The organism is Chryseobacterium sp. 2987, assembly GCF_031456375.1.
Taxonomy (GTDB): domain Bacteria; phylum Bacteroidota; class Bacteroidia; order Flavobacteriales; family Weeksellaceae; genus Chryseobacterium; species Chryseobacterium vaccae.
The window spans coordinates 576,717-634,387 of sequence record NZ_JAVDUN010000003.1; the positions used below are offsets into that span (position 1 = coordinate 576,717).

Genomic DNA, 57,671 nt, shown 5'->3' on the forward strand with positions numbered 1-57,671 from the left:
AGTTTTCTCTTTATTCAGACGAAATGTATTGTTGGTGGAATAATAAAATGACTGCCCGTTCATAACCACAGCATTGAATTTGGTGATCTGTGTATCGCTGTAGCTGTATGAGGCGGATAGACTGCTTTCCCACATTTTGAAAAACGTATCGGTATAATTAAGGTTGATTCCGTAATTGTTCTGATTATAATAGTTTTCATACGTGCTGGTCATATAAATTCCGTCAGGAAAAGTGATCTGGTCAAAATTACTGGTAGATCTCTGGTAATACAGATTAGCAGACCACTTATTCTTAAAAATATAATTGAATTCTATATTATCATTGAAGGCAGGCAGTAGACTTGGATTTCCTGCATAATAACTGTAAGGATTGGAGTACCATCTGAACGGATCCAGGGCCCGGAAACCAGGACGGTTGATTCTTCTGGAATAATTCAGACTGAACTGGTTATTTTCATTGGCTTTATAGGAAATATAGGCTGATGGGAATAGTTTTCCATATTTATTTTCAGATCGTGACAGTGTGGTTGGTGAATATCCGTTCGTTTCGGTATATTCATACCGGAAACCCAGCTTTGCAGACCATTTTTCGCCAAAATCCTTGCTCGCACTGATGTATGCTGCATAATTTTTTTCATCATAATCAAAAAGATTACTTCTCTCCGGATCTATGATATAGTCATTTCCGGTCAGGTTAAAATAGCCGATGTCTGAACGGTTGGAAAACTGGCTGTACTTTAGTCCGGTTTCCATCTGAATTTTTTTTAAGTTTAAAGCAAGATCTGCCTGTCCCGAATAAATTTTATAATCAACAGATGAAAGGTTTCTTACAATCTTCTCCGCCGAATCCGAAAGATCAGTCGTTATAAAATTAACATTGTTTTCCGGTAAATTTCCATAATAATTGGCTCCTATACTTAGCTTATGTTCTCCCAATTTCTGATCAAAATATAAATTAAGCATCTGGGATTTTGAGGTTGAACGATGTTTAGAATTGGTATTGGTTCTCAGGATAACAGCATCCCCGTTAAAATAATTCTGAAAAGAAGCAATATCCATATTAGAATGTCCACGGGCAATGTCGTAAATCAGACCTAAATTTGATTTTTCAGTCACTGCATAATCAAGGTTGATATTGGCTCCCAGGCCGTCATTCATGTCCCGCCTGTCATCCTGGCTCACAGATGAACGGGTGCTGCTCACAGTATAGTTTTCTACAGAACGCTTGTCTTCATCGTAGCCACGGAGTTTTAATGAAGCTTTTAGTTTTTTATTCTGATAATTCAGGCTTGTACTTCCTCCAAAACCTGCATAGGTAGCCTGTTTGTAGTACGAATTCAGAAAGCCGCTCCATCCCAGGTTCTGGTTTTTCTTCAGAACGATATTGATGATTCCGCTGTTTCCCTGAGCGTCATACTTAGCCGGAGGAGTGGTGATCACTTCAATTTTGGCAATATTCTCAGAACGAAGGTTTTTCAGATAATTCATCAGCTCTGTTCCTGAAAGATTCAGCATACGGTCATTGACCATTACAGAAACACCGCTTTTCCCTATAATAGAAAGAAGTCCTTTGTCTTCATCAACTTTTAGCAGAGGTGTGTTGGCCAGAACCTCTGTTCCGGAGCTCCCTTGTGAGACCATTGAGTTCTGAACATCATACACAAGGCGGTCTACCTTCCGTTCTATAATTTTTTTCTTTCCCTCCAGAGATATAGATTCAATGATTTTCACTTTTACAGTATCGCCCGTCGTTTGGGCAGAGAAAAACATACTGCATAATGCTGAAGTGAGAATGGTTATTTTTTTCATGTTTATTTCTATAATAATAGCCGATATTGGGCTTGTATTATTTTTTGTAAAGCTATCAGGAAAAAACTGAGTGGGCAACAGCAATTAGATGAAACGGTTATTTTTTGACGACAAATAAGTTTTATCGGAAATTTTACAGGGTTCATCGAAAATTTGTAGGGTTTGTCTGGTGTAACTTTTATTTTTATGCGATGAAAAAGAAACAGCTTTTATCCCTGCATATTTTCTATTGGTGCCTCTATTTCATCAAAGAAGTGCTCGAATTTAATTTTAGTATGAAAGAACTGAGTAAACTATATCTTGTTTTTTCTGTTACTTTTTTCATCACCAGTTTTTGCTGTTTCTACATTAATTACTTTTGGGTCGTTCCGAAATTTTTTGATCTGAATAAATTCTATAAAATCATTATCGGGTATTTTATAAGTGTTTTCTGTTTTGTCATTATACGGTATTCTGTGGAGGAGACGCTCTTGCCTGCTTTATTTGGAATAAGAAATTATGCAGAAGGAACCGGACTTGCCTTTTACTTCTATGATAATATCTATTTCAGCTTTATTACCATTTTTGTGAGTACGGTTCTATGTATTTTTAAGTTGTATTCTGCGATGGAAACTGAAAAGAATAGACTCATGACCGAAAAGAAAGACGCAGAACTTCAGGCACTGAAAACGCAGATCAATCCGCATTTTATTTTTAATTCCCTGAATAATATTTACTCTTTGGTATATCAAAATTCTGAAAAGGCGCTTCCTGCGATAGAAGAGCTGAGCCGCTTACTGAGGTACAGTACAAAAGACCTTGAAAAGCCTTTGATCCGGTTGGAAAAAGAAATAGGTTATATTGAAAGCCTGATCGCTCTGGAAAGTTTAAGAATTAAAAACCCGGAACTGCTTGTCATTGAAAAGAATATTAATAATCCGGATCAGGGAATCTCTCCCATGCTGTTGGTTCCGTTTGTAGAAAATGCTTTTAAACATGGTGATTTCAGAGATAAAGGTTTTGAACTTAAAATATCTGATAAAAAAGGATCGCTGCATTTTTATCTTCATAATTTTAAGAACAACAGATCTAAAGATGATTTTTCAGGAATTGGTATTGAAAATGTCAGGAAAAGGCTTGAAATTTTATATCCTGCTCACCAGTTGTCTATTCGTGAAAATGAATCTGAATTTGTTGTAGATTTGAAAATAACTTTTCCGCATGAAAACCATTAAATGTATTATTGTTGATGATGAACCGCTGGCTATCTCGCTGCTGGAAAATTACGTGCGGAAAGTTCCCTTTTTAGAACTGGTCTTCTCCGCAGAAAACCCCATTACAGCGTTGGAATATATCCGGACTAATAATTGTGATCTTATCTTTCTGGATATTCAGATGCCGGAACTTACAGGAATCAACTTTATGAAAATCGTAGGAGATTCACACAAGTATATTTTAACGACTGCTTATTCTGAATATGCATTGGAAGGCTATGAACATCATGTGGTAGATTATCTTCTGAAGCCGATTTCTTTTGATAGATTTTATAAAAGCGTGGAAAAAGCCCGGGAGCGTTTTTCTTTTCATGAAAATAAAAGAGAGTCATATTTCTTTGTTAAATCTTCAGGGCAGCAGCACCGGATCAATTATAATGACATCCTTTATATTGAAAGCATCAAAGATTACGTAAATATCCGTACAACAGATCAGGAATATATTGTTCTGGATACCCTGAAATCTCTGGAGAACCAGCTTTCAGACGATTTTATACGGATTCATAAATCTTTTATCATCAATCTGGATAAAATCAAAAATATAGGCCTTAAGAAAGTGATATTGGAATCTGAACAGGAAGTTCCGATTGGGGAGAGCTATAGAGCAAATCTGTTAAATAAGCTAAAATAAGTAAGCTATTCAAACCTATAAGATTTGGATGTTTTTTTTATCAAAAATCTGCTTAATCTGCAACATCAGTGAGAGGTTAAAAAAGACTATTATACAGGGTTCGGTTAAATTCTTTTTGAAAGACATAAAATAAAAAGACAGCTTCCTCAGAAACTGCCTTTTTTATGATTAATCAATCTAACAATTAATTCTTATTATTTCTCTTGTTGTTTAATCAGGTTCAATGCAGAACCAGCCTTGAACCAATCAATTTGTTGATCGTTGTAGGTGTGGTTGGCCATGATAATGTCTTTAGTTCCGTCTTTATGAATGAATTCTAAAGTTAATTGTTTTCTTGGAGCAAACTGGTCAAGGTCTAAGAAGTTCACTGTGTCATCTTCCTGAATTTTATCGTAATCAGCTTCATTAGCGAAAGTAATTCCAAGCATCCCTTGTTTTTTAAGGTTGGTTTCGTGGATTCTCGCAAATGATTTTACCAATACCGCTTTTACTCCAAGGTGTCTCGGCTCCATGGCAGCATGCTCTCTTGAAGAACCTTCACCATAATTTTGGTCTCCCACAACAATGGTCGGCACGCCTGCTGCTTTGTAAGCTCTTTGTACAGCCGGAACTTCACCGTATTCACCGGTTAGCTCATTTTTAACCTTATTGGTTTCCATATTGTAAGCGTTTACTGCTCCAATCAACATGTTGTTTGAAATATTGTCTAAATGACCTCTGTATTTCAACCATGGTCCAGCCATAGAAATATGATCAGTTGTACATTTTCCGAAAGCTTTGATCAGTACTTTTGCGCCTTCAATATTTTTACCGTCCCAAGCAGGGAACTCTTCTAATAACTGAAGCCTGTCGGAAGTAGGACTTACATTCACAACAACGCTGGAACCATCTGCCGATGGAGCCTGATAACCGTTGTCATCTACTGCAAAACCTCTTGCAGGAAGTTCAGAGCCTTTAGGCTCATCCAGTTTTACCTGTTCGCCGGCTTCGTTCGTTAGAGTATCTGTAATTGGGTTGAAGTCTAGTCTTCCTGAGATTGCTACAGCAGCTACCATTTCCGGAGAGGCTACGAAAGCATGAGTGTTCGGGTTTCCATCAGCTCTTTTTGCAAAGTTTCTGTTGAAAGAGTGAATAATAGAGTTTTTCTCTCCTTTTTCAGCGCCTTCTCTGTCCCATTGACCGATACATGGTCCGCAGGCATTGGTAAAGATTCTGGCGTTCTCAAATTTTCTGAAAGAATTAAGGAATCCGTCTCTTTCTGCTGTGAATTTTACCTGTTCAGAACCTGGATTGATCCCTAAGATTGCTTTTGGCTTAACCCCTTTAGATACGGCATCTTCCACAATAGAAGCAGCTCTTGATAAATCTTCATATGAAGAGTTGGTACATGAGCCTATAAGTGCCCATTCAACCTCAAGCGGCCATCCGTTTGCTTCAGCCTTCGCTCTGAATTCAGCAACTGGAGTTGCTAAGTCCGGAGTAAAAGGTCCATTTAAATGTGGAGTAAGCTCAGAAAGGTTGATTTCAATTAATTGATCAAAATACTGTTCAGGATTGGCATAAACCTCAGAGTCACCAGTTAAGTGTTCTGCAATTTTATCAGCAGCATCTACTACATCTTGTCTTCCTGTTGCAGCCAGGTATCTTCTCATAGAGTCATCATACCCGAAAGTGGAAGTAGTGGCACCAATTTCGGCACCCATATTACAGATTGTACCTTTACCTGTTGCTGAAAGAGATTGGGCTCCTTCACCAAAGTATTCTACGATACATCCTGTACCTCCTTTTACGGTAAGAATTCCTGCTACTTTCAGAATAACATCTTTAGCGGAAGTCCATCCATTCATTTTTCCGGTTAATTTAACCCCGATAAGTTTAGGCATTTTAAGCTCCCAGGCCATTCCGGCCATTACGTCTACTGCATCAGCACCTCCTACACCAATAGCGACCATTCCTAGTCCTCCGGCGTTTACCGTATGGGAGTCTGTACCAATCATCATCCCTCCCGGGAATGCATAATTTTCAAGGACAACCTGGTGAATGATACCTGCTCCCGGTTTCCAGAACCCGATTCCGTATTTATCACATACAGAACTTAAGAAGTTAAATACCTCGGAATTTTTGTTGATACCTTCCTGTAAATCTTTATCTGCCCCTACTTTCGCCTGGATCAGGTGATCGGCGTGTGCTGTTGAAGGAACGGCAACTTTAGCTTTTCCGGCCTGCATGAACTGTAAAAGCGCCATTTGCGCTGTTGCATCCTGCATGGCTACTCTGTCCGGTGCAAAATCCACATAAGAGTTTCCTCTTTCATATGCTTGTTTAGCATTCCCCTCCCAAAGGTGGGTGTAAAGAATTTTTTCTGAAAGGGTAAGAGGTTTTCCTACGATTTGTCTTGCTATAGCAATTCTCTCAGGGTAACGCTCGTACACTTTTTTGATCATATCAATATCAAAAGTCATATCTTATTTTAGTTTTGTTTTTTTTATTAATGAATATTTTCTTTTTCAGCGATTGAAAAAGAAAAATCAATTTTTTATACATCAAAAAACGTTCCTATAATCCAGAAACAGGGGGTATTTTGATTCTAAAATCAATAGATTTTATAATTTTCAATTTAAGAAAAAATAGAATTTATTTTCTGGATTTTATTGAAAAAAAAACGTAACTATCTTAAAATAGAAACATTCTAAACAAAAAATTGAAAGATTTTAAGTCCGGGAGGACTAAAATCTTTCAATTATATTATTTTAAATCGTCTTGCGACTTAAGTATTAATCAAATTAGTGAGCGCTTGTACTTGTTAATTCCTTAATGGAAGGTACGAAAGTAGTAAGGTCAATACCTTCTACAGCAGCTTTATATTCATCAATGCTTGGAATTCTTCCAATGATGGCAGAAAGCACAACTACCGGAGTTGAAGCCAATAAAGATTCTCCTTTTTTGCGTTCAGAATCTTCAACCACTCTTCCCTGGAAAAGACGGGTAGAAGTAGCTAAAACGGTATCTCCTTTCGCTGCTTTTTCCTGGTTACCCATACAAAGGTTACATCCCGGACGCTCAAGGTACATTACATTTTCGTATTCTGTACGGGCCTCCCCTTTTGGAGCATTGTCATTAAATTCAAAACCTGAATATTTCTCTAATAATTCCCAGTCTCCTTCAGCTTTTAACTCGTCAATGATGTTGTAAGTAGGAGCTGCCACTACAAGAGGTGCGTTAAATTCTACTTTCCCTTGTTGTTTTTCAAGGTTTCTCAACATCTGGGAAACAATCTTAAGGTCACCTTTGTGAACCATACAAGATCCTACGAAACCAAGGTCTACTTTTTTCTCTCCACCGTAGTAAGAAAGATCTCTGATCGTATCATGGGTATATCTCTTGGAAACATCTTCGTTGTTTACATCCGGGTCAGCAATCATTGGTTCAACAATCACATCAAGATCTACAACAACTTCAGCATAATATTTAGCGTTGGAATCCGGAGTCAGTGCTGGTTTTTCACCTGATCTGATCTCTTCAATTCTCTTATTTGCTTTATCAATTAATCCCTGAAGAACTTTGTTGTGGTTATCCATTCCTTTGTCGATCATGATCTGGATTCTGCCTTTGGCAATTTCCAATGATTCGATTAGGGTATTGTCTTCAGAAATGTTGATAGATGCTTTCGCTTTCATTTCAGCAGTCCAGTCTGTAAAGGTGAAGGCCTGGTCAGCAGGAAGTGTTCCGATGTGAACTTCAATAATTCTTCCCTGGAATACGTTTTCTCCTCCAAACTGCTTCAACATCTGAGCCTGAGTAGCATGTACCACATCACGGAAGTCCATGTGAGGTTTCATTTCACCTTTGAACGTTACTTTTACAGATTCAGGAATTGGCATAGAAGCCTCACCTGTAGCTAATGCAAGAGCAACCGTTCCAGAGTCGGCTCCGAAAGCCACTCCTTTAGACATTCTTGTGTGAGAGTCTCCTCCGATGATAATTGCCCACTCATCTACGGTAATATCGTTAAGAACTTTGTGAATTACGTCAGTCATTGCGTGGTATTCACCTTTCGGGTCACGGGCTGTAATCAATCCGAAATCGTTCATAAATTTCATCAGCTTAGGAATGTTAGCCTGAGCTTTTTTATCCCAAACAGAAGCGGTATGGCATCCTGATTGGTATGCACCGTCAACAATTGGAGAAATGACAGTTGCAGCCATTGATTCCAGTTCCTGAGAAGTCATAAGACCTGTCGTATCCTGTGAGCCAACAATGTTTACCTGTACACGAACATCAGAACCGGCATGTAATACTTTTCCTGGCGTTGTACCTACGGCATTTCTGTTAAAGATTTTTTCAACAGCTGTAAGGCCTTGTCCTTCATGAGAAATCTCTTTGGACGGAGCAAAAACAGTGGGTGCTTCAATACCTAAAACCTGAGCGGCAAATGTTTGTAATTTTTTACCAAATACAATAGCGTATGAACCTCCGGCTTTGATGAATTCCATTTTCTGAGGAGTTAATGCCTTAGAAATGTCAATCAGCTCCTGATCACCGTTATATAATTTTTTCTCTTTTATATTGATGGTAAGAACAGTTCCTGTAGCTACTGAATAAGCTTCTTCAAGAATGACTTCTCCAGCTTCGTTGCGGACAGGGTTTCCGTTTTCGTCTGTTTTCTTTACCCAGTTTTTAAGATCGATACCGATACCTCCGGTAACATCAACGGTAGTAAGGAAGATAGGAGAAATACCGTTTGTTCCTCCAACAATCGGAGCAATATTTACGAATGGTACATATGGGCTGGCTTGTTTACCTGTCCAAAGAGCCACGTTGTTTACCCCTGACATTCTGGATGAACCTACTCCCATGGTTCCTTTTTCAGCGATAAGCATCACGCTTGCATCAGGATGCTGTGCCTGTAAAGCCTTGATTTCTTCCTGCGCCTGAGGCGTAATCATACATTTACCATGAAGTTCACGGTCTGATCTTGAGTGAGCCTGGTTACCCGGAGAAAGTAAGTCTGTTGAAATATCCCCTTCGCCAGCAATAAAAGTAACCACTTTAATTTCGTCAGCTACTTCAGGAAGTTTTGTGAAGAATTCAGCCTGTGCATAGCTTTCAAGAATTTCTTTTGCGATTTCGTTACCGCTGTTGTATGCCTCTTTAAGACGGTTGGTATCGGCTTCGTAAAGGAAGACCTGAGTTTTAAGAACTTCTGCAGCTTGTTTAGCAATGACAGCATCATCACCTAAAGCTAAGTCTAATAATACTTCAATGGATTTACCTCCTTTCATATGAGATAATAATTCAAATGCGAAAGCAGGAGATATTTCTTCTACTATGGATTCACCAAGAATGATTTCTTTTAAAAACTTAGCTTTTACGCCTGCTGCACTTGTCGTTCCCGGTAGGGTGTTATAGATGAAAAATTTAAGAGAATCTGCCCTGTATTCATTGTCTGAATCTTTAATCTGTGCAATGATTTCGCTTAGTAATTCAGCACCGTCAATCGGTTTTGGATGAAGCCCCTGGTTTTTTCTTTCCTCAATCTCTTTGATGTAATCCTTATACATATTCATAATAGAAGTTCTTTCATTGTAAAGGCAGGTGTCTTAAAAAAGCAGCTGTTGATGCTGTCTTTCTTCTTTACCGGCTGGGTTTATAACATTTTGATCTTTTTCGCATTCCAAGTCGCGATATTAACCGGTATAAAAGCTAGTGTAACCTACACTTTTTCTAAAAGTTTTAAAATTATTAAACAATTCAAAATGTTCCCCAAAATTACGAAATTTTACTATTTTATAAGAATGAAATTATTTAGATTCTTTATAAATATGAATTTGATAATTTCTATTTTTGGCCGTAATTTTGCAGGCAAATGATGAATATGAAAAATATCCTTAATTTTTTGTGCATTTTTATTTCGATTTTCATTTTTTCGCAGACTAAATCTGTGAAAAAAATACCGGTTAAGAATGTAGGGAAAGTAGCCGCAAAAAAGAGTCCTGCAGAACCTAAAACTAATCCGGATCTTGTGGTGATCAAGCAGGATCTCCCGGTTCTCATTCCAAAGAAAAAAGACGGAAAATTCGGGTATGTTAATCAGAACGGAAAATTTATCATCCAGCCGGAATACCATATTGCTGTATTCTTTTATGAAGACTGTAATCTTCTGAATTCTCCGAATGTAAAAGTTAGAAAATTTGGTACAAAAAATTATGCTACAGTAGAAAAAGATATGATTTCCTATCGTGTAGACAAGACAGGAAAAAGAGTATATCAGTTCAAAGAAGCAGATCTCGGAAAATGCAAATTCGAAGAATATAAACAGCAGCTTTATCAGGCCTATGTACTGAACGGTTTTTACGGAATCATCGAAAAGGCAACATTTATGAACCCTATGGATTACAAGCAGTTTCAGATTTACCCCCAATATCAGTATTTATTCATCATGGAAGGGGATGATGTTTCTGATCCTATGATTGTGGCGTCCCATAATGACAGGTTCGGGGTGATTGATGTTCATAATAAAGTTATCATCCCTTTTGAATATTCCAATATCAAAAGGAACTTTAGCTGGAAGCTCGGAAAAATGTTTGAAGTAACTAAAGACGGAACCAATTATTACTATGTGGACGCAGATAATAAAACCTATTAGAACTTTCTCTATAATAGTTTTACTTTTATGAAATAACTGTTGGTTATCTGATATATAGTGTTTTCTGTTATTCCGTTTATTTTTTGTAATTTCGCGGCTGAAATAAAGGGGTGCTGTAACAAGCTGAGATTATACCCAATGAACCTGGAACGGATAATGCTGTTTAGGGAAATTAAAAATGAGCAATAGGTAATGGATAATGAGAAATTCTCAACATATTACTTATTATCAATTACTCATTATTCATCATAATCCGCCCCTTTTATTCATTAAATTTTAAAGATTTATAGAATGAAAGGATTATTTTTTTTAGGGCTTACCGTAGGCTCTGCCGCTTTTATCCAGGCACAGAATAAAGATTCTCTGAAAACCAGGGAAATTGAGGCCGTTAATTTTACCAAAAGACTTCCCGTTGCCAAAGAAATCATCAATGTTCAGAAAGATGTTGACAGCCGAAATTTAGGGCAGGATCTTCCGATTCTTTTAAAAAATCAGACTTCTGTGATCTCTACCTCCGATGCCGGAAATGGTGTTGGTTATACCGGATTCAGAATCCGTGGAGTTGCAGGAAGAGGGATCAATGTGATGATGAACGGTGTTCCGTATAATGATTCTGAAAGTCAGGGGACTTTCTTTGTCAATGTTCCGGATCTTACGAGTTCCGCTTCACAAATTGTTATCCAAAGAGGAGTAGGGACCTCCAATAACGGAGTTTCCGCGTTTGGGGCAAGCATTAATGTGATTTCAAAAGAACCGGATGAGAAAATGTACTTCAAAACGGATGACAGTTATGGTTCTTTCAATACTTACAAATATTCAGCAGAGTTAGGTTCCGGAAAATTCTGGAAAGACAGGCTGTCTGTAATGGGAAGGTATACAAAAATTCATTCTGACGGTTATATTGACCGGGCTTCATCCAATCTGGATTCTTATAACTTTACCGCATTATTTGAAGAGGGTAAAACAAGGCTTCGCCTGATGGCTTTTGGGGGTAAAGAAAAAACATATCAGGCATGGAACGGTATTGACCGGGAAACCTGGGAAACTAATCCTAAGTTCAATTATTCGGGGCAGTATACCGATTTGTTTACGGGAGAAGAGAAGTTTTATGATAATGAAACGGATAACTACAGACAAAATCATTACCAGTTACTTTGGGAGCAGAAATTCAGTGATCGCTGGAATTTAGAAACAACTCTGCATTATACCAAAGGAAGAGGGTATTATGAAAATTATAAAAGGGTAGATGAAACGGATGATGAGGGAACGCATTACCAAGATTATAACCTTGCGGTTCCGATCGTAAATGGTTCCCCGGTTGAGGTAACAGATTTTATCAGAAAGAAATGGCTGGACAATGACTTTTATGGAATGGTTTCCACCCTTTACGGAAAACTGGAGAATGTAGACCTGAATTTCGGAGTGGTGGCCAACCAGTATTACGGAAGGCATTTCGGGAACGTGACCGGAGTTTATTTTCCTCAGATTAATGAATATGAATACTACAGAAACCGTTCCGTAAAAAGCGAACTGGCAGGTTTTGCAAAAGCTTTATGGAGAACGGGAGATCGTTTTGAGTTCTTTGGAGATCTTCAGCTCAGAAATATCGATTATAATACAAAGATTATTACAGCAGGAGATGGAGAAGGCGGAAATCTTGATAAAAACTGGCTGTTCTTTAATCCGAAAGCCGGAGTGAATTATAAAATCGGAAATGGGAAAGTCTTCCTTTCCTATGCCCATGCCCACCGTGAGCCTAACAGAGACGATCTGATGAGCGATAACAATGTGAAGGCTGAAAAGCTGCACGATTTTGAGGCGGGAATTGAAAAACAGTTCGGCATCGTATCATTTACCGCGAATTTATACTATATGTACTATGTTAACCAGTTGGTTTTGAATGGGGAACTGAATAATGTGGGCGCGTTCATCAGAACCAATTCAGGGAAAAGTTACAGAAGAGGAATTGAGATCGGAGCGTTGGCAAAACTTTCGAAGCAGTGGGAAGTATCCGGAAACCTGAGTTTAAGCCAGAACAGAAATGAGGATTTCAATATCAAGAACAAAGGAAATTTAGTTAATTTGGGAAATACCCAGATATCATTCTCTCCGGATATTATTGCTAATCTAGGGTTGAAGTTCAACCCTTCAAAGAGTTTCCAGTTTGCTTTAATGAACCAATATGTGGGGAAGCAGTATCTGGATAACACAGAAGATAAAAATTTACAGTTAAAAGATTATTTCCTTACTGATTTTAATGCTCAGTACCAGTTTAAAATCGCTAATAACGATATGGCACTGAAATTACTGGTAAACAATCTGTTCAATAAAAAGTATGTTAACAACGGAGCTGTTTATGAAGGATCTCCTTATTATTTTTCGCAGGCAGGAACTAATTTTATGTTCGGGATCAGCTGGAAAATTCAATAATAGAGAAATTAAAGTGTGAAAGAGGTTTTAATCCTTTCGTTTTAATACACAATCATCAAAAGACTGCTTAGGTGGTCTTTTTTCATATTGAAGGAAATGTCTTCAAAAGTCATGAAAAAGTTATAAATTTGCTGCCAAATGAATATTTCTGCATACATTTTAGAATATCTGAAACAATTTGGTACTGTGACGGTTCCGGGTTTCGGTGTGTTTTCGCTTAAAAATTCGAAAGCAATCATTAATTCTGAAAACGGAAGCATTCTTCCGCCTGCAAGCGAGATTGTCTTTGCAGTGGATTATGAGGTGGTATCTGATGAGCTGGCTGCTTTTATTGCGTCACAAAAACAGATGTCTCTTGAAGCTTCCAAAAGTGACCTGAAGATCCAGACCGATTTCTGGAAGAAAAAACTGCAGGCTGAACAGGTTCTGGAAATTCAGAATCTGGGAACCGTAATAATTGAAGAAGGAGATACCCATTTTAAAGGGAAAAGAATAGAATCCGGTCATCCCGACTTTTACGGGTTGGAAGAAATCAGAATTTCCGATATCAACAATGGTGAAAAAGTCCGCATTACAGAAAACCGGGAGAAAGATTATAAATTAAAAAAATCCATTCTTTGGACCTTCCTTTTTGCAGTTCCGGTTGCAGGTATCGTATACTATGCATTTACTCAGAGAGAATTGCTTTTCGGAAAGAAATCCTTTGATACTGTCTCTGTACAGACATCAACACACAGGATTGTTCCCAAAGACACCACGAAAGACCCTGTACAAAAACCAGTCCCTGCAGTGTCTGATTCTCTGAAGAAAGATTCACTGATAAAACCAGCCGGGCAACAAGTAAAATCAGCTCCGGCAGTTCCAAACAACACTAAGAAATGGCAAAAGTAAAAAAAGCGTCAGAATCCCTGACCATTATGACCAATATCGTTCTTCCGAACGAAACCAACTCTCTCAGAAACCTTTTTGGTGGTGAACTTTTAGCAAAAATGGACCGTTGTGCGTCTATTTCCGCGGCAAGACACTGTGAAAGAAGAGTAGTAACGGCTTCGGTAAACCACGTTTCCTTCAATCATCCTATTCCCGAAGGTGGAGTAGTCGTGCTTGAGTCAAAAGTTTCAAGAGCATTCTCTACCTCTATGGAAGTGTACGTGGATGTTTGGCTGGATGATCCGATCAACCAGAAAAAAATCCATACTAATGAAGGAATATATACGTTCGTTGCTGTAGATGAATTCAACCGTCCTATTCCTATTCCGGATATGATCCCGGAAACAGAAGAGGAAAAATTGAGACATGCTGCCGCTTTCAGAAGAAAAGAGCTTTCATTGATTCTTTCCGGGAGAATGAAACCTTTGGAATCCGTAGAGCTTAAAAAACTTTTCCAGGAACCTCAGGAACCTAAAAAAGATAAAAAATAGAAAATATAGACACTCATAACACAATGTTCGGCATAAATTTTCACAAATGATTTGTGCCGGATAAAATGAAAAAAATGCAGTGGATATTTTGGTAAAACTAAATTAGTGTTATTTGTGTTTTTTAATATGAAAATTCTTCTTTTAGATAAAAACCATCCCCTTATCACCAAACAGCTTCTTGCTAAAAACTTTGTGCTGGAAGAAGATTTTACATCCTCTTATGATGAGGTTTGTGATAAAATTGAACAGTACGACGGAGTGATCATCAGAAGCCGCATTCCTTTAGATGAAAATTTTCTTGAGAAAGGTAAAAATCTGAAATTCATTGCAAGAGTAGGAGCAGGTATGGAAAATATCGATATTCCTGCAGCGGAGAAACTTGGTATTCAGCTGATCAATTCACCGGAAGGAAACAGGGATTCTGTGGCAGAGCATGTCGTAGGAATGTTGTTGATTCTGATGAACCGTCTGTTTATTGCCTCACAGGAAGTAAAAAACGGAATCTGGAAGCGTGAAGAGAACAGAGGAGACGAACTGCTTGGGAAAACCGTAGGCCTTATAGGATACGGAAATATGGGAAAAGCTACCGCAAAAAGACTTTCCGGATTCGGGTGTAAAGTAATTTTTCATGATATTCTTCCTGGGCTTTCCGATGAATTTGCACAACAGGTCAGTCTGGAAGAGCTGAAGCAGTCAGCAGAAGTGGTAAGCCTTCACATTCCATTGACTTCCGAAACCCATTATTTTGTTGATCAAAAGTTTATTTCAGAGATGAAAAATGACTTTTATTTCGTGAATACAGCGAGAGGGAAAAACGTAGAAACTAAAAGTCTAGTTGAGGGATTGAAATCCGGAAAAATAAAAGGAGCTTGTCTTGATGTTCTGGAATACGAAAAATCATCTTTCGAACATCTGGAAACTGAAAATGAAGACCTCAAATACCTTCTTGGATCTGAAAAAGCTATCGTTACTCCTCATATTGCAGGCTGGACCCACCAAAGTAAGGAAAAGCTGGCACAGTTTATTGTGGATAAGATTGTGTCCTCCTATTGTTAGTGAAAACAAAAGAGTGTGGCCTGATTTTATGTTTTTGGCTTTTTATTCTGTGACAATGTTAAATAATTCATAATATCCCTTTCATATCCAATATTTTTTTTACAGTTTTATTAAATTGCCGCTCATTTTTGAACCACATGAAGACGCGCAATTGTATACTTATTTTAATTGTTTTTTTATCCCTGTTTTCCTGCAATAAAAAATCTGAATCCAAAGAGATTTCAGCAGTAAGCACAACCAATCTTCCGAACTATGGAAATGTAGATCTGGATAACGTTTTTACGGAGGCGGACGGACAGCTTTCAGATAAACAATCATTGGTTGGGTATATTGACCAGTATTATAAAAAGATCTGGGAGGGAAGTGATTTGAGCGGTGGAATTCTGGTAGCAAAAGGAGATGAGATCTTGTATGAAAATTACAGAGGTTTCGGAAGAGAAGGAAACCAGATGCCGATTGATAAGAATACACCCCTGCACGTAGCATCTGTTTCAAAAACACTTACGGCTATGGCGATGATGAAACTGGTAGAAGCCGGGAAAATTAAGCTTTCAGATCATCTTACCCAATATTTTCCAGGTTTTCCTTATCCTAATGTAACTGTACAGACATTGCTGGACCAAAGAAGCGGTCTTCCGAAATACGAATATTTTATTACAAAAATACAGCCGGCTCCTGCTGAACTTTCAAAAACATTTCTTACCAATCAGGATATTCTGGATATGATTATCAAATACAAACCTGATATGGCAAGAGATACAGATACCGGCTTTATGTACTGTAATACCAACTTTGCCATGCTGGCCCTGCTCATTGAGAAAGTAACAAAAACTCCTTTCCCGCAGGCGATGAAAGAAATGGTCTTTACTCCTTTAAAAATGAATAACAGCTTCATCTTTCAGGAAAAAGACATTCCTACCGCTTCACAGTCTTTCTATTACGGAGCAAACAGGCTTTATCCTTTAGACCGTCTGGATCTTATTTATGGAGATAAGAATGTGTATACCACGCCAAGAGATCTTTATAACTTTTCAAAAGCTATGTATTCAAAAGATTTCCTGAAACCGGAACTGATGCAGATGATCTTTACACCTTACAGCAATGAAAAAGCCGGAATGAATAATTACGGTCTTGGTTTCAGAATGAAGATTTTCGATAATGGTGAAAAGTTAACCTATCACAATGGTTGGTGGCACGGTACCAATTCCGTTTTTGCCCATTTGTTAAAATCAAAAGTGACCATTGTGGCGATAGGAAACAAATATTCAAACAAAGTATATACAGCTCTTGCACTGTCAGGATTATTTGAAGATTTCCCGGTTCAGAAAGACAAACTTCACAGCGTGATGAATGATAATAAAGATACTTTAGAAGCAGGACATGAAGTTTATGGAGAATAATGTTTAATTTTGCTTAAATATATTCATGAAAAGACTTCTTTTTTTATTCGTCATCTGTATTCTTGCATTCTCCTGTGCAAGAGTAGGTTCCCCTGTAGGAGGTCCGAAAGATACCCTGGCTCCGAAATTTTTAAGCTCAAATATTGATACCACCAGAGTTAATGTAAAAAGAGATATCCGGGAGCTTCGGCTGGATTTTGATGAATATATAAGTCTTAAGGATATTAATAAAAACCTGATCATTTCCCCGCCGATCAAAAATATAAAAAGAATCCTTCCGTCCAATATTGCAAACAAATTTATATTGATTCAATGGGAAGATACTTTGCAGGCCAATACAACGTATAACTTCAATTTCGGAAACTCTATTACGGATAATAATGAAGCCAACATTCTGCGTTATTTTAATTTTGCATTCTCCACAGGGGAGAAGCTGGATGATCTGTATGTGAGTGGGGTAATTAGTGATGCCACAGCCATCAAAAAGAAAACAGAAACCAACGAAAATAAGCTTGTTGTTGGCCTTTATCAGGTAAAAGATACCATCAATTACAGACAAAAGCCTTATTATATAACAAAAGTTGATGACGACGGATATTATGAGCTCAACTATCTTTCGCCGGGAAAATATAAAATCATTGCTTTTGATGATGAAAACGGGAATTCTGTTTACGATCCTGGAAAAGAGAAAATAGGATTTCAGAAAGAACCTATTGATGTTGAGAAATCGATTTCAGGTCTCAATATGAAAATTTATCCTTCCAAAAAGCCACTGAAATATCAGGAAATGAAAGAAATTCCGGGAGGGATCTTAATGACTTTCACTGGAAATCCTGATGAAGTAAAAGTTCTTTCCGTTAATGAAAAACTTCAAGATATTAAAGTTACGCATCGCCCTAAGTCTGATTCTGTCAGAATCTGGTTTGATGCTGAGAAAAATGGACTAGGGCAGACCGGAACAGACAATCTTAAATTCAGCTATGATATAGGCGTTAAACAAGATACAGTTTCTGTATTTTATAAATACAATAAAAAGAATGCGATGGATCTTGATAACGGAGGTGCTTCTCTGGCCCCGAATTCAGATTTCATTGTCAGATCGGCTTATATTATTGATAAGATCAACCCTGAAAAATGGAGCCTGAAAAAAGACAGCATTACCACTCAGGAGTTCACTGCAAAAATATCGGAAACCAACCCATATGAGATTCATATTCAATCAGATTTTGTGAGCGGGAAAAAATACCAGCTTATCATTCCGAAAGAGACAGTATCATCTTTCTATGCTAAAAATACACAGTCTAAAGGTTTCGATTTTGAAGTGGGTAAAGTTGAAGATTTTGGAAGCCTTGAATTTACGCTCACTAATGCACCAACAACCAATTACTGGATCCAGCTTTTGGATTCCTCCGAAAAGGTAATTTATTCAAAATATACAACGGGAGATAAGATCAAATTTGATATTCTGAAACCCGACGAGTATATCGTAAGGATCCTGGTAGACAATAATGGAAATAAATACTGGGATGAAGCCGATTTTACCACGGAAACTTTTGCTGAAGATTCTTATATTTTCTACAAGAAAGCAGTCGTAAGAGCATTGTGGGAAACCAGAGAAGACTGGGATCTGAAAGACACAAGGACCTTGGATAACCCAAAAGGAAATACTCCTGCGCAGAATGCTGTACCTTCTTCAACAGAAACACCTAAAGAAACTATACAGAAAGAAGTGAATAAAGAATTGAAATCGGAAAATGCGGTGCTGACACCAGTAAAATAAAGAAATGAAGACGGCAAAGAAAGTTATATTCTGGATACTGGTTGTTTTTGCAATGGTTCAGTTTATTCCGGTAGATAAGGTAAACAAACCCGTAGATGCTGCCGTGAATTTTGTAGATGCTAAAAAGGCACCGGAGAAAATCAAAACTTTGATAAAAGGAGCCTGCTATGACTGTCATTCCAATGAAACAGTTTATCCCAAATATGCTTACATTGCTCCGGTTTCATGGTCGGTAAAAAGCCATATCAATGAAGGCAGGGAACATCTTAATTTCTCTGTCTGGGATACTTATAATAAAGATCTGAAAGAAAATATGCTCAATAAATCTATTCAGACCATTCAGAGTAAAACAATGCCAATGCCGGGCTATATTGTCTATCACAAAGAAGCTAACCTTTCAGAAGCAGAAAGAACACTGCTTATCAACTATTTTGAGGAAATGCTGAAATCAAAAACCTATTGATTTACCATTTATTTTCTGAAAAATACCAACTATTTTTGACCACATTACCCATAATAAAATCCCCTAAGATTTTCTAAGGGGATATATAGTATAAAATTACTTCTTTAAATAATCTTCAAAAAATCTCTTCTGAGAATCAAAAGCAATATCATCAAGATTCAGTTGATTCAAAGGAATCCAGATAGCTTCTGAGATTTCTGACAGTTCGAGATTAACCTCAAACTTCTCAGCAACATTATATTCATAAAAGAGATCAATCGTATTGTAATCAATTTCTTTGTATTGATATACATTAGGAAGGCTGGTGATATACTTTAAATTTGAAATATCTACATCAAGCTGCAGCTCTTCGAAAAGTTCTCTCCGGCAGGTTTCTTCCGCACTTTCTTTCGGATCTACAAAACCTCCGGCGAGGTCAAGTTTTCCTTTTTTAGGGTCCCTGTTTCTCCGGGTAAGATAAATTTCGTCTCCACATCGAATGACGACGGCTACGGCACCTGCAACATTGTTGTAGAGGGTGAAACTACATTCGGGACAGCTCCATTTCTTTTCGCCGTCCCAATGCAGACTTTCTCTGCCGCAATTTGGGCAGTATTTCAATAATTTCATCTGTTTATAATTGTTTTTTCAAAGAGCAGATGGAACTTCATTTTATTGAGTAATATTAATATTTCTCGGGTGATAACTCAGGATAACATCCCGTAGTTCTTCCGTTTTCAAATGGGTATAGATCTCCGTAGTGGTAATACTGGAATGTCCCAGCATTTCCTGAATATAACGAAGGTCTGCACCGTTCTGAAGCAGGTGTGTGGCAAAAGAATGTCTGAAGGTATGCGGAGATATTTTCTTGCTTACCCCGGCTTTATCTGTAAGTTCCTTGATGATCAGAAATACGATCACCCTGGACATAGAGGTTCCACGGCTGTTCAGAAACAGCGTGTCTTCATACTTTTTGTTGATCTTGCTTTTTGAACGGACCTCTTTAATATAGGTCTCCAGAAGTTCAGCAGTATAGTCAGCTAAAGGAACAAAACGGGTTTTATTCCCTTTTCCGTTTACTTTGATATACTGTTCTTTGAAGTTGATATTCGATATTTTAAGATCGATGAGTTCAGAAACACGGAGCCCGCATCCATAAAGTACCTCTATGATGCAGTGATTTCTCTTTCCTAGTTCTGTATTTATCTCAATAGCTGCAATGATCTTATTGATGTCCTGCAGGCTTAAGGTATCCGGTAAATACAAACCCAGTTTAGGACCTTCAAGAAGTGCCGCAGGATTATCTTCTCTGAACTCATCTTCAAGCAAGAACTTAAAGAAAGCTTTTATAGAAGAGATCCATCTGGCTTGAGATCTTTCACTGAATTTTTGTTTGGAAAGATTGAAAATATACTCCTGTAAATTTTCGTAACCTATAGAGTCTGGACCGACGTTTGCCAGATCCTCTATGGCGTAATCTTTTAATTTTTTGATGTCTCGAATATAGGCGTCGAGCGTGTTTTCTGAAAAATTTCTTTCGAAACGAAGAAATATTTCAAAATCTTTGATCTTTTCATCCCAAGTCATTTGTGCTTATTTTTTTAGTTCACAGTCCGATATTTGTTCTATTTCAATGTTATGGTTTCTTAAGAACGATATCCCGTCGTCGTCCGAATACTCATTAATATACACAAGTCTTGTAATTCCTGCCTGCAGAATCAATTTGCTGCATTCTTTGCACGGCGAAAGTGTTAAATATAACGTCGCACCATGAGCAGACTGAGTGGAAGCGGCCAGCTTTAATATGGCATTGGCTTCCGCATGAAGTACATACCAGTGTGTTTTCCCCTCTTCATCTTCACAGCAGTTTTCAAACCCCGAAGGAGTTCCGTTGTAACCATCTGAAATAATCATCCTATCTTTTACGATAAGAGCTCCTACCTGTTTTCTCTTACAGTAGGATAGTTTTGCCCATTCCTGGGCCATTTTTAGATAAGCTTTGTCAAACTTATTCATACCGCAGCATTAGTTTTTTCGAAATAATTTGGATTAAAAATCTTTAGAAGTTAGGCTTTCTTTTCTCAAGGAAAGCGGTAACTCCTTCTTTCTTATCTGCCATATCAAAAAGTTCTCCGAAAGACTGAATCTCTGTTTCAAAACCTTTATCCGTGTCAGATAAGTTTACGGCCTGGATGGCCTTGGATATTGCCATTGGTGAGTTGTTGGCAATGATTCCTGCTAATTCTTTTGTTTTGGTTAATAATTCTTCAATAGGGTATACTTCATTCACCAGTCCGATCTCTTTTGCTTTCTGAGCAGGGATCATTTTGGCTGAAAAGATCATTTCGTTGGCAATACCTTTTCCTACAAGCTTCGGGAGCCTTTGAGTCCCTCCGTAACCCGGAATCAATCCTAAAGTTACTTCTGGAAGCCCTAGTCTGGCATTTTCCGATGCATATCTGATATGGCACGCCATAGCAAGCTCTAAACCTCCCCCTAATGCAAAGCCGTTGACAGCTGCAATTACAGGCTTAGACATATTTTCAATCTTGTTAAACAGGATAGTTTGCCCATTTCTGGCCAGTTCTTCGGCTTTTTCCTGTCCAAAATCACTGAATTCCTTAATGTCAGCTCCGGCAACAAATGATTTCTCTCCGCTTCCTGTCAGAATAATTACTCTACAGGAATTATCTGCGTTAAGTTCGTCCATTGCTGAACTGATTTCCTGAATCGTTTTTGCGTTTAAAGCATTTAAACTTTCAGGTCTGTTGATGGTAATGACAGCTAGTTTGTCCTCTTTTTTTAATAATATATTATCGTAACTCATTTTCCACTTTGAAATATTATTTTCTGCAAATTATGAATTTTTTACAAAAAAAAGGAAAAAATGTTAGTTTTTTTTCCTTTTAATTGATTTATCTTTCAAAATACTCACTTTGAGTGATTCATCATATTTGCATCAATATTAATGTTTAACTGTGATGCCACTTTCATGCCAAGTTCAATATTTGTCCTGAAAAAGTGACATAACTGGCGGTTGATGATTTCATCTCTCTTAGGGCCGTCTATAGCCTTCATGCTTCCTACGATATTGCTGATCAGATGTTCCCTGTCTTCAGCATTCATGGCTTTAGTATACAGAAGTCCGGGCTGGGTATAATGATCATCATCATTTTCATTTCGATTGTAGTAGGCTACATGGGCGCTATCCAATTCATATTCATAGTTTTTGTAAGCCGGATCCGGTTTAATGTCATCAAAACTATTTGGGTGATAATTCGGTTTATCCTGATAGTAGCTTGAATCTGCCATAAACCCATCTCTTTGGTAATTGTTTACAGCAAAAGGACAGCGGTTTACTTCCAGTTGATGAGCGTTTACTCCAACTCTGTATCTGTGGGCGTCAGGATAAGAGAATAATCTTCCCTGAAGCATTTTATCCGGTGAAAAACTGATTCCATCAATCAGGCTGCTTGGAGAAAAGGTAGACTGTTCTACATGGGCAAAATAATTGACAGGAACTTCATTCAGCTCCATTTCTCCTACTTCAATCAACGGGAAATCATCATGTGACCATACTTTGGTAACGTCGAAAGGATTCCATCTGAAATCTTTAGCCTGTTCTTCCGTCATTACCTGAATGTATAAAGTCCATTTAGGAAAATCTCCGTTTTCAATAGCATTGCAAAGATCTTCCTGGGCAAAATCCGGATTTTCTCCTGCCATTTTTACCGCTTCAGCATCCGTAAAGTTTTTGATGCCCTGCTTGGTTTTAAAATGGAATTTCACCCATGTTCTTTCGTTTTGACTGTTAATCATCGAAAAAGTATGCGATCCAAATCCATGCATATGTCTGTAGCCATGAGGTGTTCCTCTGTCTGACATTAAAATAAGAACCTGGTGCAGAGATTCTGGGTTAAGGCTCCAGAAATCCCACATCATCGTGGCGCTTTTCAGATTGGTTTTAGGAACTCTTTTCTGAGTATGGATAAAATCCGGAAATTTTTTAGCATCCTTGATGAAAAATACCGGCGTATTGTTTCCTACAAGATCCCAGTTCCCGTCTTCAGTGTAAAATTTTAGGGCAAATCCTCTGGGATCTCTTGCCGTATCTGCGCTTCCTTTTTCACCTCCAACTGTCGAAAAGCGGGCAAACATTCTGCATGAATTTCCTACTTTTGAAAATAATTTAGCTCGGGTATACTGGCTTATATCGTGTGTTACGGTGAATGTTCCGTAGGCTCCGCTTCCTTTGGCGTGTACAATTCTTTCAGGGATTCTTTCCCTAACGAAATGTGCAAGATTTTCCTGAAGGATGAAATCCTGAAGAAGTACAGGTCCTCTTGGACCTACCGTCTGGGAGTCCTGATGTTCGAAATAAGGAGCGCCATTGCTTAGCGTTAATTTTTTAGAATCCATATAGTTATGATTTGTATGATTGTTTTCCCTTGTATGCTGTCATATACAGACGTATTAAATATCAAATTTACTTGAATTTTTGATTGCTGATTGCAAAAACATCATATCTTTGTAATAGATAATATTAATCAGATGAACATTCAGCAATTGGAGTATCTTATCGCGGTAGATAAGTATAAACATTTTGGTAAAGCAGCTCAAGCCTGCTTTATTACGCAGCCAACACTAAGTGCAATGATACAAAAATTTGAAGATGAACTGGATGTAAAAGTTTTCGACAGAACCACTCACCCGATCCGTACTACTGATGTAGGGCTTCAGATCATTGATCAGGCAAAGGTAATAATAGAATCTGTCAATGAACTAAAAAATAAGGCTAATCTTTTAAATAATATTCTGGGTGGAACCATCAATTTAGGGATCATTCCTACCGTTTCTTCTTTCATTCTGCCAACTGAGATTTTTAAATTTCTTGAGGCGAATCCAAAGATCCAGATGAATGTAAAGGAAATGACTACAGATAATATTATCAAAGCTCTTAAAGCCGGTGAACTGGATGCGGGAATTATCTCTACTCCTTATGATACGGCTGATGAGTTTTACCAGGACTTCCTGTTCAATGAAGAACTGATGATCTACAGCTCTAATACGGAAGCCAACAAGAAAAATTCATATATTATTCCGGAAGAACTGAATGTGGAAAAAGTATGGCTTCTTGAAGAAGGAAACTGCCTTAGAAATCAGTTTGAAAATATCTGCCATCTGAAAGAAAATACATTAAAGCCTAAGAACTTAGATTTCCTGGCTTCCAACATCCAGACTCTTGTTCATATGGTAGATAAGGTGGGAGGAATCAGCATACTGCCTGAATTGGCATTGAGCCAGCTCTCTGAAGAACAGAAGAAAAATGTTTTCAGATTCAAAAAACCTTTCCCGTACAGAGAGATCAGCATTATTTATTATAAGCCTACTTTCAAGCAGAAAATCATTGATGAATTATCGCATTCCATTAAAAATTCATTGGAGTTAAAGTTGAATTATCATGAAAGTCCCAAGGAATTTGTGAGCATCAAGCCACAGTAATCGGGGAGACTTAAAATGATATAAGTCAGTAATTTCAATAAAAATATAATTAGTAAACAAAATTTTTGAGTATTAAAAAAATAGTACTTAAATTTGCAGACGTTTATGAACGAGGAAAAATTTGACCTGATTGCAACCTCTATAAAAAAATGCTAAAACAGTATTTCTTTTTCCGGGCAATTTATTCTTAATTTTCTTCCTCTATTTTTTAATCTAAAAAAACAAAGAATAATATGTCTTATTTATTTACGTCTGAATCAGTTTCAGAAGGACATCCGGATAAAATCGCCGATCAGATCTCCGATGCTTTAATCGATCATTTTCTGGCTTATGACAAAGACTCTAAAGTAGCCTGTGAAACATTGGTAACTACGGGGCAGGTTGTTTTGGCCGGAGAAGTAAAATCTGATGCCTATCTTGATGTACAGACCATCGCAAGAGATGTGATCAACGGAATAGGGTATACCAAAGGAGAATATATGTTTAACGGAGATTCGTGCGGGGTTATTTCTGCCATTCACGAACAGTCTCCGGATATCAACCAAGGAGTTGACAGAGCAGTAAACGATGAGTCTTTCGAAGCAAAAGCTAACGCACAGGGAGCTGGAGACCAGGGGATGATGTTCGGATATGCAACCAATGAAACGGCTAATTATATGCCGCTTGCATTGGATCTTGCTCATACTATCCTTAAAGAACTTTCTGCAGTAAGAAGAGAGGGTAAAGAAATTGCTTACCTTAGACCAGATGCAAAAAGCCAGGTAACAATTGAGTATTCTGATGACCACAAGCCGGTAAGAATTGACTCTATCGTAGTATCTACCCAGCATGATGATTTCGGAACAGAAGAGGAAATGCTGAACAAAATTCGTGAAGATATCAAGAATATTCTTATTCCAAGAGTGGTGGCACAACAGTCTGATGATATCAAAGCTTTATTTAATGACGAGATCAAATATCATATCAACCCAACGGGTAAGTTTGTAATCGGAGGTCCTCACGGAGATACAGGTCTTACAGGAAGAAAAATCATCGTTGATACTTACGGAGGAAAAGGAGCTCACGGTGGTGGTGCTTTCTCTGGAAAAGATCCTTCAAAAGTGGACAGAAGTGCAGCATACGCTACCAGACACATTGCAAAAAACCTTGTGGCAGCAGGGATCGCTGATGAAGTTTTGGTACAGGTTTCTTATGCAATTGGGGTAGCTGAGCCTTGTGGTTTATATATCAATACATATGGAACCGCAAAAGTAGATCTTCACGATGGTGATATTGCTAAAAAAGTATCTTCTATTTTTGATTTAAGACCTTATGCTATTGAGCAGCATCTGAAATTAAGAAACCCAATCTATCAGGAAACAGCTTCTTACGGGCATATGGGGAAAGAACATTATGTAGCTGACAAAACGTTCAACAAAGGCCAGAAAAATGAGATTACCCTGAAAGATCTTGAATTCTTTACATGGGAAAAATTAGATAAAGTAGATGAGATTAAAGCCGCTTTCGGAATTTAATTTTCTCTTCATATAGAATAAATAGACTGCTTTATCTTCGGGTAAGGCAGTTTTTTTTAATTTTACATTATAAATAAATTAAAGATGATGAGTTTTAGAACGGCGGTTACCCTACTTTCAATATTTTTCCTGAGCATAGCGGCCAAAGCACAGTACACGATGCATAAGATGGTCAGTGTAGGATATACATACCAGAACCAGAGTTTTGGAGACGTGGGCGGGAAACTGCTTTTCCTGAAGAATGATGATGTGATTTACAGGCTTGGAGCATCAGCTATGATGGGTTCTACAAATTCAAAATTTGCTATCATGCCGAAACTTCAGGCAGATGTTCTTCTTAATTTCGAAAAAAACGTAGATTTTTATCATTCTTATTATTTTCTGGTAGGTGCAGAAGGAACGAATAAATATGTTGCTCCCAAAGTGGGCGTTACACTTTTTGGGATGCTGGATCTTACCGGAGGGTATGCTTTTCCGATTGGAGATACCAGATTAAACGGAAAAGAGATGAAAGGACTAAATATTAATTTTACATTAAATGTCCCTACTGTCTTTATTCACGATATGTTTAAGTGATTTTTTTTAAATTTTTTTGGAAAAAATTAATAATAGGTTAACAGTTATTAAAAAATTATTATATTTACACCATATAATAATTGTACCGCCTATTGATTTTACTTTACTCTAAAAAACTGTTTTGTATTTACGGCTAGAGCCAGATGAAATATCTGGAGAATTGCTGGTCTGCAAATATTTTATTATTGAGAAGAGTTATGAAATCAAAAACGGACAGCTTACTAATTTCCCTTTACCAGAAAGGAGACGAGGAGGCCTTATCAACCCTTATCCATCGTCATCAGAGAGAACTGTTTACATTCATTTTTTACAAAATTAATGATGAAGATCTGGCCAATGATGTTTTTCAGGACACATTCATGAAGATTATCGTGATGTTGAAAGAAGGACGTTACAACGAAGAAGGAAAATTCATTCTTTGGGCAAAGCGGATCGCACACAACCTTATTATTGATCATTTCAGAGTGAAAGCAAAAAACGTCAAAGTTTCAGAAACAACTTTTGAAACCGATGAGTATTCTATTTTTGATCTGATCAGAGAACCTTCGGAAAATATTGAAGATCAATTGGTTACTCTTCAGATTCAGGAGGATTTACTGAGAATGCTTCAGTTTTTACCACAAAATCAGCAGGAAGTGATCAAATTAAGATTTTTTGACGGGTTAAGCTTCAAAGAAATCGCTGATCATACCAATATGAGTATTAATACCACCTTGGGCAGAGTGCGGTATGCACTGATTAACCTGAGAAAAATCATGGATGAAAATAATATTGTATTGACACGATAGGATAATATTTTTAAAAATTTCACGTTTAAAGGAAAACATTCTTCGCCTATGAAAAAAAATGATTCCTTAAAAGTGAAAACTTTGAAACCTAAGAAACAAACAATTGATTTTTTGCTCAACTTTTCCAAAAGCATTGAAATTGTGAAAAGCAAGGGCAAAAGTTATCCTATTTTGAAAAATTAAAATGATTAACTTTGTGCTGTATGAAAATGCAGCACGTTTTTTTTGATCTCGACAATACGCTTTGGGATCACCGCAGAAATGCCTATCTGACTATTAAGGATCTTTTTGAAGCTCAGGATATCACTTCGAGATATAATATTGACTTTGAAGAGTTTCATTCCGTCTACCATGACATCAACGAAGATCTCTGGGAAAAGATCAGAGACGGAATTATTGGTAAAGAATACCTGAGAGAACATCGTTTTTATGATACTTTTCAGCATTTTGGAGTAGATAATAAAGAACTTTCCCTTTATTTTGAAGAAAATTTCCTCGATAATATCGTGGGTTATAATGAATTGGTAGAAGGAGCAGAAGATGTTCTGGAATATTTAAAGGCGAAAAATTATACCCTTCACATTATTTCCAATGGTTTTCAGGAAGTAACGGAAAGAAAATGTACGCTATCCGGAATTGCCCCTTATTTCAAAACCATTACCAGTGCAGATGCCATAGGGATAAGAAAGCCTGATCCTAAAATTTTCGAATATTCCTTGGCACTTTCTGAAGCGAAAAAAGAAGAAAGTATTCTGATTGGTGATGGCTGGATTGCAGATGCTATGGGAGCAACAGATTTCGGAATGGATGCCATCTTTTTCAATGTTTATAAGGAAGATAAACAGAGGGATGGGCTGAAAGCTATTACCCACCTTCAACAGATTAAAGAATATCTGTAATAACTCTTAACATAAAAGCATCTTCTGATTTGGGAATATTTTATCTCTCAAATCAGAAGATGTTTACGCTAAAAATAAAAGGTATAGGTTTCAAAAACTTATAATGTTTTACAGCAAAATAATAATACGCAGAAAGTAAAATATCTGCGTTATCTGCTCGATCTGCGGGCGAAAATTTCCCTCATAAATCAGCAGATTTTTTAATTGGTTAATATATCTGCTTCATCGATTCGACAGAGTTGATGTCCTTTTTTACTTTCTGAAATCAACGGTGTCAATCACCGACTTTGCGTTGAGAAAATGTATTGATCATAACCAATATCTACATTCTTATTTTTTTCATTCATTTTCTTCCTTTCCTAATTCTTTCCCAAATTGATTCTGAACTTTGCTCCAGAATAACAACAGAAAAATATAGCATTATGAAAAATTTTAGAAAAATTACCGGAGCATTTATGTTAATCTTTATGATGGCAAGTGGTTTTATATTCGCACAGGACAGAGCCATCAATGCCAATCAGCTTCCCAAAACCGCAAAGAACTTTCTTGCTGCTAACTTTAAAGGAATTGCTGTAGGTTCAGTCATTGAAGACAGAGCGATCTATGGTGTTGATGAATATAAAGTATATCTGGCTAATGGAACGAAAGTAGAATTTGACAGCAGCGGAAACTGGAAAGAAGTAGACGGAAAACATCAGAAACTACCATATGGATTTATCCCCGCTTCCATCAGAAATTATGCTTCCAAGAACTTTCCGAATACGTATATCGTGAAAATTGAGAAGGAAAGATGGTCTTACAAAGCAGAACTTTCCAACGGTCTGGATCTGGAATTCGACAGCAAAGGAAACTTCAAAAAAATTGATGACTAATACAACGTATTGATGAACACTTTAAATCCTGATATTATGGTAAACTGGAATATAATCAACGGAAACGGAGGAAATACTTCATCCGGAAGAGTAAGAAAAATAATAGTGTCTTTTTTAACAAAACACTATCCATGCAGCATTGTAGATTCTATTGAGAAAAAATTCAATGCTTACAAAATAAGTCTGATGAATGGCCTTTGCCTCACTTTTGATGCAGACGGACGACATATAAAAACCAATTTTTAAATAAAAGATCAATTATAGCCTCCAGATCGGGAGGTTATAATTTTATATATTTGATAGTGTTTAACGGAACCATTCCTGCTGACTGCAGATAAACTACAATTGGTATGAAGATATTAATCATAGAGGACGAACCACAACTGCGGGAAACTGTACAGAGTTTTCTGGAAGCTGAACAGTTTATTGTGGAATATGCTGAAGACTACAGCTCGGGGCTTGAAAAGATCATTTCTTATGAATATGACTGTATCCTTCTGGATATTATGCTCCCGGACGGAAACGGTATTGAACTGTTGAGGGAGATCAAAAAAATGCATAAAAAAGATCCTGTGATCATTTTATCGGCTAAAGACTCTGTAGATGATAAAGTGGCCGGGCTGGAAATAGGGGCAGATGATTATCTGGCGAAACCATTCCATCTTGCAGAATTGATGGCGAGAATCCGTTCTGTAATCCGCAGAAAGAATCAGGACGGGGAAAATACAATCATATACAAGAATATTTCTGTTGATCCGGAAAACAGGATTGTGAAAGTAGGCAGTGAAGAGTTGGTTCTGAACAGGAAAGAATATGATCTGTTATACTATTTTGTGATTCAGCCGGAAAAAACGCTTCAGAAAACTACCTTGGCAGAAGCGATATGGGGAGATTATATTGATCAGGCTGACAGTCTGGATTTTATTTATTCCCAGATTAAAAATCTCCGCAAAAAATTAAAAGCACTTCATGCAGAAGCCGATTTTCAGGCTGTTTACGGAATAGGATATAAATTTGTCTGATGAAAGTTTCATTAAAATATTACACGATAAAATATCTGATCGTCATCCTTCTGCTGATTATTGCAGTATGGGCAGGACTTTTCTATGCCTATATTCTGGATGAGGTCTATGATAATGTGGATGATGGACTGAAAGACCGCAAAATACAGATTATTAAGGCTGTTTATCATGATCCTAAACTATTGGATAGCAAAGATTTCGGATTTAATGAATTCAAAATCAAACCTATTTCAGAATCGGAATATAAAGAGAAGAACAGGCTGTATAATAAAATGTTTTATATGGAGTATGATGATAAGGATCAGCCTTACAGGGTTCTTGAAACGGATTTTATCGATCAGTTCGGAAAACGTCAACGCCTGGAAATACGAACATCCACTGTGGAACAGGATGAATTGGTGTATGATCTCACAACAGCTTTAATTGTACTGTATATTTTGCTTGTCATCAGTATTGTGGTGGTCAATGGATATCTTTTGAATAAAGCAATGCGGCCTTTTTATGCAATCCTGGATAAGCTTAAAAAGTATCAGTTCGGGATCTCTTCTGTTCAGGAATCTCAGGATTATTCAATTACGGAGTTTGAGGAGCTGAATGTAGAAATCAATGAGATGATAGAGCGGAATGAACTGGTTTTTCATCAGCAGAAGCAGTTTATTGAAAATGCATCGCATGAACTTCAGACCCCTTTGGCCATTGTGATCAATAAGATTGATCTGGCGGTTCAGAATGAAAATCTTGACAAAAACAGTCTTCATCTTCTTACCGAAGTAAAAGGCGATCTACGGAGGCTGACAGGGCTGAACAAGTCTCTTCTGATGCTTTCTAAAATTGAAAACAGCCAGTTTAATCAAACCTCAAAACTGGATTTTAATGAAAAGATTTCTGAGCTGATAAAAAATTACGAAGACTTTATTGAGTTTAAAAAAATTAAAGTAAGCACAGAGGAAAAAGGATATTTTATCGCGGACTTCAATCCTGATCTTGCGGATATTCTGCTTTCCAACCTGCTTAAAAATGCTGTGAAATATACTTATCAGGAAGGAGCTGTAGATATTGTCATTGAAGATAACAGGATAATCTTCCGGAATACCGGAGCTTCTGAGCCTCTGGATTCTTCAAGAATTTTCACCCGTTTTTATAAGCAGGGATCAGATCATAGCTCTACCGGACTGGGATTGTCGATTATTAAGACTATCATCAAACAATATCCGGGCTGGGAGATGATTTATAAGTTTGAAGAAGGAATGCACAGCTTCATTCTTACAAAAAATAAAACCTGAAAAGAGCCATACAATAAAAAAACAGGCTGTATCAAAACTGATGCAGCCTGTTTCTTATATTTTTAAAATTCAGAATTAAAATCCTAAACTTGTTCTTACTCTTTTAAGGGTTTCCAGAGCAACAGGTCTGGTTTTCTCAGCACCCTGCTGCAGTTTTGTTTCCAGCTCATCAAGATTGTTCATATAATAAGCGAACGTTTCTCTTTCTTTGGCAAAACTAACCAGGATAAGATCCAGCAATTCTTTTTTAGCATGTCCGTATCCAAAGTTTCCGGCAAGATATTTTGCTCTCAGCTCTTCGGTTTGTTCAGGAGTAGCAATCAGCTGATAGATGGCAAAAACTTTGTCGGTTTCAGGATCTTTAGGCTCTTCCAGAGCCTTGGAATCCGTTTCAATGCTCATGACCTGTTTTTTCAGTTCTTTTTCAGGAAGGAAAATATTGATAATGTTTCCTCTGGATTTTGACATTTTCTGGCCGTCTGTTCCGGGAACATATTTTGTGTCTTCCTGAAGTTCAGACTGAGGAAGAACAAGAATTTCTCCCATCTGATTGTTAAACCTTGAAGCTACGTCTCTTGCAAACTCCAGATGCTGAAGCTGGTCTTTTCCTACAGGAACGATCTCCGCATCATATAATAAAATATCAGCAGCCATAAGGATTGGATATGTAAACAACCCTGCATTTACATCCTGAAGACGGTCTGCTTTATCTTTGAATGAATGAGCTAATGTTAATCTTTGATAAGGAAAAAAACATGATAAATGCCAAGATAGTTCACAGGTTTCAGGGATATCACTCTGTCTGTAGAAAAATGTTTTTTCGGTATCTAGTCCACAAGCAAGCCAAGCCGCAGCAATCTCGTAGGTATTTTGTCTTAACGTCTGCGCATCTTTAATCTGGGTAAGTGTATGAAGATTCGCAATAAATAAAAATGATTCATTTCCTTCCTGTTTGGAAAGTTCAATTGCAGGAATGATGGCCCCAAGAAGATTTCCAAGATGGGGAGTTCCGGTGGCTTGAATGCCGGTAAGAATTCTTGACATTTGTTTAAATTATTTGATTAAAAAATAAAAAACAAAAATACTAAAGATTGCAGTGGCTGGCAAATTCTTTTTAAGACGGATGTTTTAGAAACCTCTGTAACCAATTTTTAGATTATATTTGTAAAAACACCATTGTAATATGGAAAATAACCATTTTTTGTCGTTGAAGCTTTTCAAAGCCGTTAAAAGCCTTTGGGTTTTATTTCTAATCTGCCTGGTTACAGATTTTGTGACCCGATATTTTGATCCTGAGCAGCCCAATACTTTCTCTAAAATACTGGATAATCTGTCATATGCGCTCAATGCATTATTTTTTCTGTGGTATTTTATCGTGAATAAACGATGGAAGTCTGTTCTCATTATCCTTCCGTTTCTGTTGATGTTCTGTTTCTTTATGAAAGACATTCGTGATATAGTGGATTATTATGTTTCGTTTGAAGAACGTATCAATTCTGTTACCCTGAGAAAATGGACCTACCTTATTCTGCAGCTTATCGCGGTATGGGTTATTGCCAAAAGGTATCAGGCTGAAGAAAAACCAGAAGGTAAAAATATCATTGGAAAACTTTTTCTGTTGAATTTAGCTTTATTTTCTTTATATCATTCAGATTTAGGATTTATAGAAAATCTGATTGGTTCTGCTTCTTATGATTCAAAATCAACGGAATTTATCGTCACATTGATTTACTATTTCCTTAGCAGCATCAAAAGTACAGCTTATTTAGGAGCGTTTTTATTTTTGACGGGATGTATCATGAAAGGTGAAAATATTTATACGTTTTCAAAAAATGCTTTGGAATACGCCGGGCGATATTTCTGGACAACTTCTTTCATTATGATCACCAGTGTGATATTTGTCTTTTTTGCCCTTCTTGAAAGTGCATTCAAGCTTGAATTGGATTTCTTTGGAAAAAATATGAATATGTTCGGATGGATCAGTACGATAGTTCTGATTATATTCTTTGTGATCAGCTCCAGGTTTACAGGACAGTTTTTAAAAGAAAGAAGTATTCTGAAAAATAAATATTACGGTGCTGCCGGCGCTTCGGTCTGGATTCCTGTCGTTAATATTATTTCACTTTTAATGATCCGGTTTGATGATAAAATTAAATTCCTGGCTCCTGCCAATACCAACAAAGCAAAGAAAATACACCTTGCTGTTATAACATTGCTTCTGCTTTTTCAGTTCAGAAAAGGAATTATGGCCGGAAAGACGGACGATATTCTGTCGTGCGTTATCTATATTGCTGCTTTTGTTACTGTAGCCTACATCAAAAGATTCACCTGGATTTTCCCTTTGGTTTTAGGACTGATTGTAACCGCTATAAAAGTATATCCTTTCTACAGCGGAATTTACGCACAGGAATTTATCTTTAAAGATTACGTCATGGATTTCCTGAAAAACACAGCTTCCATTGCCCTGATTCTGACGGTTATTGTCTTTTACGGAATATATTATATTGCCTACCAGACACTGAATGATAAAAAAATAAAAGCTTAATTCTTCCTTAAAATAATCGCGGCTTTATTGAACATGCTTTCTCCGTCACTGCCTTTGGATTTTATCTTATAATCGAAGGTATATTTACCGTCTTTTTCAATAGGGATACGGGTGATTTCCTGTTCAAACTGCCAGGATGCTTTCACTAATTTTCCTTCTCTGATTTCAGTACTGTCTGTGGTGGATTCCTGTTTGTCTTCTTCTTCGTCTTCCTGTACCGAGTAATCGGAATTGATTCTCTTTGCTGAACCTGAAAACATCGGCAGAGTAGCATTACTTACCGTATTTCCATCGAGGCTGAGATTGTAAATCAGGTTGAATGAAGGAGTAATACCATTGGTAATAAAAGAGGCATCCAGCTTTCCCCAGACCACAAGAACATCGCCTTTTTTCAGATCAAGATGGTCTTCTGTACTGACGAGCTGAGGATCTACAGGGGTTTCATCGGATATTTTCTCTCCAACAGGATTGCAGGAGAATAGGATCAGAGAACATAATAACAGGGCAGATATTGGCTTCATGGTGAATTAGATTTTTAAATGTTTACTGAAGTAATCATTCATAAGAGCAACAATATCATTGCCGTCCTTATTGGTCATGCTGATCAGGTAAAACTGTCCTTTACCAGTCTTTATCGAACTGATGATAAAATACCCCGGAGGGTTGCTGTATGAATAGCTGTCAGTATCTTCTGCACTTACAAGAATACTGTTGCTGCTGATCCTTTTAACAAATTTAAGCTTATCATCATATCTGTATTTCCCCTGAAAATAGCCGTCTGTAAAGCGGTTTTCAAACGGGATCTCCTCAAAAGTTCCTGAAAAATTGGAATCCGCAAGCAGTTTTGTCTGGTCTATCCCTTTCTGGCTGTGGTTATTATCACGATAGAGATATAGGTCGAAATTAGTCTTCTTGATATCAGTACTATCATTGTCTTTCATGAAATATTTTAATTCTTTCTGAAGCGAAGTGTAATAACGGTCGTAACTTTTCAGTTCAATTTCCGAAAGTCCGGGTTTTATCCTTTCCCAGGTCAGATTTTCAGGAGAGGTCTCTTTATCAAAGGCAAGCAGGTTTCTCGCTTTCTTATAAGCTGAAAACAATGAAGCGTATTGAAGCTTTTCGTCATTATACTTTGGTGTTTCTGCAGTGTAAAGGTAATATCTTTTTGCTGAAGGATCATATTGTCTGTAGTACAGCTTTTTATCACCGAAAGAATCGATAAAAATCAGGGTGTTTTTATCTTCCAGCAGGATTTTTTCTGCCGGATTGAATTTTTTAATATCTGAAACAGGATAAATATTGGGGTTATCTGAGTTCCCGATCATAAGAACTTCCCCGGAATCATCATCAGAAAAATTATTCTTAATACTGATTCCTAAAGGCAGCAATGATTCATCCTCCACCTGTGTAGGGTGTTCCGGATCAGAAAGATGGATGTTGGGGCTTGAAAAAGAATATTCCTTAAGATAATTGCCTAGCGGAAGCATTAAGTCTACCGATGACGCGGAATCTACATCAAAGGTAAGTTTCTTCAGATATACCGGTTTTTTATCTTCTGCCTTCCGTATAGAATCAATGGAAGATTGAGAGATTCCCATAAGCATATCGGTATATCCCGTGTCTTTATCTTTCCCACCGCAGGAAAGGAGAAACAGGAAAGAAGTTATAAAAAGTCCAAAATAAGATTTTTTCATAGCATGGTTATAGATCTTAAAAGTACTAAAATCATTTTATTTCAATCCTATCTCCACCAAATTTTGGTTCAACATTGAAAATAAGATCCCAATATACTTTGGCTTTGGCTAAATATTCCCGCAGATTGGTCTTTAAACCTGCATATTTATTCACATCGGGGGCATTATATCCGAAAGCCTCCATTCCGTTTTTTCTGGCCAGAAAAACAGCTCTTTCATTATGGAACTTCTGCGAAACGATAACCAATTTGGTCTGTCCGAAGATTTCTTTAGCCCTGATTACAGAATCTAATGTACGAAATCCTGCGTGGTCCAGATATATTCTGTTCTGAGGAACTCCATTCTGTACTAAAGCAAGCTGCATATCCTCCGGCTCATTATAGTCTTTGGTACTGTTGTCCCCGCTTACGATAATGTACTGGATTTTTCCGCTTTTATATAGATCTGCGGCTGCCTGAATACGGTTATAGAAATAAGCGTTCGGCATTCCGTTGCTGAGGTTTTTCCCGGTACCCAGAAGGAGAGCGGTTTTGGTTGGGGGAACATCTGCAATGCTATAGGATACAAATTTGCTGCTTTCCTGCCTGATGCTGTAGTTAGCCCAGGCTATAAAAATAATTCCTGCAACAAGAAGAAGCAGGAAAGTTTTAAAAATATTTTTGATTATTTTTTTCATCAGGAATTCCTTTTAAAATTCAAGACCGTTAGGGAAAGCCTTTTTTCTGAATATTAATAATAAGGCTGCTCCTATGGTAATCGCTGAATCGGCAACATTGAAAATGTATTTGAAAAATTCAATATGTTTTCCTCCGATTAAAGGAACACTTTCAGGAACGTTCCAGTCTACCAGCGGGAAGTGAAGCATATCTACCACACATCCTTTCATAAAGGCAGAATAACCGTTGCCAAAAGGAACGAACTTAGAAACTCCACCGTATCCGATCCATCGGTCGATGCTTGCGTCATAAACCGTTCCGCTGTCGAAGATCAGTCCATAGAACATACCATCGATAATATTTCCGATGGCTCCGGCAAAGATAATAGCCATTGGGATTAAAAGATAATTGGAAGCTCCTTCTTTCAGCCATTTTTTGAACATATACACCATTCCCCCAATCAGGAATAGTCTCAGGATAACCAGAAAGTATTTTCCGATAATCCCTCCGAAATGAAGCCCGTAAGCCATTCCCGGATTTTCTACGAAAGTAAGTTTAAAGCCTGGCAAAACAGAAATACTGTCATCCAGATTAAAATGGGTTTTGATGTAAATTTTTGAAGCCTGGTCAATTAATAACACTAGAAATGTTATCGCTAAGATCTTTTTCATTACAGTCCTTTAGGTTTTGACGGTTTTGAAGCTTTTACATTTTTATTATCGCTCGCTTTTTTGATTACTTTCTGTCCGTTAAACGAACTTTTAACATGTGCTTTTTCGAACTTAATGTTCATTTCTTTTAAAACACTTTTCAGTGCGCTAAGCTCCATAGAGTTTTTAGGATGTACTATGATAGATTCCATTTTCTTGTTTTATTTTTTACATTTTGGACAGCTCATCAAGTCTTTTTCTGTCTTTAGCAGAGAGGTCATTGATTCCGTTTTTGCCCATTTTGCTTAACAGTTTGTCGATTTCTTTTTCCCTTTCACGTTTGTCGGAATTAAATTGGTCATCAATCGTATAGTTGGTATGCTGAACCGGGAAAAATCTGTTCCTGATCCATTCCCTGTTGAAGAACAGCAGGGCAGCTGCAACGATAATAACTAAAATAATGACTTCGCTCATGGGTGTATATTAAAAATTAGGTTTATATAGTATCCGTGAATACGATATAAACCCAATATTATTTTACAAACCTTACGGCTTATTTCTGCATATTTTTCGCTTCAATGCTCAGCGTAGCATGAGGAACGGCCAGAAGTCTTTCCTTTGGAATTAATTTTCCTGTTACTCTGCAAACACCGTACGTTTTGTTTTCGATTCTGATTAACGCATTCTTAAGATCACGGACGAATTTTTCCTGTCTTCCTGCCAAAATAGAGTTCTGTTCTTTGCTCAACGTTTCAGCTCCTTCTTCAAAAGCTTTGAAAGTAGGGGAAGTATCATCAGTACCATTATTCTGGTCATTGATAAAACTTTCTCTGATCAGCTGAAGATCTTTTTCAGCTTTTTCTATTTTTTCTTTAATGATCGCTTTAAATTCCTGTAAATCAGCATCGCTGTATCTAACTCTTTCGTCTGACATATTCTTTTCTCTTTTTTAATAAAATTATGAAATGGAATTTGAAATACAATAACTACTTGTTAATTTTTTTCGACATTTATCTTAAAATTAACCTCATCTATTTCGATTTCGTTAAAATTTGAAAGTGAAGATACAATTTCTATTTTATTTGACAAGACCTCGGAGGAAATATATTCCTCATTTTTCTTAATATCTTCAATGAAAGGTGAATTTTCTTCAATGAAGATTTGGATTCGGTCTGTCAGCTCAAAATCTTTCTCTTTTCGCAGGTTTTGGATTCTATTGATGAATTCCCTCGCGATTCCTTCAGATTTTAACTCATCGGTTAACGTCAAATCTAATGCCACAGTGGTTTTTCCATCGGAAGTAACCGTCCATCCCGGGATATCTTTCGTTGAAATTTCCACATCATCAAGGGTGATTTCATATCCCTGGATATCAATTTTTCCTTCTTTTTCAAGGGTGGAAATCTGTTCCGCATTAAAGTTGGTGATCTCTCCGCCTACCGTTTTCATGTCTTTGCCCAGTTTAGGACCCAGTGCTTTGAAATTCGGTTTTATCTGCTTTACAATTAAATGAGATGCCTCTTCAGCATTAATTAATTGTAGTTCTTTTACGTTTACTTCCTGCTTAATCAGGTCTGCCACGGCTAAGATCTGCTCTTCTGTTTTCTTGTCCAGAACAGGAATCAGAACTCTCTGAAGCGGCTGTCTTACTTTAAGGCTTTCTGCACGTCTGATAGACAGTACCAGACTTGTGATGGTCTGAGCCAGATGAGTTTTTTCAACCAGATCCTCATCGATTAAACTTTCATCAGCGACAGGGAAATCCGTTAAGTGTACAGATTCACAGTTTTCTTTTCCTGTTACTTTATTTAAGTCCTGATACAGCTGATCCATAAAGAACGGAGCAATTGGAGCAGACAGTTTAGCCACTACCTCAAGGCAGGTATATAAAGTCTGGTAAGCAGAGATTTTGTCATCAGAATAATCTCCTTTCCAGAAACGTCTTCTGCACAATCTTACATACCAGTTACTTAAATTGTCATTAACGAAAGTATTGATGGCTCTCGCTACTCTTGTAGGTTCATAATCCTCGTAGAATGCTTTTACTTCTTTAATTAAAAGATTCAGCTCAGAAAGGATCCATCGGTCAATTTCCGGACGGTTTTCCACTTCTTTTTCTGAATAATTGAAGCCGTCAACATTTGCATAAAGCGAAAAGAACGAATAGGTGTTATAAAGTGTTCCGAAGAATTTTCTTCTCACCTCGTCAATTCCTTCAATATCAAACTTCAGGTTTTCCCACGGATTCGCATTCGAAATCATGTACCATCTCGTTGCATCCGGACCGTATACAGAAAGGGTTTCGAATGGATCTACCGCATTTCCTAAACGTTTTGACATCTTCTGTCCGTTCTTATCCAGAACAAGACCGTTACTCATTACGTTTTTATAAGCAACAGAGTCGAAAACAGCAGTTCCTATCGCATGAAGTGTATAGAACCATCCACGGGTCTGGTCAACTCCCTCTGCAATAAAGTCAGCAGGGAATGCCTTATTTCTGTCAATCATTTCTTTGTTTTCAAACGGGTAGTGAAGCTGTGCATACGGCATTGATCCTGAATCAAACCATACATCGATCAGGTCACTCTCACGATTCATTGCTTTTCCTGAATCTGAAACTAAAACTACTTTATCCACTACATTTTTGTGCAGATCAACTAAAGCATAATTCTGCTCAGACATATTTCCGATCACAAATCCCTGGAAAGGATTCTCCTTCATGAAGCCTGCTGCAATAGATTTTTCAATCTCATTGTAAAGCTCTTCAACAGATCCGATGATCTTTTCTTCTTTCAGGTCATCTGTTCTCCAGATTGGCAACGGAATACCCCAGTATCTTGAACGGGATAAGTTCCAGTCGTTTACATTCTCCAGCCAGTTGGCAAAACGTCCTTCACCGGTAGCTTTCGGTTTCCAGTTGATCTCTTTGTTCAGGTTAACCAGTCTGTCTTTTACAGCCGTCATTTTCACAAACCATGAATCTAACGGATAATACAATACCGGCTTGTCTGTTCTCCAGCAGTGTGGATATGAATGGACATATTTTTCTACTTTGAAAGCTTTGTTCTCCGTTTTCAGAAGGATCGCAAGTTCTACGTCCCATGATTTTTCAGGAGCAGTTCCTTCATCGTAATACTCATTCTTGATATATTTTCCTGAAAATACTTCAGGAACATTTTCTCCTTTGATGAATTTACCCTGAAGATCTACAAGAGGAACAAGATTATCATTTTCATCTTTCACCAACATTGGAGGAATTCCTGCTTCTTTTGCTACTCTGGCATCATCCGCACCAAAAGTAGGCGCGATGTGAACGATACCTGTACCGTCTTCCGTAGTAACGAAATCACCTAAGATCACTCTGAAAGCATTTTCAGGCGTGTCATTCGGTGTAAACCAAGGGATCAGCTGCTCATACTGTGTTCCGGCAAGTTTTTCTCCGGTGAATTCTTTAAGAATTCTGAACGGAATTACTTTGCTTTCTGAAGTATAATTGGCGAAATCTTCATCGGTTCCTTCCGTATATTTTTTACCGAAAACTTTTGGTAAAAGAACTCTTGATAAAACGATCGTTATCGGTTCAAAAGTATATTGGTTGAACGTTTTTACCAAAACATATTCAATATCTCTTCCTACGGCAAGGGCTGTATTGGAAGGAAGCGTCCATGGAGTCGTCGTCCATGCAAGAACATGCACATCGCCGTCTATATCACCGAATAGCTCAGAAGATTCTTTTTTAGCTTTGAACTGAGCCACTACCGTAGTATCAGAAACATCACGATACGTTCCCGGCTGGTTCAGCTCATGGGATGAAAGTCCTGTTCCCGCCTTTGGTGAATAGGGCTGAATGGTGTATCCTTTATACAATAATTCTTTGTCATACAACTGCTTCAACAGCCACCATACTGTTTCCATATATTTGGATTTGTAGGTGATATACGGATCCTCAAGATCTACCCAGTACCCGATTTTCTCGGTAAGGTCGTTCCAGACATCCGTATAGCGCATTACCGCTTCACGGCACGCCCTGTTATAGTCTTCAATAGAGATTTTTTTGCCAATATCTTCTTTGGTAATTCCTAATTCCTTTTCTACGCCCAGCTCCACAGGAAGTCCATGTGTATCCCAGCCCGCTTTACGGAAAACCTGTTTTCCGTTCTGCGTCTGGAAACGACAGAAAATATCCTTTAATGCTCTGGCCATTACGTGGTGAATTCCGGGCATACCGTTTGCTGAAGGCGGACCTTCATAAAAAACAAACTCGGGATTGCCCTCGCGAATCTCAACACTTTTACTAAACGTTTTATTCTGTTTCCAAAATTCCGCTACATTGTCGGCTACGTCAATAAGGTTGAGGTTTTTGTATTCTTTAAATTGGCTCATTGTAAATATCTCAATATCGTTGATTAATTAAGTCTGCAAATTTAGTGAATTTTGTCGGTTTATAAGATATGTTTTATTTAGGTAATTTCTATTAAAAACTTCAATCTCAGAAATATAAATGCAGAGAATGCTAAAAAGTGAATGGTGAATGGTGAATGAGTGAGTTTTAACACTGTTGTTCACAAACAAATTGGGGTTCTTTTATTCAATAGCAATGAGCTTTAGCCCGCTTGAAAAATAAAAACCAGCTTAGTTTACGGCAATAAAATAGCACGATCATTGCTTGAATACCCGTATATTTAATGTAGACCTAAAAAACCAGATGCAGTATGAAAATCTTTTCCAAATTGATGCTTATTATTGGTTTTATCCACACTATCATCATTCAGGGCCAGAATAATTATCCCCAAAACTATTTCAGAAACCCTCTGAATATTCCCATGCAGCTTGCCGCCAATTTTGGTGCGGTTCGTACCAATCACTTTCATATGGGACTGGATCTGAGAACGAACAGTCAGGAAAATTTATCCGTGGTTGCTGCTGCGGATGGTTATGTAAGCAGGATTAAAGTTGAAAGATATGGTTTTGGAAATGCGGTGTACATTACCCATCCGAATGGTTATACAACAGTGTATGCCCACTTAAACAAATATTATGATAAGTTGGATGAATACCTCAAAGAAAAACAGTACAAAGATGAAACATGGGAGCAGGATATTACTTTCCAGCCCGGACAGTTTCCTGTAGCAAAAGGACAGTTGATCGCTTTAAGCGGAAATACAGGAGGTTCGGCGGGCCCACATCTCCACTTTGAAATACGGGATACCAAAACAGAAGAATGCCTGAATCCTTTACTGTTTGGCTTTAACATTCCTGATCATTTAGCTCCTATAATCAGCGGATTGTATTGGTATAACAGGCGTTTCAGTATCTATGAGCCGGGAGCTAACGGCGTTACTGTTAAAAAATCAGGAAATAATTACACTGCTGATGTAATGAAAGTTAATTCCCCAATAATAAGTTTGGGAATTAAAGCTGTAGATAAAGCCAATCAGGGGTTCAATTTGGGAATTTATCAGGCAGAGTTATTTATGGACGGAAAGCTCATCTATGGTTTTTCTATCGACAAAGTAAGTTACGATGATACCCGCTACCTTAATGGCTGTATAGATTACACTAAATTTATGAGAGATAAAACGGCGATCCAGCATTTATCTTCCTTGCCGGGTATGAAACTTCAGAATTACAGCCGTCCCAATTTATCAGGAATTATTAATCTTCAGGATGAAGAAATCCACAATATTGAAATTATTCTGAAAGATGTGAATGGAAATACAAGCCGTTTGACAACAAAAGTTCAGTTAAGTAAAGTTAATGATAAAGTTTTTTCTACGGATAAAGCTGTGATACCTGATCAGGAAAAAACAATCTCCTCTGAAAATGCAGAACTCAGGTTGGGGAAAAATGAGATTTATGATGCTGTAAATTTCAACATGTCCGAAAAACCGGATGTAGGAACTGGTTCGGTTTCCAATACTATTATTCTTCACAATCCATATATTCCGGTTCACGATGATTATACATTGAAAATAAAACCTAGCAGAAAACTAAACAAGGAAGAAAAAGAGAAAGTAATTATCCTGCTGGATTATGGAAGTGATACAAAAGCTATAAAAGGAGGCTGGGACGGAGACTGGATTGAAGGAAAGTTTAACAGACTGGGTACAGCAAAGTTGGTTCTGGATAACAGCCTGCCTTCTGTTTCTCCCGGTTGGAAAGATGGCGTATTGATTAATGGAGGATCCTTGAGGTTAAAAGGAAGCACAAAAGTCGGGGACATTGTTTCATTTCGTGCAGAACTGGATGGGAAATGGCTCCGGTTTGCCCGTGTGAAGGATGATTTTGTTTATACTTTTGATGAAAAATGCTCCAAAGGTTCAGGATTGCATACTTTAAAAGTGACAACAATCAATACAGCCGGAAATACAAATACACAAACTTTTACTTTTCAAAGATAATAATAGACAAATTTTTATCAGCTAGACTTTATTAGGATGGATGATAGCTGATAAAGGTTTGTGTAAGCTTACGGTTGAAAATCATTCATACATTTTACCTGAATACATGCTACAATTTAATAAATTTGTCCAAAATTAAAATCATTGGACTTTCATCCGGCTATAGAGAAATCAGACATTCAGGGGATAAAAAAGTTTCAGGAGCAGAAGCTTCAGGAACTTATGGCTTATCTTGAAGTACATTCACCTTTTTATCAGAAACTATTCAGAGAACACAATATCAATCCTGCGGAGATCCGGACATTGGAAGATCTTCGGAAAATTCCGACGACTACCAAAAATGACCTGCAGCAGAATAACGATGATTTTTTCTGTATTCCTCAGACCCAGATTGTTGATTACAGCACTACATCGGGAACCTTAGGAGATCCTGTGACTTTTGGATTGTCTGACAGCGATCTGGAAAGACTGGCCTACAATGAAGCCATTTCTTTTGCCTGTGCAGGAATTCAGAAAGGAGACGTTGTGCAGATGATTACAACAATTGATAAACGATTCATGGCTGGTCTTGCCTACTTTTTAGGCCTGAGAAAAATGGGGGCCAGCGTAGTGAGAATGGGGCCGGGTATTCCTGAACTGCAATGGGATTCTATTTTCAGGTATAAGCCTAAATATCTGATTACGGTTCCTTCGTTCCTTCTGAAAATGATTGATTATGCCGAAAAACATGGTCTCGATTATAAAAATTCCAGTGTATACGGCGCGGTTTGTATAGGAGAAAGCATCAAAAATCAGGATTTTACAGATAATATTCTTTCCCAGAAGATTAAAGAAAAATGGAATATCAAACTGTTCTCTACGTATGCATCAACGGAAATGAGCACGGCTTTTACAGAATGTGAATACCAGATCGGGGGACACCATCATCCGGAACTCATTATCACAGAGATTTTAGATGATCATGAAGAGCCCGTAAAGGAAGGTGAAAACGGGGAATTAACCATTACTACACTGGGGGTAGAAGCTATTCCTCTGCTTAGATTCAAGACAGGGGATATTGTGAAAGCGCATTATGAACCGTGTCAATGCGGAAGAAATACCATGAGATTGGGGCCGGTTGTGGGAAGAAAACAGCAGATGATCAAATATAAAGGGACAACGCTGTATCCACCTGCAATGAATGATATTTTAAATGATTTCAATACTATTTTATGCTATCAGATCGTTATTCAGTCTAATGAGATCGGGTTGGATGAAATTATTATCAAGCTGAGTACAGAGAACGATCATGAAAATTTTGTGAATGAAGTAAGAGACCATTTCCGTGCAAAACTAAGGGTAAGCCCGAAAATTGAAATGATTGATTTCGAAATCTTGTCTAAAACAGTTTTTCATCCCAACAGCAGAAAGCCGATTACATTTATAGATTTAAGATAAACTAATAACCAATACACATAACCATGAAAAATTTTTTTGCCTTTCTCCTGCTTGTATTTTCAGCGGCATTAACGGCACAGAGAGTAAAAGTTATTTCCGGAGATTATAATTTCTTAAAAGGTGAAAAATTCTTAAAAGTAGTTTTCAAATTTGAAGGAGTAACTTTTGAAAGAAAGAATTTTACAGAAAATGAGTTTATAACCAAAAGAATGAACGAAATTGAGGCCTCTAAAGGAAAAGAAGAAGCTGAAAAATGGAAAACAGACTGGGAGCTGACCAAAACACAAACCTTTCCTGAAAAGTTTTTAACATCGTGGAATAAAAATACCAGAATTGAAGCCTCAACCCATTTCGAGAAAACCAAATATACCCTTATCGTTGAACCCAAATGGATTCATATGGGGGCATTCATGCCTCTTGCAAGTGATCCCTCATTACTCAACAGCACAATGACTTTTGTAGAAACAGAAAATCCAGATCATGTTTTAATGGTTGTTGAGGGAATAAAAGCTACCGGAGACAACGGTTTCGGAGTTCCCAATAATAACGACAGAATGGCTGAGTGTTACGCAAAGACAGCCAAAATGCTTGCCCTGAAAGTAGAGCATTATACCAAAAAATAATGGAGGTTTCAATAAAAACAGCTTTTAATTTATAACCTAAAAAAATTATCAACTATGAAAAAATTATTATCATTAGTACTCGCTATGACTATATCAGTTACAGCGATGGCTCAGAGAATGAAAATCCAGAGTGGAGATCTTAAATTCTTAAAAGGAGTTGAAACGGTAAATGTTGTTTTCGATTACTCTGAAATGAAACTATTAAAAGAAAACTTCACCGAAGCAGAATATATTCCCAGAAGAATTGAAGAACTGAATAAAAAAACAGAAGGCTCCGGTGAACTGTGGAAAAAGCAATGGGAAAGAAGTAAAGAAGAACTTTGGAATCCCAAATTTATTATGATATTCAACAAAGTTCTTTCTAAAGAAAATATCAACACTAAACTGAAAGAAAATGCTGGAGGACCATACACCTTGATGGTAAAAGTAAAATGGGTTTATCCGGGATGGGATGCAGGGATCATGAAGCAGCCGGCAAAAGTAACAACACAACTTACTTTTGTTGACAGTACAACGAAAAAAGTACTGTGTGATATAGAAAGTATAGAAGCGCCGGGAGATCAGTGGGGAAGTAACTTCAACAACGAAACAAGAGTAGGAGAAGGTTTTGCCAAAACAGGGAAGACACTCGCCCAGAAAATTGAAAGAGAAGTAAAATAATCATAAAAAAGACTGCCAACAGCAGTCTTTTTTATTGTTCTTAATGAAAGAACAACAGGTTTTAGGTGGAACGAAATAAAATTTAACATTTCTGCAAAAGGAACTTTTCATCTATATTTACTATTTTAAAAACATTATCAATAACCATGAAGAAATTACTAATGCTGTTATTTGCGGCTATTACAACAATGACTTTTGCCCAGAATAAAATAAATTATGAATGGGGTAATTTTGATTTCTTAAAAGGTCAGACAGAAGTGAATGTTCAGCTGAAATTCAATAATGTGGTTTTCCATGAAAAGAACTTAACGGAAGCAGAATACCTTGAAAACAGGAAAGCAGATATTACAGCCAAAAAAGGAGAAGCCGCCTGGGGAAACTGGGCTGTTCAATGGGGAGAATTTAAAGAGTGTGGCTATCTGGAGCACTTTTTAAATGGGATTAATAATAAGTCGAAGAAAATAGTCTTTAAAAGTAATGCTGCAACAACATACACTCTAATCATTGATACAAAATGGGTCTACGCGGGCTGGTATGGCGGATTTATCGGTTCTCAGGAAGGTAAACTGACTTCAGAGCTGGCTTTTGTCGAGACTGATAATCCCTCAAAAATAATCATGAAATTACAAGGTGATAAAATTTTAGGGAAAAAGATGAACAGTGAATTTTCTTGGGAATACGGACGAATCGCTGCGGCTTATGAAGCTACCGGTAAGCTCTTAGGAAAAGCTATCAGTAAAGAAATTAAATAAAAATGAAAAGCGGTCTGAATGAATGTTCAGACCGCTTTTTTATGATGGTTCCTGCTGCTCTTTTTCAAGTTTGATGAGGTTGGCAAGATTCTTAATCACAGTGTCGTGTTTCTTTACAAAAGGATTGTCTTTGTTCCAGACATATCCGGCCAGTACGGCACATATCTTTTTCTTCACATCCGGGTTTTCAGGCTGATGAAAGAACAGCTCCTGAAGATTTCCGGTATACCACTCCTTTACATAGGTGGTAAAGACATCTACTCCGTATAATATATAATCGGTGTATTCCTTCTGCCAGTCGATTTTCTCACCGTTAAGCTGTCTTACAGCCAGTTTTGCGGCAAGCATTCCTGATTCCGTAGCAAAAGCCATTCCTGATGAAAAAACAGGATCCAGGAATTCTGAAGCATTCCCGGTTAACGCGAATCCGTCACCGTACAGCTTTTTCACAGAGCATGAATAATCTTTCAGGTGTCTCGGCTCAAAAAGAAATTCCACATCACCAAAACGTTTGATATAATAGTCAGAAAGAGAAATGGCCTTTCTCAGTGCTTCCGCTGGATCTCCGTTTTCAGAAAGCTTTTCAATATATTCCGTAGGGCCTACAATTCCTAAACTTGTATTTCCGTTAGAGAAAGGGATTACCCAAAGCCATACTTCCGTTTCTATAATGTCAAAAGAAATCAGTGTTCCTTCTTCGCCTTCTTCACGATTGATATCTTTTACGTGAGAGAAAATAGCAGAGTGTGGAGATAATTTGGAAGGTTTCTCAAGGTCTAACAGGCGTGGAAGTACACGGCCATATCCGCTCGAGTCAATCACAAACTTAGCATGTATTTCTTTCGTTTCCCCGTCTTTGGTTCTTACAGTAGTCACAGAATCCGTTCCGTTGAACTCAATCCCGATGACTTCCGTTTCAAATTCAAGGTCAATACCTTTGTTGATTACTTCCTGGGCCAAAGTATTATCAAAATCAGCTCTCGGAACCTGCCAGGTCCAGTCCCAGCCTTCTCCGAACTTATTGCTGAAATCAAAAATGCAGACTTCATCGCCGCGAAGAAAACGTGCACCCAGCTTTTTCTCGAACCCCATTTTATCTAAAGCAGGAAAGAGCCCGGCCTCATCAAAATGATCCATTACCCTCGGGATCAGACTTTCTCCGACTACCAGCCTTGGGAATTTTGTTTTTTCGACAACTTTTACGCTGATATTGTTCTTCTTTAAGTATGAAGAAGATACGCATCCGGAAGGTCCAGCACCGATTACGAGAACATCAACAAATTCTTTGCTCATCTTTGATTTTTTATTTTAATAATAACTTTTATCTTTGCCGCAAAATTAGTGACAAATAATTAATATTTTACAAAATTATCAACTATTACTTTTAATTGATGAAAATAAATAACTTTTTACAACTGAAGGATTTTCAAAAGATCATTATTGAAAACGAAAAAATAGAACTGGACGGAACACTTTTAGACAGAGTGGAGACGAGTTTTCAGTTTTTAAAGGAATTTTCAAAGAATAAAGTAATATATGGTGTGAATACAGGTTTTGGCCCAATGGCACAGTTCAAGATCAGTGATGAAGATACCCACCAGCTTCAGTATAACCTGATCAGAAGCCACTCTTCGGGAATCGGTAACCCTTTGCCTGCGCAGGAAGTAAAAGCCTGTATGCTGGCGAGGCTGAATACTCTTTCACTTGGAAATTCAGGAGTACACCAATCTGTTGTACATCTGCTTACAGAATTAATCAATAGAGATATTACACCATTGATCTTTGAACACGGAGGCGTGGGAGCCAGTGGCGATCTTGTACAACTTGCCCATCTTGCCTTAGTTCTTATCGGAGAAGGGGAAGTTTTTTATAAAGGGGAAAGAAAGCTGACCAAAGAAGTTTTTGAAGCAGAAGGACTGGAGCCTATAAAAGTAGAAATCCGTGAAGGACTTGCTTTAATGAACGGAACTTCCGTGATGTCCGGGATTGGGATTGTGAATGCCTATAAAGCCAATCAATTGACGGAGATCTCCATCAGGCTTTCCTGTGCTATTAATGAAATTGTACAGGCCTATGATGATCACCTTTCTGAAGCACTGAACGGTACCAAAAAACACTATGGACAGCAGAAAGTGGCTGAAAGAATGAGAGCCCATCTTGCTGACAGTAAATTAATCAGAAAAAGAGAAGATCACCTATACACTCATTTTGAAGAACAGGAAAAAGTATTTAAAGAAAAAGTACAGGAATATTATTCATTGAGATGTGTTCCGCAGATTTTAGGTCCGGTTCTGGATACACTGGAATATACGGAGAATGTTCTCGAAAATGAGATCAACTCAGCGAATGATAATCCAATTATCAATGTAGAAGATCAGCACGTTTACCACGGAGGAAACTTCCATGGGGATTATATCTCTTTGGAAATGGATAAATTAAAGATCGTTGTTACCAAGCTGACGATGCTTGCCGAAAGGCAGTTGAACTACCTTTTGAATGCAAAGATCAACGAAATTTTGCCTCCTTTTGTAAATTTAGGTAAATTAGGCTTCAATTTCGGGATGCAGGGCGTTCAGTTCACGGCAACATCTACCACGGCAGAAAGCCAGATGCTGTCGAACTCCATGTATGTACACAGTATTCCTAATAATAATGACAATCAGGATATTGTAAGTATGGGAACCAATGCAGCCGTAATTTGTAGAAAAGTAATAGAGAATGCATTTGAAGTATTGGCTATTGAAGCGATTACCATCATTCAGGCTATTGAATATCTTGATTTTCAGGATAAAATTTCGTCTTCTACCAAAGAGCTTTATGACGAAATCAGAAAGATTATTCCTGCATTCTCCAGCGATATGGTGATGTATCCGTATCTGGAGGAAGTTAAAAAATATTTAAAGACCATGTAACTATTAATACGGTTGGATTGTCAATAAACTAGGGATTTAAAAGTTAACTTAAAAAAACTAAAACTAAACAGCTAACACATGAAATGTGCAATTATAACGGGCGGCTCCAGAGGTATTGGAAGAGCTGTCTGTCTGAAACTGGCAGAAGAAAAAAATTATCATATACTGATTAACTACGCTTCCAATGAAGCTGCAGCAAGAGAAACACTGGCTAAAGTACAGGAACTTGGTGCTACAGGAGAAATTCTTAAGTTCGATGTAGCCAATGCCGAAGAAACTCAAAATATTCTTACAGCATGGCAGGACAATAACCCGGATGCTTTGGTAGAAGTAATAGTCAATAATGCCGGAATTACCAGAGACGGATTGTTCATGTGGATGAAGAATGAAGATTGGACAAGCGTAATCAATACCAGTCTGAACGGGTTCTTCAATGTAACCAACTTTTTTATTCAGAAGCTGCTTCGTAACAAATACGGAAGAGTCATCAATATGGTTTCAGTTTCCGGAGTAAAAGGAACAGCAGGACAAACCAATTATTCTGCTGCAAAAGGAGCTTTGGTAGGAGCCACAAAAGCACTTGCCCAGGAAGTTGCCAAAAGAAATATTACCGTAAATGCAGTGGCTCCGGGATTTATCAGAACAGATATGACCCAGGATTTTAACGAAGAAGAGCTTAAAGCAATGATTCCTGCCAACAGATTTGGCGAAGCGGAAGAAGTTGCCGATCTGGTTGCTTTCTTAGCATCAAGAAAAGCTTCTTATATTACTGGTGAAGTGGTGAATATTAACGGGGGAATTTACTCATAAATAGAACAATATACCAATGTATCAGTCCACTGTTGATTGATCTCAATGAAAATATTGTTACATTGCTAGACTGATACATTGTTAAATTCAATATAAATAAATGGAAAATAGGGTTGTAATTACCGGAATGGGAATTTATTCTTGCATCGGGACCTCTTTGGAAGAAGTCAAAGAATCCCTATATCAAGGAAAATCCGGTATTGCTTTAGTGCAGGAAAGAAAAGAATTTGGTTTCAGATCAGGACTTACCGGAGTAGTTCCGAAACCGGATCTTAAAAATCTCCTTAACAGACGCCAGCGCGTAAGTATGGGGGAGGAAAGCGAGTATGCTTACCTGGCTACCACAGACGCATTAAAGCAGGCAGGCATAGACCAGGAATTTCTGGATGCCCATGAAGTAGGTATTTTATATGGAAACGACAGTGTTTCTCAGGCAGTGGTGGAGTCCATAGATATTGCAAGAGAAAAGAAAGATACAACATTGATGGGATCGGGAGCGATCTTTAAATCAATGAATTCTACCGTAACGATGAATCTTTCAACGATATTCAAGCTGAAAGGAATCAATCTTACCATCAGCGCAGCCTGTGCCAGTGGATCGCATTCCTTAGGATTAGCCTATATGATGATTAAAAATGGTTTTCAGGATATGATCATCTGCGGAGGAGCACAGGAAACCAATAAATATTCTATGGCCAGTTTTGACGGCTTAGGTGTGTTCTCGGTAAGAGAAGAGGAGCCTACAAAAGCCTCAAGACCTTTTGATTCAGGAAGAGATGGCCTTATACCAAGCGGAGGAGCTGCTTCCCTTGTGGTAGAAAGCTTGGAGTCAGCGCAAAGAAGAGGTGCTCCAATCATTGCAGAGATCATCGGGTATGGGTTCTCGTCCAATGGCGGGCACATTTCAACACCAAATGTAGACGGGCCGGCTTTAGCAATGGACAGAGCTTTGAAGCAATCCGGATTAAAGCCTGAAGATATCGATTATATTAACGCACACGCAACATCTACTCCGATTGGAGATGCCAATGAAGCAAAAGCTATTTTTGAGATATTTGGAGGAGAAGTTCCGGTAAGTTCTACCAAGTCAATGACCGGACATGAGTGCTGGATGGCGGGGGCAAGTGAGGTTATTTACTCAATTCTGATGATGCAGAATGATTTCGTGGCACCGAATATTAACCTGGAAAATCCTGATAATGAAGCTCAAAGGATAAATTTAGTCCCAAAAACGAAAAATCAAAAAATTGATGTATTTTTGTCGAATTCTTTCGGATTTGGGGGAACCAACTCCGCATTAATTGTTAAAAAATTTGATTAGAAAAACATGGAAAGGGAAAAAATTGTTGCCATCGTTAATGATTTCTTAGTAAACGAATTCGAAGTGGATGGTGATGAGATCAGCAATGATGCCAACCTTAAAAGCACTCTGGGCTTAGACAGTCTGGATTATATAGATATGGTGGTAATCATTGAATCTAATTTCGGGGTGAAATTAGGAGAAGCAGACTTTAAGAAAATGATCACGTTTGACGATTTTTATACAACTATTGAAAATAAGATCGCAGAAAAAAACGCCTAATTATAGATTGAATCTTTATTCTTTTAAAAAATGTACCAATGTAATAATGTAGCAGTGTACCAATGAAAGATATTGTTGCATTGGTATACTGTTACATTGGTAAATTATATATATGAACAAGTGGAAAGGTAAATCTAAAGGAACCATAACAGGATACAAAATATTCGTCTGGTGTATTAGAAATATCGGAATCAGGAGTTCCTATTTTGTTCTTTATTTTGTTGCTTCCTACTATTTTTTGTTTCTGAACCGAAGCAACCGCTATATCTTTTATTATTTCCGAAAAAGACTTAATTACGGCTATTGGAAGGCCAAAATTTCAGTTTTTAAAAGTTATTTCACCTTTGGAAAGGTTTTGATCGATAAAACAGCTATTTCTGCAGGACTGCGGGAAAAATATACCTATGAATTTGACGGGATTGAAAATCTGAGAAACCTTCTCGCCCAGAAAAAAGGAGGAGTCCTGATCAGTGCCCACATCGGAAACTTTGAAATTGCAGAACATTTCTTTGCCGATATTGACTTTGACTGCCAGATCAACCTGGTAACCACAGATCAGGAAGTAACCGTTATTAAAGAATATCTTGAAACAGTAGCCGTAAAAAAGAGCAATATCAAATTCATTTACGTAAAAGAGGATATGTCTCATATTTTCGACATCAATAAAGCTTTATCAGACAATGAACTGATCTGTTTTACCGGAGACCGCTATTTTGAAGGTTCCAAATATCTGGAGGCAGATCTGCTGGGGAAAAGTGCAAAATTTCCTGCAGGTCCTTTCCTTATTGCTTCCCGCCTTGGGGTACCTGTAGTCTATGTATATGTGATGAAAGAAAAAAATCTTCATTATCACTTATATGCCAGGGTTGCTCAGAATATTAAAAACCGTGATTCTCAGGGACTTCTTAATTCCTATGTACAGAATCTTGAATCGATGATTAAAAAATATCCGCTTCAGTGGTTCAATTATTTTGATTTTTGGGATGATATGGATTAATTTTTCTAATTTTATCCCGAAAACTAAATAACAGACTCAAATCATTTGGAAAATTAGGATTGTAGAAAGAATAAGCATTTAAAATCCCTTATTTTCTGAATTTTTTAATTAAAAACACTCAACTTTCTCCTTTTGAAAAAAGAATACGACATACTTGTGATCGGCAGCGGATTGGGAGGCCTTGTTTCGGCTCTTATTTTGGCGAAAGAAGGCCTGAAAGTATGCGTTCTGGAGAAAAATAACCAATACGGCGGAAATCTGCAGACCTTTTCAAGGGATAAGCTGATTTTTGATACTGGAGTTCACTATCTGGGAGGGCTTTCAAAAGGACAGAATCTCCATCAGTTTTTCTCTTATCTTGAGATCATGGATGAGCTGGAACTTCATCAAATGGATGAAGACGGTTATGATAAAATAAGTTTTGAAGATGAGAATATTGAATATCCTCACGCACAGGGATATGAAAACTTCATTGAACAGCTCACCGCTTATTTTCCCGGAGAAAAGCAAAACCTGGAAAACTACTGCGAAGAAATTCAGTATGTCTGCGGACAGTTTCCAAGATATCATGTCGTAGGAAAAGATAATTATAATGAAGAGATCCTGCATCTCAACACCAAAAGATTTATAGAATCCGTTACCCAGAATAAAAAGCTACAGGCTGTATTGCTGGGATCTAATTTTCTATACGCCGGAGATTCTGAAAATATACCGTTCTATGTACACGCACTAACTGTAAACTCTTATATTCAGAGCGCATACAAATGCGTAAAAGGAGGAAGCCAGATTTCAAAACTGCTCATCAGGAAGCTTCGGCAATATGGAGCAGAAGTTCATAAACATTCCGAGGTTTCTGAATTCGTTTTTAATGAAAATGATGTTTTAACTTCCGTAAAAACCAGTGACGGAAAAGAATATACAGCGAAAAAATTTATTTCCAATATAGAAATCCGTTCAGCAATAAAACTCATCGGAGAGGAAAGGCTGAAAAAGTCTTTTTTGAACAGAGTACTAAGCTGGAAACCCGTTTCTTCATGCTTCAGTGTCTATCTGGTTTTGAAACCACATTCAGTTCCGAACTTCAATTATAACCTGTACCACTATCAATCGGAAGAACAGGTGTGGAATGCTTATCAGTATACCAAGGAAAATTGGCCCGTAACCTATATGCTTTCTTCCACTCCGTCCAAGCATCATCCGGAATATGCAGAAAGCCTCACGGCCATTTCCTATATGGATTTCGAAGAAGTGAGAATCTGGGAGACAACAGTCAATACTGTTGCAGAGGAACACGAACGGGGGGCGGCTTATGAAAAATTCAAGCTGGAAAAAGCGGAAAGAATGATTGAAGCTCTGGAAAAGAAAATTCCGGGACTAAGAAATTCTATTAAAAGTGTTTATACTTCATCACCGCTTTCTTACCGGGATTATATCGGCAGTTTAGAGGGAAATATGTATGGATATATGAAGAGTTCGGATAACCCTTTAAAGACAATGGTTTCACCAAGAACGAAGATTGATAACCTGTTTCTTACCGGACAGTCTGTGAATATGCACGGAATTCTCGGGGTAACGATAGGCGCTTTTAATACCTGTGCGGAAATCTTAGGAAAAGAACATATTGATGCCCGCCTGACCCAAATGATCAAGAATAATGAAAAACTATAACAGGCTGTTTTCCGGAAGCAGGAGAGCTTATTTTATCCTTCTTTTTATGCTCGCTTCCTGCGGGGTTTCAAAATCTGTCCGTCATATTCCGGAGATCAGTCAATATAAGTTGGAAACTCCGAATGTTAAAAAGATTAATGATTCAACATTCAGCTTCAACAGGAATTATTTAACCAAAAACAAACAGCAGCTGTGGGAATTATATATCAAAGGAAATCCTCTGCAGCTTGGATATAACAACGGTGCCCTTACCCAGAACCTGATGCAGCATCAGGAAGAGATCTTCTTTTCCAAAGTGGAGGGATTTGTACCGTCAAAATTTAAGCAGAAACTGCTGCGTGGATTTCTTAAGTGGTACAACCGGAAGATGTACCTCAATGTAAGAGAAGATTACCAGGCAGAACTATACGGTTTATCTCAATATTCATCTGATAAATACAATTTTATTGCTCTAAAATACCTGAGAAGCCTCTATCTTCACGGAGCCCATGACATTGGCCATGCCTTGCAGGATCTTGCTATGGTTGGCTGTTCTTCGCTTGCTGTATGGAATGAAAATACAGAAGACGGAGACCTTCTCATCGGAAGGAATTTTGATTTCTATGTTGGAGAAGATTTTGCTAAAAATAAGCTGATAGAATTTGTAGAGCCTGAAAACGGAATTCCCTACATGTCTGTAAGCTGGCCGGGAATGACGGGGGTTGTTTCCGGGATGAACAAAGAAGGCATTACCGTGACGATCAATGCCGGAAAATCTAAAATTCCGCTGACCGCTAAAACTCCGATTTCCTTTGTGACAAGAGAAATTCTTCAGTATGCAAAAAATATTGATGAAGCTATTGTCATCGCTAAAAAAAGAAAAGTATTTGTATCCGAATCTATTTTGGTAGGTAGTGCTCATGATAAGAATGCAGTGATTATTGAAGTTTCACCGAAAAATTTCGGTGTGTATAAAGTACAGAATACAAGCCAGCTTATTTGTACCAACCACTTCCAGTCTGATGCTTATAGAGAAGATAAGAGGAATCAGAAACATATTGCGGAAAGTCATTCCGAGTACCGCTATGAAAAATTGCAGGAATTGTTGCAGGAAAATAAAAAGCTGAACCCTGAAAAAATGGCGGCTATTTTAAGAGACCGTTCCGGATTGAAGCATGAGAAAATAGGCTATGGAAACGAAAAAGCGCTTAACCAGCTGCTCGCTCATCATGCCGTGATCTTTTCGCCGGAGAAAAAACTGGTGTGGGTTTCTTCAAATCCTTATCAGCTGGGAGAATTTGTCTGCTATGATCTTAATGAGATCTTTTCAGACAAAAATACTGCGGAAAGCCTGAAAGCAAGAACCGGACTAAACATCGCCAGAGATCCGTTTGCAGATTCTGAAGACTTTGAAAAATATGAACAGTATAAATTGATGAGTACCGAGGTTAATAATGCTGCCGACATTGAAGATATAGTGCTTACAGAAGATTTCATCCCTTACTATGAATCTCTGAATCCCGATTTTTGGCTTGTATATTATCAGTCAGGAAAATATTACTTCAATAAAAAAGAATATTCAAAAGCTAAAACGGCCTTTGAAACAGCCCTTACCAAAGAAATTACTACAGTTCCGGACCGGAAAAATGTAGAAAAATACCTGAAGAAAACGCTAAAAAAATTAAAATGATCTCTAAAAATATCAAGCTTCTCTTTTGCATCCCTTTTGTGATCATTATTTGTTACACGGTGTATCTGTTCACTATATACACTTCTGTTCCGGATATTATCCCGATTCATGGATACGGAGGAAAGAATGACGGTTTTGGAAGTAAGCTGTTTCTTTTTGCTCCCATTCTGCTGAATCTGGCTATTCTTGTATTTATCTGGCGAATTATCAGAAATCCGGAAAAGATCAAGTATTCTTTCGAGGTTAAAGAAGAGGATCTGCAGAAAACCCATAATACAATACAGATCGTTCTGGTTATTATCGCAATATTTGTTACCATTGTGATGAGTCTGTTATCATTTTCGGATGTCGTTTATAAATAAATTACCATGAAAAAAACATTCATCTTATTTTTGATTTTAGTATCATTAGTCTCATTTGCCCAGGAGAGGAAAGATCTGGGAAATACTTTTATTAAAACCCTTCTGGTGGATAAAAATACAGAAAAGGCCCATGCCTCTTTTGATGCTTCCATAGCGGGAGAGATTCCTGTAAGAGACCTTAAAAGTGTTGTAGATCAGATTTTAGGTAATCTGGGAGCATTTAAAAATGTTGTGGAAGTTAATCAGGAAAATGATAAATACTACTATTATTCAGAATTTGAAAAATCAAAACTGGATATCCTGATCACCTTTAATGAGCAGAACAAGATCATCGGTTTCCTGTTGGTGCCTCATAAGATTTTTGATAAAGCGGATGATAAAACCGCTTTGAAAATTAAAAGCGGAGATATTGAGTTAAAAGGAACACTGCTGGTGCCTGAACAGAATTCAAAGAAAAAGTTGGTTGTTTTTGTTCACGGCTCTGGGCCTCAGGATAGGGATGAAGCGATTGGAGATAACAGGCCTTTTAAAGATATAGCTGACGATCTTTTCAAAAATGGAATAGCTTCATACCGTTATGATAAGCGTACCAATTCTAATCCGGAAACCTTCAGCGAACAGTCTACAGCAGCGGATGAAACTATTAATGATGCTGTCAATGTGGTAAACTATTTTAAAACTAACGCAGATTATAAAGATTACCAGATTATTGTTCTGGGACATAGTCTGGGTGCTTATCTGATGCCGAGAATAGCTGGGAAAGCCAAAGCTTCAAAATATATTTTTATGGCAGGAAATGCAAGACCTATGCAGGATCTGATCCTGGATCAGTATGAGTATATTCATAAAGTAAATCCTACCGGACTGCCGCAGACAGAAGTGGAAAATATCAAAAAGCAGGTAGCATTTTTGAATTCGGGGAAATT

At 37.6% G+C, this 57,671-nt stretch carries 52 protein-coding genes (2 of these 52 cut by a window edge); 34 read left to right on the forward strand and 18 right to left on the reverse strand.

Annotated elements, in window-relative coordinates; translation table 11 throughout:
• Window positions 1–1,809 carry the 5' portion of an outer membrane beta-barrel family protein gene (locus tag J2Y40_RS12275; protein ID WP_309999193.1) on the reverse strand. 318 nt of this gene lie to the left of the window's left edge, so only the first 1,809 of its 2,127 coding nucleotides appear in the window; its start codon is at window positions 1,807–1,809; its stop codon lies beyond the left edge, outside the window.
• 191 nt (window positions 1,810–2,000) lie between these two features.
• On the opposite strand from J2Y40_RS12275, the gene J2Y40_RS12280 reads away from it, so the two are divergent.
• Both J2Y40_RS12280 and J2Y40_RS12285 read left to right on the forward strand, forming a co-directional pair.
• The gene (locus J2Y40_RS12280) at window positions 2,001–3,023 is read left to right on the forward strand and encodes a sensor histidine kinase (protein ID WP_153396322.1); all 1,023 of its coding nucleotides are present in this window, start codon (window positions 2,001–2,003) and stop codon (window positions 3,021–3,023) included.
• Window positions 3,010–3,693, forward strand: coding sequence for a LytTR family DNA-binding domain-containing protein (locus J2Y40_RS12285; RefSeq protein ID WP_153396320.1), 684 nt, complete (start codon window positions 3,010–3,012; stop codon window positions 3,691–3,693). Before J2Y40_RS12280 ends, J2Y40_RS12285 begins: the two co-directional genes overlap by 14 nt.
• A 194-nt stretch (window positions 3,694–3,887) precedes the next feature.
• On the opposite strand, the gene J2Y40_RS12290 is transcribed toward J2Y40_RS12285, so the two are convergent.
• Window positions 3,888–6,155, reverse strand: a complete 2,268-nt coding sequence (locus J2Y40_RS12290) for an aconitate hydratase (RefSeq protein WP_309999196.1) — start codon at window positions 6,153–6,155, stop codon at window positions 3,888–3,890.
• A gap of 321 nt (window positions 6,156–6,476) precedes the next feature.
• A complete protein-coding gene (locus J2Y40_RS12295; RefSeq protein ID WP_153396316.1) occupies window positions 6,477–9,260 on the reverse strand; it encodes a bifunctional aconitate hydratase 2/2-methylisocitrate dehydratase in 2,784 nt (927 codons plus the stop codon).
• Between the two features lie 374 nt (window positions 9,261–9,634).
• On the opposite strand from J2Y40_RS12295, the gene J2Y40_RS12300 reads away from it, so the two are divergent.
• The 8 genes from J2Y40_RS12300 to J2Y40_RS12335 all read left to right on the forward strand — a co-directional run bounded on the left by J2Y40_RS12300 (window position 9,635) and on the right by J2Y40_RS12335 (window position 18,889).
• Window positions 9,635–10,339 carry a WG repeat-containing protein gene (locus J2Y40_RS12300; RefSeq protein ID WP_231128691.1) on the forward strand — a complete coding sequence of 235 codons (705 nt, stop codon included), beginning with the start codon at window positions 9,635–9,637 and terminating at the stop codon, window positions 10,337–10,339.
• A gap of 291 nt (window positions 10,340–10,630) precedes the next feature.
• The gene (locus J2Y40_RS12305) at window positions 10,631–12,769 is read left to right on the forward strand and encodes a TonB-dependent receptor (RefSeq protein WP_153396312.1); all 2,139 of its coding nucleotides are present in this window, start codon (window positions 10,631–10,633) and stop codon (window positions 12,767–12,769) included.
• Between the two features lie 138 nt (window positions 12,770–12,907).
• A complete protein-coding gene (locus tag J2Y40_RS12310; RefSeq protein ID WP_153396310.1) occupies window positions 12,908–13,660 on the forward strand; it encodes a hypothetical protein in 753 nt (250 codons plus the stop codon).
• Complete coding sequence (locus J2Y40_RS12315) at window positions 13,648–14,190, forward strand: acyl-CoA thioesterase (protein ID WP_062698653.1); 543 nt, start codon at window positions 13,648–13,650, stop codon at window positions 14,188–14,190. Before J2Y40_RS12310 ends, J2Y40_RS12315 begins: the two co-directional genes overlap by 13 nt.
• 126 nt (window positions 14,191–14,316) lie before the next feature.
• Window positions 14,317–15,246 (forward strand): 2-hydroxyacid dehydrogenase, encoded by a 930-nt coding sequence (locus tag J2Y40_RS12320; RefSeq protein WP_153396308.1) that lies wholly within the window; start codon window positions 14,317–14,319, stop codon window positions 15,244–15,246.
• 137 nt (window positions 15,247–15,383) lie between these two features.
• Complete coding sequence (locus J2Y40_RS12325) at window positions 15,384–16,646, forward strand: serine hydrolase (RefSeq protein WP_153396306.1); 1,263 nt, start codon at window positions 15,384–15,386, stop codon at window positions 16,644–16,646.
• A gap of 25 nt (window positions 16,647–16,671) precedes the next feature.
• Complete coding sequence (locus J2Y40_RS12330) at window positions 16,672–18,426, forward strand: Ig-like domain-containing protein (RefSeq protein WP_309999204.1); 1,755 nt, start codon at window positions 16,672–16,674, stop codon at window positions 18,424–18,426.
• A gap of 4 nt (window positions 18,427–18,430) precedes the next feature.
• Entirely contained in the window at window positions 18,431–18,889 is a 459-nt protein-coding gene (locus J2Y40_RS12335; protein WP_153396302.1) for a heme-binding domain-containing protein, read from the forward strand.
• 96 nt (window positions 18,890–18,985) lie between these two features.
• On the opposite strand, the gene J2Y40_RS12340 is transcribed toward J2Y40_RS12335, so the two are convergent.
• The 5 genes from J2Y40_RS12340 to J2Y40_RS12360 form a co-directional block, all read right to left on the reverse strand.
• Complete coding sequence (locus J2Y40_RS12340; protein WP_153396300.1) at window positions 18,986–19,498, reverse strand: NUDIX domain-containing protein; 513 nt, start codon at window positions 19,496–19,498, stop codon at window positions 18,986–18,988.
• A 42-nt stretch (window positions 19,499–19,540) separates the two neighbouring features.
• Window positions 19,541–20,455: a site-specific tyrosine recombinase XerD gene (gene xerD, locus J2Y40_RS12345; RefSeq protein WP_153396298.1), complete on the reverse strand. Its 915-nt coding sequence runs from the start codon at window positions 20,453–20,455 to the stop codon at window positions 19,541–19,543.
• Window positions 20,456–20,461: 6 nt separating this feature from the next.
• Window positions 20,462–20,884: a dCMP deaminase family protein gene (locus J2Y40_RS12350; RefSeq protein WP_062698645.1), complete on the reverse strand. Its 423-nt coding sequence runs from the start codon at window positions 20,882–20,884 to the stop codon at window positions 20,462–20,464.
• 43 nt (window positions 20,885–20,927) lie between these two features.
• Window positions 20,928–21,695, reverse strand: a complete 768-nt coding sequence (locus tag J2Y40_RS12355; protein ID WP_153396296.1) for an enoyl-CoA hydratase/isomerase family protein — start codon at window positions 21,693–21,695, stop codon at window positions 20,928–20,930.
• Between the two features lie 104 nt (window positions 21,696–21,799).
• A complete protein-coding gene (locus J2Y40_RS12360; RefSeq protein WP_153396294.1) occupies window positions 21,800–23,287 on the reverse strand; it encodes a catalase in 1,488 nt (495 codons plus the stop codon).
• Window positions 23,288–23,419: 132 nt separating this feature from the next.
• Here J2Y40_RS12360 and J2Y40_RS12365 point away from each other — a divergent pair, with 132 nt between their 5' ends.
• From J2Y40_RS12365 to J2Y40_RS12405, 9 genes are all read left to right on the forward strand, one after another.
• Window positions 23,420–24,370, forward strand: coding sequence for a LysR substrate-binding domain-containing protein (locus J2Y40_RS12365; RefSeq protein WP_045501350.1), 951 nt, complete (start codon window positions 23,420–23,422; stop codon window positions 24,368–24,370).
• A gap of 233 nt (window positions 24,371–24,603) precedes the next feature.
• Window positions 24,604–25,884 carry a methionine adenosyltransferase gene (gene metK, locus J2Y40_RS12370; RefSeq protein WP_309999209.1) on the forward strand — a complete coding sequence of 427 codons (1,281 nt, stop codon included), beginning with the start codon at window positions 24,604–24,606 and terminating at the stop codon, window positions 25,882–25,884.
• An 84-nt stretch (window positions 25,885–25,968) separates the two neighbouring features.
• The gene (locus J2Y40_RS12375) at window positions 25,969–26,460 is read left to right on the forward strand and encodes a hypothetical protein (protein ID WP_153396290.1); all 492 of its coding nucleotides are present in this window, start codon (window positions 25,969–25,971) and stop codon (window positions 26,458–26,460) included.
• 197 nt (window positions 26,461–26,657) lie between these two features.
• Window positions 26,658–27,248 (forward strand): RNA polymerase sigma factor, encoded by a 591-nt coding sequence (locus J2Y40_RS12380; protein WP_153396288.1) that lies wholly within the window; start codon window positions 26,658–26,660, stop codon window positions 27,246–27,248.
• A gap of 203 nt (window positions 27,249–27,451) precedes the next feature.
• Entirely contained in the window at window positions 27,452–28,147 is a 696-nt protein-coding gene (locus tag J2Y40_RS12385; RefSeq protein WP_309999214.1) for a YjjG family noncanonical pyrimidine nucleotidase, read from the forward strand.
• A 422-nt stretch (window positions 28,148–28,569) separates the two neighbouring features.
• Window positions 28,570–29,019: a PepSY-like domain-containing protein gene (locus tag J2Y40_RS12390; protein ID WP_153396284.1), complete on the forward strand. Its 450-nt coding sequence runs from the start codon at window positions 28,570–28,572 to the stop codon at window positions 29,017–29,019.
• Between the two features lie 12 nt (window positions 29,020–29,031).
• Window positions 29,032–29,265 carry a hypothetical protein gene (locus tag J2Y40_RS12395; RefSeq protein ID WP_153396282.1) on the forward strand — a complete coding sequence of 78 codons (234 nt, stop codon included), beginning with the start codon at window positions 29,032–29,034 and terminating at the stop codon, window positions 29,263–29,265.
• A 104-nt stretch (window positions 29,266–29,369) separates the two neighbouring features.
• On the forward strand, window positions 29,370–30,041 hold the full coding sequence (locus J2Y40_RS12400; RefSeq protein WP_153396280.1) for a response regulator transcription factor: 672 nt from the start codon (window positions 29,370–29,372) through the stop codon (window positions 30,039–30,041).
• Window positions 30,041–31,324 (forward strand): HAMP domain-containing sensor histidine kinase, encoded by a 1,284-nt coding sequence (locus tag J2Y40_RS12405; RefSeq protein WP_309999217.1) that lies wholly within the window; start codon window positions 30,041–30,043, stop codon window positions 31,322–31,324. Before J2Y40_RS12400 ends, J2Y40_RS12405 begins: the two co-directional genes overlap by 1 nt.
• A 75-nt stretch (window positions 31,325–31,399) precedes the next feature.
• Here J2Y40_RS12405 and trpS read toward each other — a convergent pair whose 3' ends face one another.
• Window positions 31,400–32,368: a tryptophan--tRNA ligase gene (trpS, locus tag J2Y40_RS12410; protein ID WP_309999220.1), complete on the reverse strand. Its 969-nt coding sequence runs from the start codon at window positions 32,366–32,368 to the stop codon at window positions 31,400–31,402.
• A gap of 139 nt (window positions 32,369–32,507) precedes the next feature.
• On the opposite strand from trpS, the gene J2Y40_RS12415 reads away from it, so the two are divergent.
• Window positions 32,508–33,869 (forward strand): hypothetical protein, encoded by a 1,362-nt coding sequence (locus J2Y40_RS12415; protein WP_153396274.1) that lies wholly within the window; start codon window positions 32,508–32,510, stop codon window positions 33,867–33,869.
• Here the strand turns inward: J2Y40_RS12415 and J2Y40_RS12420 are convergent.
• From J2Y40_RS12420 to ileS, 8 genes are all read right to left on the reverse strand, one after another.
• Window positions 33,866–34,390, reverse strand: a complete 525-nt coding sequence (locus J2Y40_RS12420; RefSeq protein ID WP_153396272.1) for a hypothetical protein — start codon at window positions 34,388–34,390, stop codon at window positions 33,866–33,868. The two genes, J2Y40_RS12415 and J2Y40_RS12420, sit on opposite strands and share 4 nt — an antisense overlap.
• 6 nt (window positions 34,391–34,396) lie before the next feature.
• Window positions 34,397–35,566, reverse strand: a complete 1,170-nt coding sequence (locus J2Y40_RS12425) for a hypothetical protein (protein WP_153396270.1) — start codon at window positions 35,564–35,566, stop codon at window positions 34,397–34,399.
• 31 nt (window positions 35,567–35,597) lie between these two features.
• Window positions 35,598–36,242, reverse strand: coding sequence for a vancomycin high temperature exclusion protein (locus tag J2Y40_RS12430; RefSeq protein WP_153396268.1), 645 nt, complete (start codon window positions 36,240–36,242; stop codon window positions 35,598–35,600).
• Window positions 36,243–36,254: 12 nt separating this feature from the next.
• Entirely contained in the window at window positions 36,255–36,893 is a 639-nt protein-coding gene (locus tag J2Y40_RS12435; protein WP_153396266.1) for a lipoprotein signal peptidase, read from the reverse strand.
• Window positions 36,893–37,084 carry a DUF2683 family protein gene (locus tag J2Y40_RS12440; RefSeq protein WP_153396264.1) on the reverse strand — a complete coding sequence of 64 codons (192 nt, stop codon included), beginning with the start codon at window positions 37,082–37,084 and terminating at the stop codon, window positions 36,893–36,895. The genes J2Y40_RS12435 and J2Y40_RS12440 overlap by 1 nt, the downstream gene beginning before the upstream one ends.
• A gap of 16 nt (window positions 37,085–37,100) precedes the next feature.
• Entirely contained in the window at window positions 37,101–37,346 is a 246-nt protein-coding gene (locus J2Y40_RS12445) for a DUF6576 domain-containing protein (RefSeq protein ID WP_153396263.1), read from the reverse strand.
• A gap of 79 nt (window positions 37,347–37,425) precedes the next feature.
• Window positions 37,426–37,806: a TraR/DksA C4-type zinc finger protein gene (locus J2Y40_RS12450; RefSeq protein ID WP_002983772.1), complete on the reverse strand. Its 381-nt coding sequence runs from the start codon at window positions 37,804–37,806 to the stop codon at window positions 37,426–37,428.
• A 59-nt stretch (window positions 37,807–37,865) separates the two neighbouring features.
• Entirely contained in the window at window positions 37,866–41,255 is a 3,390-nt protein-coding gene (gene ileS / locus J2Y40_RS12455) for an isoleucine--tRNA ligase (RefSeq protein WP_309999226.1), read from the reverse strand.
• A gap of 329 nt (window positions 41,256–41,584) precedes the next feature.
• On the opposite strand from ileS, the gene J2Y40_RS12460 reads away from it, so the two are divergent.
• The 5 genes from J2Y40_RS12460 to J2Y40_RS12480 all read left to right on the forward strand — a co-directional run bounded on the left by J2Y40_RS12460 (window position 41,585) and on the right by J2Y40_RS12480 (window position 46,745).
• Window positions 41,585–43,273 carry a M23 family metallopeptidase gene (locus tag J2Y40_RS12460; RefSeq protein ID WP_153396259.1) on the forward strand — a complete coding sequence of 563 codons (1,689 nt, stop codon included), beginning with the start codon at window positions 41,585–41,587 and terminating at the stop codon, window positions 43,271–43,273.
• Between the two features lie 144 nt (window positions 43,274–43,417).
• Window positions 43,418–44,710, forward strand: coding sequence for a phenylacetate--CoA ligase family protein (locus J2Y40_RS12465; RefSeq protein WP_153396257.1), 1,293 nt, complete (start codon window positions 43,418–43,420; stop codon window positions 44,708–44,710).
• 23 nt (window positions 44,711–44,733) lie between these two features.
• On the forward strand, window positions 44,734–45,333 hold the full coding sequence (locus J2Y40_RS12470; RefSeq protein ID WP_153396255.1) for a hypothetical protein: 600 nt from the start codon (window positions 44,734–44,736) through the stop codon (window positions 45,331–45,333).
• A gap of 54 nt (window positions 45,334–45,387) precedes the next feature.
• Window positions 45,388–45,993: a hypothetical protein gene (locus J2Y40_RS12475; RefSeq protein ID WP_153396253.1), complete on the forward strand. Its 606-nt coding sequence runs from the start codon at window positions 45,388–45,390 to the stop codon at window positions 45,991–45,993.
• A gap of 146 nt (window positions 45,994–46,139) precedes the next feature.
• Window positions 46,140–46,745, forward strand: a complete 606-nt coding sequence (locus tag J2Y40_RS12480; RefSeq protein WP_309999232.1) for a hypothetical protein — start codon at window positions 46,140–46,142, stop codon at window positions 46,743–46,745.
• A gap of 39 nt (window positions 46,746–46,784) precedes the next feature.
• Here the strand turns inward: J2Y40_RS12480 and J2Y40_RS12485 are convergent, their stop codons facing one another.
• Entirely contained in the window at window positions 46,785–48,038 is a 1,254-nt protein-coding gene (locus J2Y40_RS12485) for an NAD(P)/FAD-dependent oxidoreductase (RefSeq protein ID WP_309999234.1), read from the reverse strand.
• Between the two features lie 98 nt (window positions 48,039–48,136).
• Here J2Y40_RS12485 and hutH point away from each other — a divergent pair, with 98 nt between their 5' ends.
• The 9 genes from hutH to J2Y40_RS12530 form a co-directional block, all read left to right on the forward strand.
• Window positions 48,137–49,657 carry a histidine ammonia-lyase gene (gene hutH / locus J2Y40_RS12490; protein ID WP_185151977.1) on the forward strand — a complete coding sequence of 507 codons (1,521 nt, stop codon included), beginning with the start codon at window positions 48,137–48,139 and terminating at the stop codon, window positions 49,655–49,657.
• Window positions 49,658–49,735: 78 nt separating this feature from the next.
• Window positions 49,736–50,467 (forward strand): 3-oxoacyl-ACP reductase FabG, encoded by a 732-nt coding sequence (gene fabG / locus J2Y40_RS12495; RefSeq protein ID WP_153396245.1) that lies wholly within the window; start codon window positions 49,736–49,738, stop codon window positions 50,465–50,467.
• Window positions 50,468–50,567: 100 nt separating this feature from the next.
• Entirely contained in the window at window positions 50,568–51,788 is a 1,221-nt protein-coding gene (locus J2Y40_RS12500) for a beta-ketoacyl synthase (RefSeq protein WP_153396243.1), read from the forward strand.
• Window positions 51,789–51,794: 6 nt separating this feature from the next.
• The gene (locus J2Y40_RS12505) at window positions 51,795–52,049 is read left to right on the forward strand and encodes a phosphopantetheine-binding protein (protein WP_153396240.1); all 255 of its coding nucleotides are present in this window, start codon (window positions 51,795–51,797) and stop codon (window positions 52,047–52,049) included.
• Between the two features lie 112 nt (window positions 52,050–52,161).
• The gene (locus J2Y40_RS12510) at window positions 52,162–53,046 is read left to right on the forward strand and encodes a lipid A biosynthesis acyltransferase (RefSeq protein ID WP_153396238.1); all 885 of its coding nucleotides are present in this window, start codon (window positions 52,162–52,164) and stop codon (window positions 53,044–53,046) included.
• 132 nt (window positions 53,047–53,178) lie between these two features.
• Window positions 53,179–54,714: an NAD(P)/FAD-dependent oxidoreductase gene (locus J2Y40_RS12515; protein WP_309999236.1), complete on the forward strand. Its 1,536-nt coding sequence runs from the start codon at window positions 53,179–53,181 to the stop codon at window positions 54,712–54,714.
• Window positions 54,701–56,383 carry a C45 family peptidase gene (locus tag J2Y40_RS12520; RefSeq protein WP_309999238.1) on the forward strand — a complete coding sequence of 561 codons (1,683 nt, stop codon included), beginning with the start codon at window positions 54,701–54,703 and terminating at the stop codon, window positions 56,381–56,383. The genes J2Y40_RS12515 and J2Y40_RS12520 overlap by 14 nt, the downstream gene beginning before the upstream one ends.
• Window positions 56,380–56,745: a hypothetical protein gene (locus tag J2Y40_RS12525; protein ID WP_309999240.1), complete on the forward strand. Its 366-nt coding sequence runs from the start codon at window positions 56,380–56,382 to the stop codon at window positions 56,743–56,745. The genes J2Y40_RS12520 and J2Y40_RS12525 overlap by 4 nt, the downstream gene beginning before the upstream one ends.
• A 6-nt stretch (window positions 56,746–56,751) precedes the next feature.
• Window positions 56,752–57,671 carry the 5' portion of a DUF3887 domain-containing protein gene (locus J2Y40_RS12530; RefSeq protein ID WP_309999242.1) on the forward strand. 334 nt of this gene lie beyond the right edge of the window, so only the first 920 of its 1,254 coding nucleotides appear in the window; it begins with the start codon at window positions 56,752–56,754; its stop codon lies off the right edge, out of view.

Excerpts from the sequence above, each read along its gene's own strand:
- J2Y40_RS12500 (WP_153396243.1), top strand. The coding sequence starts at position 50,568 with ATGGAAAATAGGGTTGTAATTACCGGAATGGGAATTTATTCTTGCATC.
- J2Y40_RS12285 (WP_153396320.1), top strand. The coding sequence starts at position 3,010 with ATGAAAACCATTAAATGTATTATTGTTGATGATGAACCGCTGGCTATC.
- J2Y40_RS12405 (WP_309999217.1), top strand. The coding sequence starts at position 30,041 with ATGAAAGTTTCATTAAAATATTACACGATAAAATATCTGATCGTCATC.
- J2Y40_RS12365 (WP_045501350.1), top strand. The coding sequence starts at position 23,420 with ATGAACATTCAGCAATTGGAGTATCTTATCGCGGTAGATAAGTATAAA.
- J2Y40_RS12340 (WP_153396300.1), bottom strand. The coding sequence starts at position 19,498 with ATGAAATTATTGAAATACTGCCCAAATTGCGGCAGAGAAAGTCTGCAT.
- J2Y40_RS12460 (WP_153396259.1), top strand. The coding sequence starts at position 41,585 with ATGAAAATCTTTTCCAAATTGATGCTTATTATTGGTTTTATCCACACT.
- J2Y40_RS12435 (WP_153396266.1), bottom strand. The coding sequence starts at position 36,893 with ATGAAAAAGATCTTAGCGATAACATTTCTAGTGTTATTAATTGACCAG.
- J2Y40_RS12510 (WP_153396238.1), top strand. The coding sequence starts at position 52,162 with ATGAACAAGTGGAAAGGTAAATCTAAAGGAACCATAACAGGATACAAA.
- J2Y40_RS12330 (WP_309999204.1), top strand. The coding sequence starts at position 16,672 with ATGAAAAGACTTCTTTTTTTATTCGTCATCTGTATTCTTGCATTCTCC.
- J2Y40_RS12320 (WP_153396308.1), top strand. The coding sequence starts at position 14,317 with ATGAAAATTCTTCTTTTAGATAAAAACCATCCCCTTATCACCAAACAG.
- J2Y40_RS12290 (WP_309999196.1), bottom strand. The coding sequence starts at position 6,155 with ATGACTTTTGATATTGATATGATCAAAAAAGTGTACGAGCGTTACCCT.
- ileS (WP_309999226.1), bottom strand. The coding sequence starts at position 41,255 with ATGAGCCAATTTAAAGAATACAAAAACCTCAACCTTATTGACGTAGCC.
- J2Y40_RS12350 (WP_062698645.1), bottom strand. The coding sequence starts at position 20,884 with ATGAATAAGTTTGACAAAGCTTATCTAAAAATGGCCCAGGAATGGGCA.
- J2Y40_RS12325 (WP_153396306.1), top strand. The coding sequence starts at position 15,384 with ATGAAGACGCGCAATTGTATACTTATTTTAATTGTTTTTTTATCCCTG.
- J2Y40_RS12360 (WP_153396294.1), bottom strand. The coding sequence starts at position 23,287 with ATGGATTCTAAAAAATTAACGCTAAGCAATGGCGCTCCTTATTTCGAA.
- J2Y40_RS12440 (WP_153396264.1), bottom strand. The coding sequence starts at position 37,084 with ATGGAATCTATCATAGTACATCCTAAAAACTCTATGGAGCTTAGCGCA.
- metK (WP_309999209.1), top strand. The coding sequence starts at position 24,604 with ATGTCTTATTTATTTACGTCTGAATCAGTTTCAGAAGGACATCCGGAT.
- J2Y40_RS12380 (WP_153396288.1), top strand. The coding sequence starts at position 26,658 with ATGAAATCAAAAACGGACAGCTTACTAATTTCCCTTTACCAGAAAGGA.
- J2Y40_RS12485 (WP_309999234.1), bottom strand. The coding sequence starts at position 48,038 with ATGAGCAAAGAATTTGTTGATGTTCTCGTAATCGGTGCTGGACCTTCC.
- hutH (WP_185151977.1), top strand. The coding sequence starts at position 48,137 with ATGAAAATAAATAACTTTTTACAACTGAAGGATTTTCAAAAGATCATT.
- J2Y40_RS12525 (WP_309999240.1), top strand. The coding sequence starts at position 56,380 with ATGATCTCTAAAAATATCAAGCTTCTCTTTTGCATCCCTTTTGTGATC.
- J2Y40_RS12415 (WP_153396274.1), top strand. The coding sequence starts at position 32,508 with ATGGAAAATAACCATTTTTTGTCGTTGAAGCTTTTCAAAGCCGTTAAA.
- J2Y40_RS12315 (WP_062698653.1), top strand. The coding sequence starts at position 13,648 with ATGGCAAAAGTAAAAAAAGCGTCAGAATCCCTGACCATTATGACCAAT.
- J2Y40_RS12390 (WP_153396284.1), top strand. The coding sequence starts at position 28,570 with ATGAAAAATTTTAGAAAAATTACCGGAGCATTTATGTTAATCTTTATG.
- J2Y40_RS12520 (WP_309999238.1), top strand. The coding sequence starts at position 54,701 with ATGAAAAACTATAACAGGCTGTTTTCCGGAAGCAGGAGAGCTTATTTT.
- J2Y40_RS12430 (WP_153396268.1), bottom strand. The coding sequence starts at position 36,242 with ATGAAAAAAATAATCAAAAATATTTTTAAAACTTTCCTGCTTCTTCTT.
- J2Y40_RS12385 (WP_309999214.1), top strand. The coding sequence starts at position 27,452 with ATGAAAATGCAGCACGTTTTTTTTGATCTCGACAATACGCTTTGGGAT.
- trpS (WP_309999220.1), bottom strand. The coding sequence starts at position 32,368 with ATGTCAAGAATTCTTACCGGCATTCAAGCCACCGGAACTCCCCATCTT.
- J2Y40_RS12375 (WP_153396290.1), top strand. The coding sequence starts at position 25,969 with ATGATGAGTTTTAGAACGGCGGTTACCCTACTTTCAATATTTTTCCTG.
- J2Y40_RS12280 (WP_153396322.1), top strand. The coding sequence starts at position 2,001 with ATGAAAAAGAAACAGCTTTTATCCCTGCATATTTTCTATTGGTGCCTC.
- J2Y40_RS12475 (WP_153396253.1), top strand. The coding sequence starts at position 45,388 with ATGAAAAAATTATTATCATTAGTACTCGCTATGACTATATCAGTTACA.
- J2Y40_RS12445 (WP_153396263.1), bottom strand. The coding sequence starts at position 37,346 with ATGAGCGAAGTCATTATTTTAGTTATTATCGTTGCAGCTGCCCTGCTG.
- xerD (WP_153396298.1), bottom strand. The coding sequence starts at position 20,455 with ATGACTTGGGATGAAAAGATCAAAGATTTTGAAATATTTCTTCGTTTC.
- J2Y40_RS12425 (WP_153396270.1), bottom strand. The coding sequence starts at position 35,566 with ATGAAAAAATCTTATTTTGGACTTTTTATAACTTCTTTCCTGTTTCTC.
- J2Y40_RS12355 (WP_153396296.1), bottom strand. The coding sequence starts at position 21,695 with ATGAGTTACGATAATATATTATTAAAAAAAGAGGACAAACTAGCTGTC.
- J2Y40_RS12470 (WP_153396255.1), top strand. The coding sequence starts at position 44,734 with ATGAAAAATTTTTTTGCCTTTCTCCTGCTTGTATTTTCAGCGGCATTA.
- J2Y40_RS12395 (WP_153396282.1), top strand. The coding sequence starts at position 29,032 with ATGAACACTTTAAATCCTGATATTATGGTAAACTGGAATATAATCAAC.
- J2Y40_RS12305 (WP_153396312.1), top strand. The coding sequence starts at position 10,631 with ATGAAAGGATTATTTTTTTTAGGGCTTACCGTAGGCTCTGCCGCTTTT.
- J2Y40_RS12480 (WP_309999232.1), top strand. The coding sequence starts at position 46,140 with ATGAAGAAATTACTAATGCTGTTATTTGCGGCTATTACAACAATGACT.
- J2Y40_RS12505 (WP_153396240.1), top strand. The coding sequence starts at position 51,795 with ATGGAAAGGGAAAAAATTGTTGCCATCGTTAATGATTTCTTAGTAAAC.
- J2Y40_RS12335 (WP_153396302.1), top strand. The coding sequence starts at position 18,431 with ATGAAGACGGCAAAGAAAGTTATATTCTGGATACTGGTTGTTTTTGCA.
- fabG (WP_153396245.1), top strand. The coding sequence starts at position 49,736 with ATGAAATGTGCAATTATAACGGGCGGCTCCAGAGGTATTGGAAGAGCT.
- J2Y40_RS12450 (WP_002983772.1), bottom strand. The coding sequence starts at position 37,806 with ATGTCAGACGAAAGAGTTAGATACAGCGATGCTGATTTACAGGAATTT.
- J2Y40_RS12310 (WP_153396310.1), top strand. The coding sequence starts at position 12,908 with ATGAATATTTCTGCATACATTTTAGAATATCTGAAACAATTTGGTACT.
- J2Y40_RS12400 (WP_153396280.1), top strand. The coding sequence starts at position 29,370 with ATGAAGATATTAATCATAGAGGACGAACCACAACTGCGGGAAACTGTA.
- J2Y40_RS12295 (WP_153396316.1), bottom strand. The coding sequence starts at position 9,260 with ATGAATATGTATAAGGATTACATCAAAGAGATTGAGGAAAGAAAAAAC.
- J2Y40_RS12420 (WP_153396272.1), bottom strand. The coding sequence starts at position 34,390 with ATGAAGCCAATATCTGCCCTGTTATTATGTTCTCTGATCCTATTCTCC.